At 69.5% G+C, this 40,764-nt stretch carries 48 protein-coding genes and 2 pseudogenes (1 of these 50 cut by a window edge); 27 read left to right on the forward strand and 23 right to left on the reverse strand.

Annotated features, from left to right (window positions below; translation table 11 throughout):
- From ABZ463_RS23850 to ABZ463_RS23875, 6 genes and pseudogenes are all read right to left on the reverse strand, one after another.
- Positions 1-715: the 5' portion of a hypothetical protein gene (locus ABZ463_RS23850; RefSeq protein WP_362779055.1), read on the reverse strand. 128 nt of this gene lie to the left of the window's left edge; 715 of the gene's 843 nt are visible here — the first part of the coding sequence; the start codon lies at positions 713-715; the stop codon falls past the left edge of the window.
- Positions 712-1,248: an RNA polymerase sigma factor gene (locus ABZ463_RS23855; RefSeq protein WP_352013465.1), complete on the reverse strand. Its 537-nt coding sequence runs from the start codon at positions 1,246-1,248 to the stop codon at positions 712-714. Before ABZ463_RS23855 ends, ABZ463_RS23850 begins: the two co-directional genes overlap by 4 nt.
- A gap of 219 nt (positions 1,249-1,467) precedes the next feature.
- Positions 1,468-1,788 carry a hypothetical protein gene (locus ABZ463_RS23860; RefSeq protein ID WP_352013498.1) on the reverse strand — a complete coding sequence of 107 codons (321 nt, stop codon included), beginning with the start codon at positions 1,786-1,788 and terminating at the stop codon, positions 1,468-1,470.
- 88 nt (positions 1,789-1,876) lie between these two features.
- Positions 1,877-2,242, reverse strand: a pseudogene (locus ABZ463_RS23865) (hypothetical protein); the annotation flags it as partial.
- Between the two features lie 247 nt (positions 2,243-2,489).
- Positions 2,490-3,014: a hypothetical protein gene (locus ABZ463_RS23870; RefSeq protein WP_352013466.1), complete on the reverse strand. Its 525-nt coding sequence runs from the start codon at positions 3,012-3,014 to the stop codon at positions 2,490-2,492.
- A 43-nt stretch (positions 3,015-3,057) separates the two neighbouring features.
- Complete coding sequence (locus ABZ463_RS23875) at positions 3,058-4,188, reverse strand: hypothetical protein (protein ID WP_362779059.1); 1,131 nt, start codon at positions 4,186-4,188, stop codon at positions 3,058-3,060.
- Between the two features lie 1,050 nt (positions 4,189-5,238).
- On the opposite strand from ABZ463_RS23875, the gene ABZ463_RS23880 reads away from it, so the two are divergent.
- The 8 genes from ABZ463_RS23880 (at position 5,239) to ABZ463_RS23915 (ending at position 9,969) form a co-directional block, all read left to right on the forward strand.
- Positions 5,239-5,586: a hypothetical protein gene (locus ABZ463_RS23880; RefSeq protein WP_362779062.1), complete on the forward strand. Its 348-nt coding sequence runs from the start codon at positions 5,239-5,241 to the stop codon at positions 5,584-5,586.
- Positions 5,587-5,601: 15 nt separating this feature from the next.
- Entirely contained in the window at positions 5,602-5,961 is a 360-nt protein-coding gene (locus tag ABZ463_RS23885) for a rhodanese-like domain-containing protein (RefSeq protein WP_362779065.1), read from the forward strand.
- Entirely contained in the window at positions 5,958-6,419 is a 462-nt protein-coding gene (locus ABZ463_RS23890) for a MerR family transcriptional regulator (RefSeq protein WP_362779068.1), read from the forward strand. Before ABZ463_RS23885 ends, ABZ463_RS23890 begins: the two co-directional genes overlap by 4 nt.
- Before the next feature lie 5 nt (positions 6,420-6,424).
- Positions 6,425-6,787, forward strand: coding sequence for a hypothetical protein (locus tag ABZ463_RS23895; protein WP_362779070.1), 363 nt, complete (start codon positions 6,425-6,427; stop codon positions 6,785-6,787).
- A 233-nt stretch (positions 6,788-7,020) separates the two neighbouring features.
- Entirely contained in the window at positions 7,021-7,524 is a 504-nt protein-coding gene (locus ABZ463_RS23900) for a redoxin domain-containing protein (protein ID WP_362779073.1), read from the forward strand.
- 3 nt (positions 7,525-7,527) lie between these two features.
- Positions 7,528-8,418, forward strand: a complete 891-nt coding sequence (locus ABZ463_RS23905; protein ID WP_362779075.1) for a cytochrome c biogenesis protein CcdA — start codon at positions 7,528-7,530, stop codon at positions 8,416-8,418.
- Positions 8,419-8,512: 94 nt separating this feature from the next.
- Positions 8,513-8,971, forward strand: coding sequence for a MerR family transcriptional regulator (locus tag ABZ463_RS23910; protein ID WP_362779077.1), 459 nt, complete (start codon positions 8,513-8,515; stop codon positions 8,969-8,971).
- Entirely contained in the window at positions 8,968-9,969 is a 1,002-nt protein-coding gene (locus ABZ463_RS23915) for a bile acid:sodium symporter (protein ID WP_362779080.1), read from the forward strand. Before ABZ463_RS23910 ends, ABZ463_RS23915 begins: the two co-directional genes overlap by 4 nt.
- Positions 9,970-9,992: 23 nt before the next feature.
- Here ABZ463_RS23915 and ABZ463_RS23920 read toward each other — a convergent pair whose 3' ends face one another.
- The gene (locus ABZ463_RS23920) at positions 9,993-10,439 is read right to left on the reverse strand and encodes a DUF6069 family protein (RefSeq protein ID WP_362779083.1); all 447 of its coding nucleotides are present in this window, start codon (positions 10,437-10,439) and stop codon (positions 9,993-9,995) included.
- Between the two features lie 501 nt (positions 10,440-10,940).
- Between ABZ463_RS23920 and ABZ463_RS23925 the strand changes: the two genes are divergently transcribed.
- From ABZ463_RS23925 to ABZ463_RS23935, 3 genes are read left to right on the forward strand one after another with little or no spacing between them, the layout of a single operon-like run.
- Positions 10,941-11,339: a VOC family protein gene (locus ABZ463_RS23925; protein WP_362779086.1), complete on the forward strand. Its 399-nt coding sequence runs from the start codon at positions 10,941-10,943 to the stop codon at positions 11,337-11,339.
- A 35-nt stretch (positions 11,340-11,374) separates the two neighbouring features.
- A complete protein-coding gene (locus ABZ463_RS23930; protein WP_362779089.1) occupies positions 11,375-11,713 on the forward strand; it encodes a YciI family protein in 339 nt (112 codons plus the stop codon).
- Positions 11,710-12,957 (forward strand): sigma-70 family RNA polymerase sigma factor, encoded by a 1,248-nt coding sequence (locus ABZ463_RS23935; protein WP_362779091.1) that lies wholly within the window; start codon positions 11,710-11,712, stop codon positions 12,955-12,957. Before ABZ463_RS23930 ends, ABZ463_RS23935 begins: the two co-directional genes overlap by 4 nt.
- A gap of 37 nt (positions 12,958-12,994) precedes the next feature.
- Here ABZ463_RS23935 and ABZ463_RS23940 read toward each other — a convergent pair whose 3' ends face one another.
- From ABZ463_RS23940 to ABZ463_RS23950, 3 genes are read right to left on the reverse strand one after another with little or no spacing between them, the layout of a single operon-like run.
- Positions 12,995-13,318: a sulfurtransferase TusA family protein gene (locus ABZ463_RS23940; protein WP_362779094.1), complete on the reverse strand. Its 324-nt coding sequence runs from the start codon at positions 13,316-13,318 to the stop codon at positions 12,995-12,997.
- 13 nt (positions 13,319-13,331) lie between these two features.
- Complete coding sequence (locus ABZ463_RS23945; protein ID WP_362779097.1) at positions 13,332-14,504, reverse strand: cysteine desulfurase family protein; 1,173 nt, start codon at positions 14,502-14,504, stop codon at positions 13,332-13,334.
- Positions 14,501-15,178, reverse strand: coding sequence for a metalloregulator ArsR/SmtB family transcription factor (locus ABZ463_RS23950; RefSeq protein ID WP_362779099.1), 678 nt, complete (start codon positions 15,176-15,178; stop codon positions 14,501-14,503). The genes ABZ463_RS23945 and ABZ463_RS23950 overlap by 4 nt, the downstream gene beginning before the upstream one ends.
- Before the next feature lie 47 nt (positions 15,179-15,225).
- Between ABZ463_RS23950 and ABZ463_RS23955 the strand changes: the two genes are divergently transcribed.
- Both ABZ463_RS23955 and ABZ463_RS23960 read left to right on the forward strand, forming a co-directional pair.
- Positions 15,226-16,650 carry an MBL fold metallo-hydrolase gene (locus ABZ463_RS23955; RefSeq protein ID WP_362779103.1) on the forward strand — a complete coding sequence of 475 codons (1,425 nt, stop codon included), beginning with the start codon at positions 15,226-15,228 and terminating at the stop codon, positions 16,648-16,650.
- Positions 16,647-17,897 carry an MFS transporter gene (locus ABZ463_RS23960; protein WP_362779106.1) on the forward strand — a complete coding sequence of 417 codons (1,251 nt, stop codon included), beginning with the start codon at positions 16,647-16,649 and terminating at the stop codon, positions 17,895-17,897. Before ABZ463_RS23955 ends, ABZ463_RS23960 begins: the two co-directional genes overlap by 4 nt.
- 130 nt (positions 17,898-18,027) lie before the next feature.
- Here the strand turns inward: ABZ463_RS23960 and ABZ463_RS23965 are convergent, their stop codons facing one another.
- Positions 18,028-18,234, reverse strand: a complete 207-nt coding sequence (locus ABZ463_RS23965; RefSeq protein ID WP_362779108.1) for a hypothetical protein — start codon at positions 18,232-18,234, stop codon at positions 18,028-18,030.
- A 5-nt stretch (positions 18,235-18,239) separates the two neighbouring features.
- A complete protein-coding gene (locus tag ABZ463_RS23970; RefSeq protein ID WP_362779111.1) occupies positions 18,240-19,406 on the reverse strand; it encodes a cytochrome P450 in 1,167 nt (388 codons plus the stop codon).
- Between the two features lie 87 nt (positions 19,407-19,493).
- Here ABZ463_RS23970 and ABZ463_RS23975 point away from each other — a divergent pair, with 87 nt between their 5' ends.
- Both ABZ463_RS23975 and ABZ463_RS23980 read left to right on the forward strand, forming a co-directional pair.
- Positions 19,494-20,096 (forward strand): helix-turn-helix domain-containing protein, encoded by a 603-nt coding sequence (locus ABZ463_RS23975; protein WP_362779113.1) that lies wholly within the window; start codon positions 19,494-19,496, stop codon positions 20,094-20,096.
- A 44-nt stretch (positions 20,097-20,140) separates the two neighbouring features.
- The gene (locus ABZ463_RS23980) at positions 20,141-21,877 is read left to right on the forward strand and encodes a hypothetical protein (RefSeq protein ID WP_362779115.1); all 1,737 of its coding nucleotides are present in this window, start codon (positions 20,141-20,143) and stop codon (positions 21,875-21,877) included.
- Positions 21,878-21,904: 27 nt separating this feature from the next.
- Here the strand turns inward: ABZ463_RS23980 and ABZ463_RS23985 are convergent, their stop codons facing one another.
- Complete coding sequence (locus tag ABZ463_RS23985; RefSeq protein ID WP_362779117.1) at positions 21,905-22,789, reverse strand: recombinase family protein; 885 nt, start codon at positions 22,787-22,789, stop codon at positions 21,905-21,907.
- A gap of 432 nt (positions 22,790-23,221) precedes the next feature.
- Here ABZ463_RS23985 and ABZ463_RS23990 point away from each other — a divergent pair, with 432 nt between their 5' ends.
- The 3 genes from ABZ463_RS23990 to ABZ463_RS24000 are packed head-to-tail and all read left to right on the forward strand — an operon-like array spanning position 23,222 to position 24,682.
- Positions 23,222-23,635: a metalloregulator ArsR/SmtB family transcription factor gene (locus ABZ463_RS23990; RefSeq protein WP_362779120.1), complete on the forward strand. Its 414-nt coding sequence runs from the start codon at positions 23,222-23,224 to the stop codon at positions 23,633-23,635.
- Positions 23,632-24,378: a cation transporter gene (locus ABZ463_RS23995; RefSeq protein ID WP_362779122.1), complete on the forward strand. Its 747-nt coding sequence runs from the start codon at positions 23,632-23,634 to the stop codon at positions 24,376-24,378. The genes ABZ463_RS23990 and ABZ463_RS23995 overlap by 4 nt, the downstream gene beginning before the upstream one ends.
- Positions 24,314-24,682 carry a DUF3703 domain-containing protein gene (locus ABZ463_RS24000; RefSeq protein ID WP_362779164.1) on the forward strand — a complete coding sequence of 123 codons (369 nt, stop codon included), beginning with the start codon at positions 24,314-24,316 and terminating at the stop codon, positions 24,680-24,682. The genes ABZ463_RS23995 and ABZ463_RS24000 overlap by 65 nt, the downstream gene beginning before the upstream one ends.
- A 21-nt stretch (positions 24,683-24,703) precedes the next feature.
- On the opposite strand, the gene ABZ463_RS24005 is transcribed toward ABZ463_RS24000, so the two are convergent.
- Positions 24,704-27,742 carry a Tn3 family transposase gene (locus tag ABZ463_RS24005; protein ID WP_362779125.1) on the reverse strand — a complete coding sequence of 1,013 codons (3,039 nt, stop codon included), beginning with the start codon at positions 27,740-27,742 and terminating at the stop codon, positions 24,704-24,706.
- Positions 27,743-27,856: 114 nt separating this feature from the next.
- Between ABZ463_RS24005 and ABZ463_RS24010 the strand changes: the two are divergent.
- Positions 27,857-28,102: pseudogene (locus tag ABZ463_RS24010) on the forward strand (Tn3 family transposase); the annotation flags it as partial.
- Here the strand turns inward: ABZ463_RS24010 and ABZ463_RS24015 are convergent.
- Together ABZ463_RS24015 and ABZ463_RS24020 are read right to left on the reverse strand one after the other, a co-directional pair.
- Positions 28,005-28,460, reverse strand: a complete 456-nt coding sequence (locus tag ABZ463_RS24015) for an integrase core domain-containing protein (RefSeq protein ID WP_362779127.1) — start codon at positions 28,458-28,460, stop codon at positions 28,005-28,007. The pseudogene ABZ463_RS24010 and the gene ABZ463_RS24015 overlap by 98 nt on opposite strands.
- Positions 28,461-29,111: 651 nt before the next feature.
- Positions 29,112-29,603 (reverse strand): hypothetical protein, encoded by a 492-nt coding sequence (locus ABZ463_RS24020; protein ID WP_362779129.1) that lies wholly within the window; start codon positions 29,601-29,603, stop codon positions 29,112-29,114.
- 98 nt (positions 29,604-29,701) lie between these two features.
- Between ABZ463_RS24020 and ABZ463_RS24025 the strand changes: the two genes are divergently transcribed.
- Positions 29,702-30,823 (forward strand): IS630 family transposase, encoded by a 1,122-nt coding sequence (locus ABZ463_RS24025; RefSeq protein WP_362779132.1) that lies wholly within the window; start codon positions 29,702-29,704, stop codon positions 30,821-30,823.
- Between the two features lie 31 nt (positions 30,824-30,854).
- Here the strand turns inward: ABZ463_RS24025 and ABZ463_RS24030 are convergent, their stop codons facing one another.
- Both ABZ463_RS24030 and ABZ463_RS24035 read right to left on the reverse strand, forming a co-directional pair.
- The gene (locus ABZ463_RS24030) at positions 30,855-31,364 is read right to left on the reverse strand and encodes a DinB family protein (protein ID WP_352015423.1); all 510 of its coding nucleotides are present in this window, start codon (positions 31,362-31,364) and stop codon (positions 30,855-30,857) included.
- A gap of 202 nt (positions 31,365-31,566) precedes the next feature.
- Positions 31,567-31,794: a hypothetical protein gene (locus tag ABZ463_RS24035; protein ID WP_362779136.1), complete on the reverse strand. Its 228-nt coding sequence runs from the start codon at positions 31,792-31,794 to the stop codon at positions 31,567-31,569.
- Between the two features lie 414 nt (positions 31,795-32,208).
- Here ABZ463_RS24035 and ABZ463_RS24040 point away from each other — a divergent pair, with 414 nt between their 5' ends.
- A complete protein-coding gene (locus tag ABZ463_RS24040) occupies positions 32,209-32,448 on the forward strand; it encodes a hypothetical protein (protein ID WP_362779139.1) in 240 nt (79 codons plus the stop codon).
- Between the two features lie 138 nt (positions 32,449-32,586).
- Here ABZ463_RS24040 and ABZ463_RS24045 read toward each other — a convergent pair whose 3' ends face one another.
- On the reverse strand, positions 32,587-33,264 hold the full coding sequence (locus ABZ463_RS24045) for a hypothetical protein (protein ID WP_352013472.1): 678 nt from the start codon (positions 33,262-33,264) through the stop codon (positions 32,587-32,589).
- A 777-nt stretch (positions 33,265-34,041) separates the two neighbouring features.
- Here ABZ463_RS24045 and ABZ463_RS24050 point away from each other — a divergent pair.
- Positions 34,042-34,296, forward strand: coding sequence for a hypothetical protein (locus ABZ463_RS24050; RefSeq protein ID WP_352013473.1), 255 nt, complete (start codon positions 34,042-34,044; stop codon positions 34,294-34,296).
- Between the two features lie 28 nt (positions 34,297-34,324).
- On the opposite strand, the gene ABZ463_RS24055 is transcribed toward ABZ463_RS24050, so the two are convergent.
- From ABZ463_RS24055 to ABZ463_RS24065, 3 genes are all read right to left on the reverse strand, one after another.
- The gene (locus ABZ463_RS24055; RefSeq protein ID WP_362779142.1) at positions 34,325-34,669 is read right to left on the reverse strand and encodes a hypothetical protein; all 345 of its coding nucleotides are present in this window, start codon (positions 34,667-34,669) and stop codon (positions 34,325-34,327) included.
- 164 nt (positions 34,670-34,833) lie between these two features.
- Entirely contained in the window at positions 34,834-35,007 is a 174-nt protein-coding gene (locus ABZ463_RS24060) for a hypothetical protein (RefSeq protein WP_362779144.1), read from the reverse strand.
- A gap of 221 nt (positions 35,008-35,228) precedes the next feature.
- Entirely contained in the window at positions 35,229-36,104 is an 876-nt protein-coding gene (locus tag ABZ463_RS24065) for a LysR family transcriptional regulator (RefSeq protein ID WP_362779147.1), read from the reverse strand.
- 121 nt (positions 36,105-36,225) lie between these two features.
- On the opposite strand from ABZ463_RS24065, the gene ABZ463_RS24070 reads away from it, so the two are divergent.
- The 3 genes from ABZ463_RS24070 (at position 36,226) to ABZ463_RS24080 (ending at position 38,466) form a co-directional block, all read left to right on the forward strand.
- A complete protein-coding gene (locus tag ABZ463_RS24070; RefSeq protein WP_362779149.1) occupies positions 36,226-37,224 on the forward strand; it encodes an NADP-dependent oxidoreductase in 999 nt (332 codons plus the stop codon).
- Complete coding sequence (locus ABZ463_RS24075; RefSeq protein WP_362779152.1) at positions 37,221-37,592, forward strand: nuclear transport factor 2 family protein; 372 nt, start codon at positions 37,221-37,223, stop codon at positions 37,590-37,592. The genes ABZ463_RS24070 and ABZ463_RS24075 overlap by 4 nt, the downstream gene beginning before the upstream one ends.
- 538 nt (positions 37,593-38,130) lie before the next feature.
- Positions 38,131-38,466, forward strand: coding sequence for a hypothetical protein (locus tag ABZ463_RS24080; RefSeq protein ID WP_362779154.1), 336 nt, complete (start codon positions 38,131-38,133; stop codon positions 38,464-38,466).
- A 215-nt stretch (positions 38,467-38,681) separates the two neighbouring features.
- Here ABZ463_RS24080 and ABZ463_RS24085 read toward each other — a convergent pair whose 3' ends face one another.
- The gene (locus ABZ463_RS24085; protein ID WP_362779157.1) at positions 38,682-39,671 is read right to left on the reverse strand and encodes a YafY family protein; all 990 of its coding nucleotides are present in this window, start codon (positions 39,669-39,671) and stop codon (positions 38,682-38,684) included.
- 92 nt (positions 39,672-39,763) lie between these two features.
- On the opposite strand from ABZ463_RS24085, the gene ABZ463_RS24090 reads away from it, so the two are divergent.
- Together ABZ463_RS24090 and ABZ463_RS24095 are read left to right on the forward strand one after the other, a co-directional pair.
- A complete protein-coding gene (locus ABZ463_RS24090; RefSeq protein WP_352013481.1) occupies positions 39,764-40,162 on the forward strand; it encodes a VOC family protein in 399 nt (132 codons plus the stop codon).
- A 118-nt stretch (positions 40,163-40,280) separates the two neighbouring features.
- The gene (locus ABZ463_RS24095) at positions 40,281-40,442 is read left to right on the forward strand and encodes a hypothetical protein (RefSeq protein WP_362779160.1); all 162 of its coding nucleotides are present in this window, start codon (positions 40,281-40,283) and stop codon (positions 40,440-40,442) included.
- The last annotated feature ends 322 nt before the right edge of the window (positions 40,443-40,764 follow it).

The raw sequence follows: 40,764 nt of genomic DNA on the forward strand, positions 1-40,764 counted from the left end.
ACCAGTTGCCCGGCACCTGCTGAGCGCGCTCCGACCTCTTGCCGACCCTGAACTCCTCGATCGAGCCGTCCCGCTCGGCCAGCACTCCCCGTACCTCGTCCACGGTCATGCCGCGGAACGGGACGCAGTGCAGCAGTTCACCGGTGGCATCGACATCACCGGCCGATTCGTACCGTTCACCGGGCCGGGCTGGACGGGCAAGCCAGATCTGCGCGCTGCCCTGGAACTCCGCGGGAATGCGGAACGAGACCGCGCACCGGCCGCCGGGAGACTCGCATTCCACCGACTCCTCCTCGATGCGAGTCGTTCCCTCCGTGACTTCCCCGCCCGTGACATGGCCGACTGTGCTCGGCGAGCCTGGGGCGATCGACAGTCGGATGTCGAACCCGCGGGCTCTGAACTCGGACGCGAAGCGCTCGGGGCTGGCGTAAAGGTTCTTGACGGTGACGATCCAGTCATCGCCCGAACGCTGGAACGCCAGCGCGGCGGCCGGCGTGATGCCGCTCGGCGCGTCGGTGGGCATGAAGGCCACCCCCGTGACGGCCGCTGCCGCCAGCACTGCGGCGACGGGGATCAACACCGGCCAGCGCACTCTGCGACGTGCCTTGACCTGCGTCGCGACAATCTCGTGGAACAACTCCCGCGCGTCCTGCCCCTGTTCTGGCGCGTGGGGTACGGGGTCGATGGCGGTCACCAGCCGGTCGATCTTGCTCACAGGCTCTCTCCTCTCAGTTCCGTGATCGCCTGGTCTGCTTCCGTCAGGCCCAGCGCCTTGGCCAGCCGCTTGCGTGCGCGGTGCAGCCTGATGCGGGCCGCCGTCGCCGTGCAGCCGAGTACCTTGCCGATCTCCGGGCCGGTCAGGCCTTCCCAGCAGGCCAACGCGAGCACGTCGCGATCACGGGCGGGAAGGCCGTCGAACGCCCCCCGCACATGGTCAAGCCCGTCTGGCCCGGACAGCCGTGTGGCGGACGACTCGTCCTTCAGCCGTTCTGCCAGCCCGGCCCTACGAGACTGGCCGCGCCGTTGGTTGGCCAGGACGCGACGGGCCACGCCGTACAGCCACAGGCGGGCGGCCTCGCCCTCGGGCACGTCGGCGATGCGCCGCCACGCGGTGAGGAACGTCTCGGACATCACGTCCGCTGTGTCCTCGGGCGAGTCCGTACGGCGGGCGGCGTACTGGTGGATGGCCGGGTAGTGCGCGTTGTAGATCGCTTCGAAGCGGTCTCGCGCTCCCGGGGGATGGGTCACAGATGACTCTCCTCGTGCCAAGGTGTCGGACATCTCGATACATGTCCGACACCCTTTCCGAGTGTTTCACCCCGCCGTCCTGGACCGCCGCTCCCAGGGGCCTCCCCGTTCGGTTGCAGGTAGCGTGACCTATCAGTGCCAACAAGCCTGATCCGAGGGATCCCGCAGACCAGGTCACGACGGCTTGCTGGTGCCAACTAACGTGATCTGGCTCAGCGGTCACATGGTGTCGATGACGAGGGCATCGCGGGCAGCGTCGATGACCTCAGCGGTGATCCGGTCGAGCTCGTTGAGCTTCATAACACGTTCGGCCTGGTCCAGTAGCCGGGTGACGAGCCGGAAATTGCCCGCGGTGGTGCGGGCGATCGCGGCGATGGCCTCGGTTGTCGTGGCGTCGAGGATGCCGAGACCGAGATGGCCGAACGCGGTGGCCAGGACGGTGGCGAGTTCGTCGGCGGCAAGGGTTCGGTAGTGGTGGACGAAGCCGATGCGACTGTAGAGCTGCGGGTAGCGGGCCAGCCGCTTTTCGATGCCGGGCATGCCGATGAGGACCAGGCCCAAGGGCGCTGCGGTCGTAGAAGTCGCGGACTTGTTCCATGGCCCGGGTGGTGAGGCGTTCGGCCTCGTCGATGATCACCAGTTCGGTGTAGGGGCAGGCGTCATGCAGGTTGGTCTCGCGTTTGGGGTCGTCGATGTCGCGGGAGCGGACCACCGCGTGACGGTTGGTCATGTCGGTCAGCTCTTTGAGCGCCCGGCCGGGCAGGGTGTTGATCAGGGGCGTATACAACACGGTGTGCCAGTCGGGCCGGTTGGCGCCGCTGTGGAACCAGTCGACGAGCGCGTGCGGCATCTCCAGCAGGTGACGCTGTTCGGTCCAGCAGGCGTAGGTCTCGGCCGAGAGGGTCTTGCCGACGCCGGGCTGGTCGTAGCACAGGCCGATGTAGCGGTGAGTGCGCACAGCGTCGGCAAACTCGCAGAACCTGCGGTGTTCCATGGTCGAGATGAGATTCAGCGAAGTAGGAGCGCGTAACTGCCCACGTCGGGGACTTTTCCAGTTGGGGTTCGGATGTGCTTTGGTCCTGGGCGACCGGTGCTCCTCTACTTCTCGGTGTAGATCTTCAACCGGCGCTGGGCGGTCGGAGCCGCAGCGGCCAAGAGTTACGCCACGGTGTTCAACGCCTGGGCCGTGCTGCGCCGCCGGGGCGGGGTCCGGGCGCGACCTGACCCCGCCCTGCCATCGATCACGGATACGTGTAGTGCAGGTCGTCGCTCTGGTCGCTGCATTTGGTGGCGTTGCTCCAGCAGGAGGCGAGGTCAGGGTCTGTCGCGGTGCCGATGGGTGGGATGACCACGACCTCCAGATCCTGCACTTGAATGAGCTGCGCCTTGTTGGGGACGTTGTTGGTGATGTTGTCGACGATGCGGCGGCTCGGCGCGGCTTTGTAGGTGAAGCTGATGGCTACCGCCACAAGGTCGGCGGTCTGGCCGGAGGGCCCATATTTGGCGTAGAAGTTGACGCGCAGGGAGCAGGCGCGGTTGGTGCCGCCGTGCGCGGCATCGGGGTAGGTGAAGGCGTAGCGCAGGTTGGTGGGCTGGTCGCCGGTCGGCATGTCGGGTGCGTAGCCGTCCACGGGGACGGCCTTTTGGTTCCAGCATTCGTCGACGGATGCGGTGGCGTCGGCCGCGGGGGCGTGCACGGTCAGCAGCAGGGGTGCGGCGATGGCGGCGGCCGCGCGGCGAGCCCATCGCGGGCGGGGCATGGTCATTGAGATTCCTCACGGACGGGGTGGCCGGGGATGAGAAGGGGTCTCACAGTGTGGGGATGAGCAGGGTGCGTGAGGAGCCGAACTTCCACGAGCCGCCGCTGAAGCTGTAGGCGACGCGCTGCGTGCCGTCGAGGGTGACCTTGACCTCGCAGGCCTTCCCCACCTTGCAGTGGGTTCGGTACTCGGTGGGGTCGTCTTTCCAGGGGCCGAGACCGTCGAAGTCCCTGGTTTCGATGTAGGTGCTGGAGACAAGGTCGTATTCGGCGAAGGGCATGCTCCACGGGCAGGTGACCGACGCGGTCCAGTCCCGCGACAGCTGGTGGGTGTCCCTGCTGTTGAGGTCGACGCTGCACTGGGTGGGGAGCTGGAACTGGCAGTAGTCCGCATTCGAACTGGGCAGGCCGCAGTTCTTCACCAGCTTGTAGGTCAGCGGCGAGTGCTTTTTGGTCAGCAGGGTGTCGGGCTGGGCGATGACATCCGACCGCAGGTTCCTGCTGACGGGGATGTAGTCCTTGCCGGCCTGGCAGGGGCGGCCGTCGCATTGGATAACCCAGCCCATGCCTCCCACCGCGTCGATGTGGGCGCGGTGGGCGGTCTTGTTCGGGGTGCCGCACTCGGGCGGACTGCCGCCGCGGGTCCAGTACTCGGCGAAGACCTGCGTCTTGAAGAAGGTGGGGGTGGCGGTGATCCGGGAGTTGCCGGTGGGCTTGATCACGACGGCGTCGGCGACGGCGAAGGTGACGGTCTTGGCGGTGCTCACCGAGTGTGTCGAAGTGTAGACGGTCTCGCCGCTGACCTCGAAGATCTTCTCCACCGGGACCAGCTTCCCGGCGATCTTGGCGCTGACGCTGTAGGTGTCGGCGACCGTGTTGGTGGTGGTTCTGGTGTTGGTCGCGGTCAGGGTGTGCTGGTTGGCGTCGCCCTTGCTGATCACCACGGCGTCTCCGCCGGGCTCGGTGTAGACCGCCTTGAACGGTTTGCGAACCGCGTAGGCGACGCCGTCGCAGGGCAGGCTGTAGGGGTTGGAGAACACCAGGTCCTCGCTGCGGGAGAAGTCACCACGCTTGGCAAGAGCACCGGCCGATGCCGGGGGTGCTGCGAGCGCCATCAGGGCGCCGAGGGTGACGGCGACGGCCATCAGACGCGCCACCGCCGATCGTGTGCTCGGTCTCATCGCTGCTCCGAAGGGGGTTGGGGTGGGATCAGTGCGGGGCGGGGTCAAACCAGGACCGGGTGTACCTGGTCCGTGGCGTCGGCCTGTACGGTCTTGATGTCCTCGCCGGGGTCGCCGCCACGGCTGGGGTGAGCGGTCATCGTCGTCCCCCCCACGTCGAGAAGGGCCTGGCGCTGGGTTTCGACGATTCGGGCGTCGGCCCCGTGTCGCGCGCCACGGTCAGCGCGAGAACGGTCTCGTGGAGGAAGCCTCCTCATGATCGCTCCTTGCTGCCGCGAGGGCTGTTTCTGTGGATCCAGTCACCCCATTGATAGCGGAGCGTAGTTGATCGTCAACGTTCGGTAATCGACTTCTGGCTGTGGCGCCACGAGGGGGTGCGCGCCCAAGCCTGAACCCTTTCGTGTCGTCGCCGGTCGGAATGGATGGCTCCCCTCGCCGCGGCCGACGTTGACGAAGGCCGGGACTCGGGCCGAAAGGGGCAGACGTCGCGAACGACCCCACGGCCGGGCAAGGATGGGCGGGACGGCCACGCCCTGACCCGAAACCGCGTTCGCCTTTCCTGTGTGCGATCACCCACCCGCCGATGGAGTTCAAAGACGCCGCCGCGCGATACCCGCGCTGGGCGGGGCACCGACCCACCGCGATCCTTGGCGGGCGGCAGGCCGCGCCCCGAGGCCTCACTAACGCCACTGACCGTTCCATTGCTGCTCGACCCCCTGATCGTGGCCGGCACGGGGCGTCCGGCCGGGAACCCGGCACCGTAGGCAACAAGCCGCGGCCGCCGCACAGGTGCCGGCCGCGCAGAAAGATGAGGAATCCGAGGAGTTCGAGGGCTGGTTCAAGCCCTGACCGCCGACGGCCTTTCGAGCGTTTCGGGGGAGCTTCGATCCGGGAGGGCCGGGTCTCCTCGGTGACGCTGCTGCGCCGGTTGGGCAATCAACTCACACAAGAATGGCTTGTATCGGCCTTCGGGGAGGATCGGACCGGATTTTGGCGCTACGCCATCAGGGGCTTGCATTCGGTACCTAGGTACAGGTTTACCGTCGAGACATGACACAGGACATCGCCGTTGACCTGGGATGGGTCCCTTCCGCCTGCACCCTTCCCACCGCCGAGCAGCCGCTGCGCGTGGCCGAGTTCGACGCCTTGTTCGCCGACGCGGTGCGGGGCGTGACGCGGCCGGAGCGTGCCCGGCTGCGCCTGGACCTCGCCTTCGGTCCGGGCAACGCCGCCCGGGCCGCCGAACTGATGGCCAGGGAGAACGGCTGCTGCTCGTTTTTCTCCTTCGCCCTCACCGTCGCCGACGGCGGCCTGACGTTGGAGGTCGCCGTCCCGGACGAGCACATCGACGTTCTGGACGCACTGCAGTCCCGTGCGGTCTCCGCGGCCGCGCGCTGAGCCGGGGAGACGATGATGATGGACCGCATCAGCCGTGCGGACCTGCTCGCTCTCCTGGAGGCCGGGAGCGTGCAGGTGGTGGAGGCCCTACCGGCCGACGCCTTCGCCTCCGGGCACCTTCCCGGTGCCCGCAACGTTCCTGACCAGGTGTCGGCCGAACTCGCCGGGCAGGTCGCCCCTGATCGGGCGGCCCCGGTGGTGGTCTACTGCTCCGGCCCGTACTGCAACCGCTCGAAGATCGCCGCTGCCGCGTTCGCCCGGCTCGGGTACGCCGACGTGCGTGTCTACGCCGGAGGCAAGCAGGACTGGGCCGAGGCGGGGCTGGCCTTCGAGGGCAGCCCCGCGCCCGCCGCCACGGTGGGGAGGACGGCATGAGGCAGGACATCGTGCTGCAGGGCCCGGGTGGGCCGTACCTGCGCAGCGGGCAGGTGGCTGAGCAGGCCGGGGTTAATCCGCAGACCTTGCGCTACTACGAGCGGCGTGGGCTGATCGCCGAGCCGGTGCGCAGTCCCGGCGGCCACCGGGCCTACCCGCCGGAGACGGTGACCCTGCTGACGGTGATCAAGGCCGCGCAGCGGCTGGGTTTCACGCTGGAGGAGGTGGCTGAGCTGCTCGACACCGGACGGCGCGGCCACCCCACCCCGGACCTGCGGGCCCGCGCCCAGGCGAAGATCGCCGAGGTGGAGGAGAGGATCGCGGACCTGACCACCATCCGTGCCGCGTTGGCCGAGGTGGTCTCCGCAGGCTGTGACAGCCTGACGAACTGCACCTGCCCGGACTGCCCGATGCCGTTCGCCGATCTGGCCGAAGGCCGCACCCCGAAGGAGGATTGACGCCGGTGAGCGGCAACCCTGATCACCGTGCGCCGGTCGCGGTATCTCTGGCCACATCCGCTAAGGCGGCGAACAACCGTGACCGTGGCGCCAACAGCGTCAACGGCGGGCCGCCGCGGCGCAGCAAGGTCGCTGCCGCACTGGCGGTGCTGGCGTGTACGGCCTGCTGCGCGTTGCCGGTCCTGATCGGCGCCGGGCTCCTGACCGGGGCGGGCGCCGCGCTCGCCGAACAGACCCTTCTGGCTGTCGCGGGCCTGCTGCTGGCCTCGGCGGGCGGCATGTGGTGGCTGCATCGTCGCAGGAGCGGCCGAAGCGCCCCGCCCGGGGGAGCGTGCGGTTCGTCGGCGTGCGGCTGCGGCGACTGCTGACCCCGCACCACCGCTGTGGGGCCGCGTTCCCTTTCCCGGCCCCGCGCCTTTTGTCTCCGGTGCTTGGCGCACCGGCTGTCTTCCCTCCTCTCGCCGGTCTCTTGCGCACGCGCCCAGGCCACTCTTCCCTCTCTTTTCACGTCCTTGACGCGACCGCGCGCCCGGACACCGGCCCGGCGCGCCGTCGCGTCATGCCCTGCTTTTCCGACCCACGATCTGGAGATCGTCTCTTGATGTGTCGTCTACGTTTCGCTGCCGCGCTCGCCGCCGCGGCGGCCGTCCTGCTGGCCTGCGGCACCACCCCCTCCGGCAGCACCGGTCAGGAACCCGCGGGCAAGCTCGCCTTCACCGCCACCACGGTGGACGGCGCCGCCTTCCAGGGCACCACCCTGCAAGGCAAGGACGCGGTGTTGTGGTTTTGGGCGCCGTGGTGCGGCGAGTGCCGCCGCGAGGCCCCGAACGTGGCCGCCGTGCAGGCCTCGGCAGGAGGCAAGGCCGTTTTCGTCGGCGTGGCCGGTCTGGGCGAGGTCGCCGACATGAAGGGCTTCGTCGCCGAGTTCACGCTGAACGCCTTCCCGCACTTGGCCGATGTCACCGGGGAGATCTGGAAGCGCTTCGGTATCGTCCGCCAGCCCGCCTACGCCTTCATCGACGACGACGGCACCGTCGAGGTCGTCCGGGGCGAGCTGGGCCAGGAGGCGCTGGCCGCCAAGGTCGCCGACCTCACCGGGAGCTGACCGGTGATCGAGACGTTGGCGTTCGCGCTGGCGGCCGGGGCGCTGGCGGCGGTGAACCCGTGCGGGTTCGCCATGCTGCCCGGCTACCTTGCCCTGTTCATCTCCGGCCCCGGCCCGGACGGCAAGGGAACAGGCAGGCTGGCCGTGGCCGGGCGGGCGCTGGCCGCCACGGCGGCGATGAGCGCCGGTTTCCTGGCGGTCTTCGGCACGTTCGGGCTGGTGCTGGCGCCGTTCGCGAGCGGGCTGCAGCGGTGGATCCCGGTGCTGACCGTGGTCATCGGCGGCGTGCTGACCATTCTCGGGGCGTTCATGCTGGCCGGGCGCTCCATCAAGCTGCCTGCGGTCGGTTCGCGCGCCGGTCTGCGTGCCGGTCGGCACCCGGCTTCCAGCCCGGCGGCCCTGTTCGGGTACGGACTGGCCTACGCCACGGCGTCGCTGGGGTGCACCATCGGCCCGTTCCTGGTCGTGACCGCCACCACCTTCCGGGCCGGGAACATCGTCGGTGGCCTGGTGGCCTACCTCGCCTACGCCGCCGGGATGGGTGCGGTCGTCGGCGTCCTGGCCGTGAGCGCGGCACTGGCCAAGAACGGCGCCGCCCGGCTGCTGCGCCGCACCCTCCCGCACATCGGGCGCCTCAGCAGTGTGCTTCTACTGGTCAGCGGCGCCTATGTCGCCTGGTACGGCTGGCACGAGCTGCAGGTCACGGCCGGGCGGGACAGCGCTGATCCTGTCATCGACGCCGCCGCGAAACTGCAGAACACGCTCGCCGCCTGGGTCGACGGGCTCGGCCCCTGGACCGTGGCGCTCACCGTCCTGGCGCTGCTGGTGCTGGGTGGGCTCGGTGTGGTGGCCGCGCTACGGCGGCGTAGCCGCATCAGCACGCCCGCCGAGTAGCCGCGACGGTTCGCCGTCACGCCCCGGGAGGCGGCCGCCGTGACGGGTGCCGGACTGGACCTTTGAGCCAACTCAAACCTCTACCCTGGCGGGCGTGCGCATTTCCGAGGTCGCGGCCCGGTCCGGCGTTCCCGCGACCACGCTGCGCTACTACGACGGCATCGGTCTGATCCACGCTGGCCGTGAACCCAACGGCTACCGCGACTACGACGAGACGGTGTTGGGGCGGCTGGCGTTCATCGAGGCCGCCCAGCGTCTCGGTTTGGCCTTGCCGGAGATCGCCGAACTGCTCGTGGTCGTCGAGGGCGACACCTGCACTCAGGTCCGCGAAGCACTGCACCCCAAACTGGCCCAGCGGCTGCAGGAGCTGGACGCGCATCTGGCGAATCTGCACCTGCTGCGTGATCGGCTCGCCGCCGCGACCGACCAGGTGGCGGCCTGCCCCGACAGCGGCGCCTCCTGCCGCAGCGAATGCATGCTCCTGGCCCGGCCGCACGGCCCCTGCCGCCCCGGCAACACCGACGACCAGCGGAAGAATCAGGAGAAACAGTGAGCACGTCCCGGGTCCTCGCCTGGTGGGACAAGCACCAGATCCCCCTCTACCTGGCCGCCATCGCCGTCGGCGCGCTCGCCGGACTGGCCGCCCCGCAGGCCGCTCCCGGGCTGGAGGCGGCGATCAACCCGGTGCTGGCGCTTCTGCTGTTCGCGACGTTCCTGGCCGTGCCGATGGGCGAGATCGGACGGGCCTTCCGTGACGTGCGGTTCCTGGCCACGGTACTGGTGGCGAACTTCGCGCTCGTTCCGCTGCTCGCCTACGGCCTGTCGCGGTTCGTCGCCGACGACCGCGCCCTGCTGCTGGGGCTGCTGCTCGTGCTGCTGACGCCGTGCATCGACTACGTGATCGTCTTCACCGGGCTGGCCGGCGGGGCACAGGCGCGGCTGCTGGCCGCCGCGCCTGTGCTGATGCTGGTCCAGATGCTTCTGCTGCCGGTCTATCTCTTCCTCTTCGCCGGGGCGGACGTGCTGGCCATGGTGGAGATTACACCGTTCGCCGAAGCGTTCGCCGTGCTCATCGCCGCGCCGCTGGCCGCCGCCGCGCTCGTGCAGGCGCTGGCGCGACGACACCGGGCCGGGCAGATCATCGAGGAGATCATGGCCGGAGCCATGGTGCCGCTCATGATGGCCACCCTCGCCGTCGTCGTCGGCTCCCAGATCGCCGCGGTCGGCGCGCAGGCGACGGTACTGGCGCGGCTGCTTCCGCTGTATGCCGCCTTCGTGGTACTCGCCGTGACCGTGGGGCGGCTCGCCGCCCGTACGGCGCGCCTCGACGTGGCGGCCACGCGGGCGGTCATGTTCTCCTGCGCCACCCGCAACTCCCTGGTCGTGCTCCCGCTCGCCCTCGCCCTGCCGCCCGCGCTCGGCCTCGCGCCGCTCGCGGTGGTCACCCAGACGCTGGTGGAACTGGTGGCGATGGTCACCCTCGTCCGCCTGGTCCCCAAGCTGGTACCCGATGCGGCTCCGTCGGACACGACCCCTGCGGCAGGCTGCTGACCTTCCAGGTCAGAGGTAGGCGGTCAGGCCGCGGCCGTTGAGCGGCTCGCACGGTCCGGGCTCCCCAGCGTGCGGGCCAGCAGTTGCAGGGCGCCCGCCACCACGACGGCGATCACCACGTGCATCGACGTCAACGCGATCTGGCTCACCCCGTCGAACCCGGCGGTGAACGTCATGGCCACCGTGGCCAGCGCCAGCAGCGGCCCCGCCACCTGGGCGACGCGCACCATGACCGGCCAGCGCGAGCCCAGCAGCGCGGCGGCCACCAGCCCGGCCGTCATCGGGACCACCGTCATGGTGATCACCCCCTGCGGCGCCGTGGTCGTATGCGGACGGCCGCCAGCCTCCAGGTAGACGAACGACCCGCCCAGGCCCCGGCCGATCAGCCAGATCAGCAGGTTCACCGCCAGCGCGCCCAACACCGCACCCACGACGATCCACACCGGGCGCACCCGTGCCGCGTCAGCCATCACGAACTCCTCAACGTCACCAGAAACAGGGGCAGGCGGAAACCAACGCGCCCGCGGAAGACGGCGCCACCCCTCCCAGGAGGGGCTGGTTCCGCCTCGACGGTAAGGGTGTACCTGGGTACGGACTTCAAGTCCTCCGGTCTGGGCCTGTGGTTACGCCCCGGCGCGGCTCCTTTCCGGAGCACTCGATTCCCACCCTCTTCAGGCTTGCGCGTCGCGATTCTGTGGGGGCTGTGGCAGGCCGTGCTGGATGCGGCGCGTCCTGTCCGGAAGGCTCATCGTCATGGGCCGCCTGCGCTGACCAGGTTGTGTCCGGCGCGGGAAGGTTTTTCGGTGTCCCTGTCGTATCGAGGCTTCGGCCGATCGTCGGTGAGGTGAGGGCCAAGGCCGTCGGCGGGCATGTCGCGGTGTCCGGCTCGCGGTCAGGCGAGGTGTATCCGGCAGGGGATCTCGCGGACGGCCTTGGCCGAACCTCACCGATTGAGCGCGAAGGAGCGCATGATGAATCCCACGCTGAACACGATCGACATCGTGGTATCCGACCTGGACGCTTCGATCGCCTTCTACGCCCGGCTCGGGCTGGAGTTCACGATCGATGAGCACTCTCCCGGGCACGCCGGTTGTGACCTGCCGAACGGGCTGCACGTCATGCTGGACACCGAGGGCTTCCGCACACCGTTGCTGCCCGGCTGGAGTGCGCCGAGGGGCGGGCCGCGCACGCTGCTGTGCTTTGCGTTCGAGGCCCCGGCCAAGGTGGACGCCATGTACGCCGAGCTCGTCGAGGCGGGGTATCGGGGGCTCGCCGAGCCGTTCGACGCGTTCTGGGGGATGCGGTACGCCACGGTGGCAGACCCGGACGGAGGCGGCGTCGACCTGTACGCCGCGCTTCCGGCCGGCTGACCTGCGGATGAGACAACGGCGAAGGGGATTGCGGCATGAAGTACGTGCTGATGTTCATCGAGACCGAGGAGTTCGCGCAGCAGCTGGAGGCGATGGGCGAGCTGGAGCGGCGCCAGGCCTATGAGGCGGTGGGCCGGTGGTTCGCCGAGCACGCTGAAGTGATCACTCACCATACGCATCTGGCGCCGGTGCACACCGCCACCACGCTGCGCTTGAACGGCGCCGAGCCGATGGTCACCGATGGGCCGTTCGTGGAAGGCAAAGAGGTGGTGAGCGGGTTCGCCGAGGTCGAGGTGGCCGATCTGGACGAGGCGTTGAAGCTGGCCCGCTCATGGCCGGCGTGCCCGATCGTGGAAATCCGCCCCGCCTCATGACCAGCCCCGCGGACCAGCCCGCTGGCGGCATCGCCGGTGAGGGTCTCGGCGGCGACAGCGGGCAGGTGCTGGCTCACGTGGTGCGCGAGCACGCCGGCCGGCTGGCGGCGAGTCTGATCTCGCTGCTGGGTGACTTCTCCGCCGCCGAGGACCTGGTGCAGGACGCCGTGGAGGCGGCCCTGCGCCGCTGGCCCGTCGAGGGGATCCCGCAGCGGCCGCAGGCGTGGCTGTACACGGTGGCGCGGCGGCGGGGGCTGGATGTGCTGCGGCGCGAGTCGAACTACCGGGCCAAGCTGGCCCAGCTGCGCCGGCCCGAGCCGGGGATGGCCGATGACCGGTTGCGGCTGATCTTCACCTGCTGTCATCCGGCACTGGCCCCGGCGGCACGGATCGCGCTGACGCTGCGGGTGGTGTGCGGGTTGTCCACCGGACAGATCGCCGCGGCGTTCGTGGCGCCGGAGGCGACGGTGGCCCAGCGCATCACCCGGGCGAAGAAGAAGATCAGCCAGGCCGGCATCCCCTACCGCGTTCCGGCGGCCGACGAGCTGGCGGAGCGGCTGGCCTCGGTGCTGGCGGTCGTCTACCTGATGTTCAACGAGGGCTACCTGTCCAGCACAGCCGAGCGCGCCCAGGCGCGTGATCTCGTCGAGGACGCCGAGTGGCTGGCCGCCCTGCTGGTCAACCTGGCGCCGGGTGAGCCGGAGGTGGCCGGGCTGCTGGCGTTGATCCGGCTGCACCGGGCACGCGGTGCGGCCCGTTTCGACGAGTGCGGCCGTCTGGTGTTGCTGGCCGATCAGGACCGCTCCCGCTGGGACCGCCATGCGATCGAGCAGGCGAGCGCGCTGCTGACGCGCACGGCTCGTGCGCATCGACGGCCGGGGCCCTATCAGCTGCAGGCGGCGATCGCGGCCTGCCACGCGGAGGCGCCCTCGTTCGAACAGACCGACTGGGCGCAGATCCTGGTGCTCTACGACATGCTGCTGCGCATGGCCCCCTCGCCGGTCACCCGGCTGAACCGGGCGATCGCGCTGCGCCACGTGCGTGGCGCGGGGGCGGCGCTGGCCGAAGTCGATGAGCTGGAGCGCGATCTGGCTTCTTATGTGCTCTGGCACGCCACCCGCGCTGAGTTCCTGCGCGCGCTGGGAGCGGCCGAGCAGGCACGGGCCTGCGACGAGCGGGCGCTGGCGCTGGCCACCAACCCCGCCCAGCAAGCTTTGCTGACCGAGCGGCTCGCCTGGAATTGAGAACCGACGGCCGTGAAACGTGCCTGGTCACCGGCTCTCAGCCGTCCGGGTGCCAGGGCGCGCCCGGGTTCGTGGGGCGGGCTTCGCCGCTGACCCGCAGCGCGTAGGTGGGCCGGTCACGGCCGGGCACCGGGCCGAGGTAGCGATGCCCGGTCAGGTGGCACCAGGCGGGCAGATCCAGCGGCGCGGCAGGGTCGGCGGCGATGAGGTGTACGACGCTGCGCGGGGGCAGGCCGGCCACCAAACGGCTCAGCTCGATCAGCAGCTGGACGCAGTGGCGGCCGCCGCCGTCCAGTACCACAGGCTCCGGCGGGCCGTCGGCGCCGTCGTCCGCGGTGGCGTTCGCGTGCTCGTCGTTCATGGCGCTGTCGTTTCTACGACGCCGAGGAGCGGAGGGAGACGGTCAGGGTCGCGTCGGCCAGCGCGGCTGCCGCTGTCTCGACGTCGTCGCCGGTGCTCCAACGGCCCAGCGACAGCCGCAGCGCGCTCAGCGCTCTGGCGGCGTGCAGGCCCATGGCCGACAGCACGGAGGACGGAGTGTGGGTGCCGCTGTGGCAGGCCGAACCGGTGGAGGCCGCCACCATGGGCGCGGCGGCGAGGAGGTCGTGTCCGCCAACGCCGTCGATGCTGATGTTCAGCGTGTTGGGCAGGCGCTCACGCGCGGGGCCGTTGAGGTGGACACGGTCCGGCAGCGCCGCCTCCAGGAGCCGGTGCAGGTTGTCGCGCAGCTGTGCGAGGCGGGCGGGCACGCCGGTGGCGAGGTCGCGTGCGGCCAGGGCGGCGGCGGCGCCGAGGGCGACGGCCAGGGCGACGTTCTCGGTGCCGGCACGCAGGCCGCGCTCTTGCCCTCCTCCGTAGACGACCGGCTCCAGCGCCACGCCCTCGCGTACGTACAGTGCGCCGACGCCCTTGGGCGCGTACATCTTGTGCCCGGCCACGGTGAGCAGGTCCGTACCCAGCTCGGTGACGTCCAGCGGGATCTTGCCCGCTGCCTGGGCGGCGTCACAGTGCAGTAGCGCGCCCCGGGCGTGGGCAAGGGCGGCCAGCTCGGCGACCGGTTGCAGGGCGCCGGTTTCGTTGTTGGCGGCCATCACCGACACCAGCACCGTGTCCTCATCCAGTACGGCGGCCAGCGCGGCCGGGCGCACCAGCCCGTCGCCGTCGACGGGCAGCACCGTGACCCGGGCGCCGTGCAGGCGCCGCAGCATGTGGCAGGTTTCCAGCACGGCGGGGTGCTCGGTGGCCTGGGTGATCACGTGCGGGCGCGGGCGCCCAGCGGCGAGTACCGCGCCGCGTATGGCCAGCAGGTTCGCCTCGGAGCCGGAGGCGGTGAACACCACCTGCGGCGCGTGCGCCCCGATCAGGGCGGCGACCTGCGTGCGGGCGTCGGCGAGTGCCCGGCGGGGCCTTTCGGCGTACGGGTGGCCGCTGGAGGGGTTGCCGAAGTGGACGGTCAGATAGGGCAGCATCGCCTCGATCACCTGTGGATCGACGGGCGTGGTGGCGTTGTAGTCCAGGTAGACCCGCTCAGCGGGTGTGTCGCTCACGCCGGTTTCCCGACGGCGACGGGCAACTCGGCCAGCCGCCATTCGAGCATGCCGTCGGCCAGGCGGATCGCGTGCCGTCCGCGGCCGGTCAGCAGGCGGACCGCGTCGTAGGCGAACGCGCAGTATTCGCCGCGGCAGTAGACGACGATCTCGGCGTCGGCGGGCAGGTCGTCGATCCGACCGGCCAGTTCGGCGACGGGGATGCTGACGGCTCCGGGGATGTGACCGGCCAGGTATTCCTCCACCGGGCGAACGTCGAGCACCACGACGTCTCCCGCGGCGACGCGCTCGCGCAACTCCTCGCGGGTGACCTCCGCCGCGCCGTCCTGGCCGAGGTAGGCCTCCCGTGCGGGCGGGACGGCGGCCTGGTGGTTCTCGGCAACGGTGCGCAGCAGCGCGAACAGCCGGGCGACGTCGTCACCGGCCAGCCGGTAGTGGATGCGCACGCCGTCGCGGCGGGTGGTGACGAACCCGGCCTGCTTGAGCGTCTGCAGATGGGCTGAGGCGGTGGTCAGGTTCAGGCCCGCCGCCGTGGCGAGGGCCTCGACGGTGCGTTCGCCCTGGGCGAGCAGGTCGAGCAGTTCCAGGCGTTTTCCGCTGGCCAGGGCCTTGCCGCTGGCGGCGAATGCTTCATACAGCCGGGCTTTGGCCTGGACGGGGGTTGCGTCACTCATCCAATCCTCCATTAATCTATGGAATATTGTACATAGAGGTGAGGGTTGTGCGCGACCCTCCGCGGCCCTGCCGGGGTCAGATCTTGGAGGACATCGTGGGGTTCATCGACGACCACCTGATGCCGCTGGTGGATGAAGGGCTGGGCAACAGCGCCTACCTGCTCGACCTGGGCGACGGCCGGGCGCTGGCCGTGGACGCGAGCCGTGACCTGCGCGCTTTGCGTGCCGTCGCCCGCCGTCGCGGTCTGACGGTCGCCTATGCGGCCGACACGCACCTGCACGCCGACTTCTTGTCCGGCGCTGTGCAGCTTGCCTACGACACGGGGGCGAGCGTGCTGGCCTCCGCGGCAGGCGTACGCGCCTTCCCGCACCAGGATCTGGCCGACGGTGACGAGGTCGACCTGGGCGGGCTGCGGCTGCGTGTGCTGGCCACGCCCGGCCACACCGACGAGCACCTGTCGTTCCTGCTGCTCGATGACGGCCGCGAGCTGGGGGTGTTCACCGGCGGGTCGCTGATCGTGGATTCTGCTGCCCGCACTGACCTGCTCGGCGCGGATCGCACCGAGGAGCTGGCCCGCGCCCAGTACCGCTCGCTGCGCCGGCTGGCCACGCTGCCGGACGCGACCGCGGTGTGGCCCACTCACGGCGCGGGCTCGTTCTGCTCGGCGCCGCCCGGCGCCGAGCGCACCACCACCATTGGCGCGCAGAAGCAGACCAACCCGTTGCTGGCCGCACCGGATGAGGACACCTTCGTGGAGCGGCTGGTGGCGAGCCTCGGCTCCTACCCCGCCTACTTCGCGCGCCTGACCGAGGCCAACCGGCGTGGCCCCGCTGTCCTGGCCGGCACACCGCCGCTGCCGGCGCTCGATGCCGGGCAGGTCAAGGCGATGCTCGCCGACGGCGGCCAGGTGGTGGACGTACGGCCTGCCGCCGAGTTCGCGGCCGGACACATCCCCGGTGCGCTGTCCATCCCGCTACGGGATCAGTTCGCCACCTGGCTGGGCTGGCTGCTGCCCGACACCACGCCTCTGGTCTTCGTCGCCGGTGACGGGCAGGACCTGGCGGAGGTCGTGTGGCAGGCGTACAAGATCGGTTATGAGCGGCTGTCCGGGCACCTGGCCGGCGGCATGTCCGCCTGGCTGGAAGCTGGCCACCCTCAGACGACCACCGCGTTCGTCACCGCCGACCAGACGCCGGACGGCCCCTATCTCGACGTGCGGCAGGAAACCGAATACGCCGCCGGGCACGTGCGGGGCGCCTTACACCTCGAACTCGGCGACCTCGCCGGCCGTGCAGGCGATGCCCCGGCCGGTGTGGTGGTGGCCTGCGGGCACGGCGAGCGCGCCATGACCGCCGCGAGCCTGCTGGAACGCGCCGGGCACACCGGCGTGACCGTCCTTGACGGCGGCCCGGCCGACTACGCCGCCGCCCACGGCACGAAACTCGACGCGACTGAGGGCGGCGCCCGGTGAGCACAGGCACGGCCGCGCCCGTACGGCTCGGCTTGCGGGAGAACCGGCTGCAGTTCACCCTGCTCGTCGTCGTCAACGTCTGTGTGGGCGGCCTGGTCGGGCTGGAGCGCACCACCGTGCCGCTCATCGGCACCGACGTGTTCGGGCTGACCAGCGACCTGGCGGTGTTCTCCTTCATCATCGCCTTCGGCGCGACCAAGGCTCTGACCAACCTCGCCGCCGGTGCGCTGACCGCGCGCTTCACCCGCAAGCAGCTCCTGCTGACCGGGTGGCTGATCGGCACGCCGGTGCCGTTCATGCTCGCGTGGGGGCCGTCGTGGTGGTGGATCGTCGCGGCGAACGTACTGCTCGGCCTCAACCAGGGCCTGGCCTGGTCGATGACCGTCAACATGAAGATCGACCTGGTCGGCCCGGCCCGCCGGGGACTTGCCACCGGCCTGAACGAGGCCGCCGGCTACACCGCGGTCGGCCTCACCGCGCTGCTCACCGGCTACCTGGCCACCACCTATGGCCTGCGCCCGGCTCCCGAGCTCATCGGTGTCGTGTTCGTCGCCGCCGGCCTGGCGTTGTCGCTCATCGTGCGCGACACCGCCGCCCACGTCGCTCTGGAGCTTGCCCAGCACCCCAAGCCGCTGCCCGACGGCGAACACCCTGGGCTGGCCTCCACGTTCGCGCGCACCTCCTGGCGGGAACGCTCGCTGCGCGGCGCCAGCCAGGCAGGGCTGGTCAACAACCTCAACGACGGCCTGACCTGGGGAGTGTTCCCGCTGCTGTTCACCGACCACGGCCTCGGCCTGGCCGCCGTCGGCCTGATCAAAGGCCTGTACCCGATCCTGTGGGGCATCGGCCAGATCCCCACCGGGCACCTGGCCGACCGCATCGGCCGCAAGCCCCTCATCGTGTCCGGAATGCTGGTCCAGGCGGGCGGGTTCGTGCTCGCACTGGTCCTGCTGGAGCGGCCGCTGCTGGCCGGGATCGCCTCGGCCGTCGCGCTCGGACTGGGCACCGCCATGGTCTACCCGGCGCTGATCGCCTCGGTTTCCGACCACGCCCACCCCGCCTGGCGGGCAGGCGCGCTGGGCACCTACCGGTTCTGGCGCGACATCGGCTACGCTGCCGGAGCCCTGCTCGCCGGCCTTCTGGCCGACGCCTTCGGCCTGGAGGCCACCGTCGTCGCCGCCGCCGTACTCACCGCCGGCTCCGGGCTGCTGGCCGCCTGGTGGATCACCGAGCACCCCAGGTCCTGATCGCCTGCGGATGGCCGCTACCGGTCCGGGCGCACCTGCGTTGATGCGCCACAGCCGTCGCCCCAGGCTCCGACGACCCTGCCCGCCCGGCGTGAGCACTCACCGGGCTTCGGCCAGCGCCACCGCGACCTCAGGCAGCGAGCACGGCACTGAGATCAGGGGCTGAGAGCCGCTCGGCCAGCCCGGCCCCCACCTCGATCACCTCACTGGTCAGGCCGGTCAGCAGTTCGCGGCGGCGCTCGGCCGGTCCGCTCTCGTTCAGGGCGCGGGCCGTCTTCGGATGCATCCGGCCGAAGACCGGCCGCCGCAGGTTCGTCTTCGTGCGCGTCCTGGTCACGGTGGTCACCAGGTGACCGGCAGGGCGGTCAGGCCGCCGGTCAGCACGTGGGCGTTGAAGCTCAGATCCTCGGTCGAGCACCCAAGCTTGAGGGTGGGGAATCGGGCGGCCAGCTGGGAGAAGACCACGTGCAGCTCGATGCGGGCCAGGGGCGCTCCGATGCAGTAGCGGGCGCCGTGACCGAACGACAGGTGCGGCACAGCCGCGCGGTCGATGTCGAAGCGGTCCGGGTCGGCGAACACTGTGGCGTCGTGGTTGGCCGCGCCGTTGTCCAGCAGCACCAGGTCTCCGGCGCGCACCTGCACACCGGCGATCTCCAAGTCGGTGCGGGCGTAGCGCGGAATGCCGCCACCGCCCAGGCCCGGCGCGCGCAGGATCTCCTCCACCGCCGCGTCGATGCGGGACGGATCCTCCACCAAGGCCTGCCACTGCTCCGGGTAGGCCAGCAGCCACAGCGCTCCCTCGTCGATCGCGGCGACGGTGGTCTCGTGGCCGGCGAACAGCAGGAACATGCTCATCGAGGCGGCCTCGTCGTCGCTCACCCCGGCGGTGGCGGCCAGCCGGGAGATCACATCCGCGTCCGCGTCCGCCTCGGCCCGTTTGCGTGTCACCAGGTGTCGGCCGTAGAGAAACAGCTCGGTCAGGCCTTGCTCGGAGCGGGCGCGGTCGGTGACGTCGCCGGCGGCCTGGGTCCAGGCCCGGAACCGGGCGCGGTCGGAGTACGGCACACCGAGCAGCTCGCAGATGACCGCGATGGGCAGGGGCAGCGCGAGCGCGGCGTGCAGATCAGCGGGCGGCCCTGCGGCGGCCAGATCGTCCAGCAGACCGCTGGTGAGCGTTTCGACCCGGGCTCGCAGCGCGCGCATGCGCTTGGGCGAGAAGTGCGGCTGCAGGAGCGAGCGCATACGCCGGTGGTCGGCCCGCTCGGTGTCGAAGTCGCCCAGCGGGCCGCCGAACACGGCCGATTCCCCTGTTCGGGAGGCCTTGTCCGGCTCACGGTGGGATCGGCCGAGCCGGTCGTCGTCCAGCAGGGCGCGCACCTGCCAGCCGGGATGGCCGACCGCGGTGCGGATGGCGTGGATGGAGCCGCGGGACTGCAACTCGCGCAGCAGCGGCGCGGGCCGCATCGGGTCGGGCTGCTCGTACGGCAGCTGGACAGGGACGGTCGGCATGAACCCTCCAGAAAGTAGACAAGAATTTGTATACTTCAATGTCTAAAAAGCTATATGTATACTTTGATTTCTACAAGTGGAGGGCTGATGAGCAATCCCGAAGCAGGCGGCGAGGCCGTCACGGCACCGCCGGTGCGGCGGCTGCGCCGCGCGGAGCGGCGCGAGCAGATCCTGGACGCGGCCACCCGCGCCTTCGCCCGCGCCGGATATGCCGCCACCGGCCTGGACGACATCGCCGCCGAGGCCGAACTGACCCGGGCCATGCTGTATCGGCACTTCGACTCCAAAGCCGACCTGTACCGGGCGGTCCTGGACCGCGCGTGCACGCGACTGGCCGAGGCCACCGGCGCCGACGACTTCGACGACGACTCCATCCCCTCCCTGCTACGCGCCGCCGCCGCCGACCCCGACGGATTCCGGCTGCTGTTTCGCTACGCCGCCCGCGAGCCCGACTTCCGCGACCTGATCGACTCCATCACCGCCGCCTCCCACGAGATCGGCCGCCGCAACCTCGCCCGCGTCATCCCAGAGGGGCCGTGGCTGGACTGGGCCGCCCATCTGATTCCCGGCTTCACCCTGGAGGCCGTCATCGCCTGGCTGGACGCCGGCCAGCCCGACCCCGAGCACGCCGCCGACCGCATCAGCCAGGCCGTGCACGGCGTCATGGCCGCCGCCCACCCCACCGGGTGACGGTGACGGGCGAAATGTCGCAGGCTCCTGCTTCGCTATGACCCATGACGACGGTGAACTGGGAACGCGAACCCGGTGAGAAGGTCGAGGAGTTCGTCGCGGCGCTGCTGCTGCTCAAGCACCCGCACGGCAACCGGATCACGCCCTCGAAAGGCGACCGGGGCGTCGACGTACGGGTCTTCAATCCCGACGGCTACGACGTTTACCAGGTCAAGCGCTACGCCGAGAAGCTCGACACCAGGCGAGCCAACTCGATAGTGGGCTCCTGGAACACCTTCGTCGCCGAGACGCTGCCGGTGCTCCCGGTGCGCTCCTGGACCCTGGTCACTCCCTGGAACCCCACCAACGAGCGGTTGGACTGGCTGGAGCGGCTCACCACCGGCCACGGCATCCGCACCCACTGGATGGGTGGCATCACCCTCGACGGGCTGGCCGCGGGTAACCCCGCGCTGGTCGAGTACTACTTCGGCGACGGCGGGCAACGCCTGGCACGACTGATGGCCGACGCGCTGCAAGGCGGCCGCGACCTGCCCCAGGCAGCACCCGGCGAAGACCTGCTCCAGGCGATCATCACCCGGCAACGCAGCCTGGCCACAGCCCTGAACGAGGTGGACCCCTTCTACCGCTACGAGGTGCAGATCCGCTCCGGCCGCGTGCGCGAGCAAGCATGGGACGGCGATCTGCACAGCCCCGTGCCGGTGGCCTGCGTGCACTACCGGCAGCTGAACGAGGAGTCCTATCTGCTGATGCGGCTGCTGCCCCGCTGCGCCGAGTCGCTGCGGCTGCGACCGATCACCACCTCGGTCCACCTGGAGGTCCCCGCCGGTTCGCCCGAGCAAAAGGCGGTCGAGGACTGGTTGCGCTACGGCGCCCCCTTCCACGACGTGCCCGGCACGGTCACCAACGTGACCGGACCACCTGGCTTGCCCACCCCCACTGGGCCGGGCCGGTTCAGTTTCATGGTCGCCGCCGAGCGCGATGCCGACCGGCCCGATCTGGAGATCCGGCTCCTGGTTGCGGACGACACGGTGGCGCACACGCTGGACCTGGTTGACGTGCAGGTTGCGCGTGGCGTGGACGGGCCTGGCGTGTGGCTGTCAGCCACCGATCGCTCCGGCGTCCTGGAATTTCAGGCCCGGCTGAACGGACCCGACCACCACCAGATCAACATGGCGCTGACCTCCGTCGTCGGAAAGACCCCTGCCGACGTGCTTCCGGCGATACAGATGGTGGCCGACCTGCCCGCTGCCACCGGACTCCTCGTCGCGGTGCGCGGCGGCCGCCCCCTTACCTCGCTGTGGCGGCCGGAGGAATCCGAAGTGCGCGCCTCACCCTTGCCGGACATGGCCCGCTGGACGGTCACCCTCCTGCAGGCACTGCTCACCGTGCAGGCCCACACCTTCCACCGCGTGACCGTCCCCGACCTGAATGAGCTCGCCCCAGAGCAAGTCGGCGAGCTCATTCAGCTGGCGCGGCTCCTGCGTGGTGAGGAAGTCCGCACCACCTGGTCGGAGATCGTCATGACCCGCGGCGCCTCCGGCGAGGCGCCGCCCACCGATCCGGAGTTCAGCGTCCTGCTCACCAGTCAGGTTCAGGTGAATCTGGCTGGACGGCAGATCGTCCTGGACGACGTTCAACGCCGCGTCCTTTATCACCACGTGCGGCCGGACGACCCTGATGAGCTCGCCTCCGCCCGGCCGGGCGATTCCATTCGCCTCGTGCCCGGGTCCTCGGCCGAGGCGACGATCGCCGTGGTGCCCGTCGGCGACCAGACCGGCTGACTCTGCCCGGCAAGGTGGGCAAGGTGATCAGTTCCTGGCTGGAATCTCGCCGTCGGCGGTCAGGACCCGGTAAACGCTGGCCACCGAAGGATGCTGGCCCTTGTTCTTGCCTGCAGGGATGACCAACTTGCGGGCGATTTCCGGCACCGGCACCCCACGCTCCCGCAGCGACCGGGCGTAGGCGATCATGTCGTCGTCGAACACCTTCGGCCGGCCGCCGTGGCGGCCACGCTCACGCGCCGAGGCCTGGCCTTCGAGGGACTTCTCCCTGATGTACTCCCGCTCGGACTCAGCCATCCCGGCGAAGAACGCGAACAACGCCGCCCCGTGCCCTGAGGGGTTGTAGATGCCCTGCAGCGGGCCGCTCAGCAGCTCCAGCTCGATGTCATGGCGGCGTAGGTTCTCGGCGATGGCGAGCAGTTCAGCGGCGCCCCGGCCCAGGCGCTTCATCTCGTGCACCGTGACGATCACGCGCTGGTGCGGGACGGCTTGCTTGATGGTGCGGGCGTAGTCCATCGCGTTGGCGAACTCCGGCCGCACTTTGACGCGTGTGCTGATCTTCTCGGCGAAGATCGGTTCGCAGCCCGCCGCCTTCAGGGCGTCGAGTTGGCTGTCCAGCTCCTGCTGGGCCGTGCTGCACCGGGCATAGCCGACCCGGGTCGGTCTCGTCGCGGCCACCGGCGCCACAGCGTCCAGGGCCGGTCCCACCTGCCAGAGGCGGCCGGGCCCGCGCTCGGCGGGAGTGCGTACCTCCAACTCGGTACGCAGCTGCGGCACCAGCATGAAGCGAGGCGTGTGGTACTTGGGCGCGATCTTGCCGCCGCGTGTCCGGCAGGTGCTGCCCGCAGGTGCCTCACACATCGGGCAATCGAACTGTTCGACGGCGGCGGCCGGATCCGCGAGCTCGGTCATGTCGCAAAACCTATCGCGATCACCATTCTGAGAAGACGGTTTTGCGAGAGGTTCCGAGAACGAAGACGGAAGACAAATCGGACACTCACCGGAGGGCCGCGAGCTCTCGCAGAACTGACCATTTCTGAGAACACAAACAGTCACGACCAATACACAGGGCCACCTCGCACCCAACCGCAGTAACCCGAGCGGGGCGCCTAGCCTCTCCACCCCTCAGCCCACCGACCCCCTGGGGACACCAAAGCACGGCCCGGCCCTGCGGAGGCCTGCTCCGGAACGGAACTGTCACACCACGCCGCTTCCGCCCCGCCCGCTAACGCGACTTTTCATTCGTACGCCGCCCGGCCCCGAGCCCCATCCCCGCAAGATCACATAAGGCAGATAACACTCTGCTCTTGTCATGACATAACGATATCGGACTACCATCGCCATATGGCGATTGATAGTGATGCTGGCTCCTGCGTCAGCGCCGACATCGCCGCCGGCGTCCCCCCGGCGGCCGCACTGTTCCACTCCCTGGCCGATGAGAACCGGCTGCGCATCGTGCAACGCCTCGCCCAAGGCGAGGCCCGCGTAGTGGACCTGGTCGCCGAACTCGGCCTGGCCCAGTCCACCGTCTCCAAGCACCTGGCCTGCCTGCGCGACTGCGACCTGATCGACTACCGCGCCGAAGGCCGCCAGTCCTTCTACAGCCTGACCCGGCCCGAACTGATGGACCTGCTCGCCTCCGCCGAGCAGCTGCTGGCCGTCACCGGCCACACCGTGATGCTCTGCCCCGCCCCCGGCGCCGTTCCTAGCGCCACTCGCCCGCACGGCGTGCAGTCCACCGGCGAGGTGATGGCATGAGCGCGATCAACCTGCCCGGACTCAGCCCCTCCCCGGCCCGGCGCACAGCACTGCAACGCCGTATCCGGCTACTGGTCGCGGCCACCATCACCTACAACGTGATCGAAGCGGCGGTGGCCCTCACCGCCGGCACCGTCGCCTCTTCGGCCGCACTGATCGGCTTCGGCCTGGACTCCATCGTCGAGGTGGCCTCCGCCGCCGCCGTGGCCTGGCAGTTCTCCGCCACCGACCACGAACGCCGGGAGAAGACCGCGCTGCGCGTCATCGCGATCAGCTTCTTCGCGCTGGCCGCGTACGTCACCTTCGACGTCGCGCGCGCCCTGCTCGGTACCGGCGAGGCCGAACACTCCACACCCGGCCTGATCCTGGCCGCCCTCTCCCTGCTGATCATGCCGTTCCTGTCGGCGGCGCAACGCCGCGCCGGCTGCGAACTCGGCTCCGCCTCCGCGGTCGCCGACTCCAAGCAGACCCTGCTGTGCACCTACCTGTCCGGCGTACTGCTGGCCGGCCTGGCGCTCAACAGCGCCTTCGGCTGGTCCTGGGCCGACCCGATCGCCGCCCTGGTCATCGCCGCCGTCGCGGTCAAGGAAGGCCACCAAGCCTGGCGCGGCGACACCTGCTGTGCCGTCCCGGCGACCACCCTCTCCGGGGGCGCTGTGACCGGCACCGCCTCCGCGGCTGACGGCTGCTCAGACGGTTGCTGCTCACCGGCGCAGACCAGCACGCAGCAGGACAAGCGATGATCGGCCGCCCGATGCCCGCACCGCCACCGAGCCGCAGGCGCGCTGGCGGCACCTGGAGCGCGCGCACATCATCTCCCAGCCCTGGTCCTGGCCGCACACCGCCAACCACATCGCCATGTTCGCCCTCGCGGTAGGCCAGCGTGACCGCCGCGAAGCGTTCGGCCAGGTGGTGCGGATCATCGTCGCGGCGCCCGGCTCCGCGCTGGGCCGCTATCCCGAGGGCAACACCGGCCGGGCCCGCGTCAGCCTCACCCAGCCCATGCCCGTGCCCGCCGATCTAGCCGCCCTGCTGCGGGCCGCCTGAACCAGAGCCTCAACCCGGGCTTCAGCCGCTGTGGTGAGTACCGTCATGGAAGGGACGCAAGCCCCCGGCCACATCGGCGCGCGAGAAGGCGTAGCGGCCCAGGAAGTTGATGTGGTCGTACTGGATCGGCGATAGCCGCGCGCACATCTCATCGGTGACCGGGAATCCCTGCTCGCGCAGGTGCTTGACGGCCGCGTCCAGATACAGGCTGTTCCACCAGATGACCGCGTTCAACGCCAGACCCAGACTGCCCAGCTGGTCCTCCAGACCTTCGCGGTAGCGCTGGCGCAGCTGGCCCCGGTTGCCGAAGGCGATCTTCCGGGCCAGCCGGTGGCGGGCCTCCTGCACGTTCAGCTGGGTGCCGATCATCCGCCGGTAGCCTTCGTCGGCGATGAACTGCAGCAGATGCAGCGTCTTGGAAATCCGGCCGTAGTGGGCGAACGCCTCGCCCAGGCCGGTGGTGCGGCCATCAGCCGACAACATCCGGATCAGGTCGTAGGCGCGCACCGTACCCATCGTCAGCGACCCGGCCACCCGCAACATGTCACCCCAGTGCGCACGGATCTTGTCCAGCCGCACGACATGGCGGGACATGTGCTCCAGCGGCCCGTAGACGGCACGGGTGTTGGTACGCCACAACCGGGTGTCGGCCAGGTCGGCGATCCGCGGGGAGAACTGGTAGCCGCAGATCGCGAACAGGCCCGAGACGATGTCGGAGTAGCTGGCGGTGTCGGTGACCACCGTCTCCGGCTTGGGCCCGCCATCGAGGTTGTGGATGGCGTCCAGGATGAACAGCGAGTCGCGCAGCGTGCCCGGCACCACCAGCCCGCCGATGCCCATCACCTGGTCATTCACCACGTTCAGCCAGGTCGCACCGCGCTGACGGCCGAAGTAGATCGGATTGTGGCCGGTGTGCAGATTCTGCACCGGCACCACGAAGCGCAGCCCGTCGGCCGAGGCGATGTGCCCGCCGCCCCAGCAGACGACGATGTCGAGTTCGGCCTGGGCGGCAATCAGGCGGGCATTGGCCGCCGCGATCGTCTCGCCACGCAGGTAGCCCTGGTCGACCTGCAGCAGCCGGGCCCTCGTCAGCGCGGGCACGTTCGGTTTCTCGATCGGCACCAGTCCGACGTTGCACGCCTCAGCCACGATCAACGCGGCCAGGCTGACCCCGAAGTCCTCCAGGGAGGCGTCGGCGCCGGAGATGTGCGTGAAATCGGACGGCAGGCCGGTGCGGTCGAAGACCTCCAGCAGCAACTCGGGGAAGTCCAGCCGGGGCAGCATGCCGTCGACCAGGCTCCGCAGCTCCTTCATCAGCGGCGGCTCTTCGGCCGCGCCGAGCTTTTCCAGCCGCAACCGGCCGCCGACGAACTGCACCGCGGTGTTGGCGCCGAGTCCGTCCAGCACCCGCGCATACGCGCCCTCCAGCGCGCTGGCGAGCTCGGCCAGATGCCCGGCCGGTTCGACCTCCAGCTCCAGCGAGGTGAGCACGCGTGGCCGTGCCTGCCGCCACGCATCCCCGTCCAGGAGCCGGGCGCGCGGGTCGCTCCAGCGCTCGGATCCTTCGGCGAACACATCGCGCCGGCGCAGCGCCTGGTGAAGGTGCATCACCGCGCACAGCACGAACGCGGCCTTGTCGATCTGCCCCTGCGGGACGTCGGGGTTGCGGTAGACCAGCGGCCGCCACGACCCGGTGATCAACGCGTCATGCGCGGTGATGTCACCCGGCGCGTAGCGGCGGCGGCTCTTGGCCATCGCCGCCGCGGCGCGCACCATGGCCAGCACCGGTGTGCCGGCTTCGACCGCGCGGAACCGGATCACCGAAAGCAGCGGCTCGATGAAGCCCTGTACGGTGCGGTAGCGCTTGACCAGTTCGGCCCGCCATTCGGCGGCTGCGTCATCGTCGGTGGCAGGCACGAACGTCGCGACCGTCTCCACCGCCGAGGCCAGCTTCTCGCGCGGCACCACCTCCTCGATCGCCTTCCACACCTCCACCAGCGACACCAGTCGATCCTCGGTCGCCTCCGGGGCCGACATCAGCACCTCCACCGCCGAGGCCATCGTGCGCGCCGCCTTGCGCAGCCGGGGGAAGGTGCGCAGCTGCTCGGCCTTGCCCGCCCGCTCGGCCCGGGCCAGCAGGTTGGAGGTGATCAACAGGTCCAGCACATCGAGGGCGTCGTCAACTGAGGAGGTCTCCAGGTGCCGCACGGTGGCCAGCAGCGTGGCCGCCTGCCGATCGCCTTCCAGATCCCGCAACGTCGGCGCCTTGGAGGCCAGGCCGTAACGGGCCAGCGCGGTCAGCTTCACCGCCGGCACAGGCTCGGTGACCACCGCCCCGGCCCCCAGCCCGCCGATCTCGGCCACCCGATGCAACTCCGCCACCATCACCCGGCCCGAGGCACGCGTCGGCGCGGTGCGCAGCCGCTCCAGCTCCGAGACCCGCCGATCGGCAGGCACCTGCAACAGTTCGGCCAGCCGCGCCCGCAGCTGCGGACCGGCGCGCTCGGCCAGCGTGCGATACAACCGGGCGTGCTCGGCCCGGCGCACCTCGCTGATCAGCCGGGGCAGCGTGGTGATCCCGGCGGGCAGCAGAATGCCCTCGCGCAGCATGTGCACCACGGCCCGGTCGAACAGCGCCCGCGGCCCCTCGATCGTCGACCACACCCGGGCCGCCAGGTAGTCGCGGACCTCCTGCTCGCGTTTGGAGAACTCCGCCAGCTCCAGCAGATCCCGGATCTCCCAGGCGTGCTCGTAGGCGGTCTTCGGCCGGGTCAGGTACTCGATCGCGCACGCCGGGTCGACGCCGAGCTGCTCGGCGATGAACTCCAGCACCTGTCCCGGTACATCCAGGGGATCTTCGGCCAGGAAGGTGCCGAGCATCCGCACCGTGCCCCACTGCACCGCCCACCCCAGCTTCGTCGCCGGGCGGCGCTTACCGGCCAGCGCCTGCAGCGCCTTGGCGTCCAGCCGGAAGAACTGTTCGAGCTCGGCCACCGACACCTCAGGCCGGAATCGACGATAGCGGGCTACTTGCTCATCTGAGAGGAAATCCACAGGCATGAGCAGGCACGCTAGGGCGCTCGACCAGGACAAACAGTCGTCGTCACCGAATCGTCGTCAAGATCGACTTTCTAGCGCCAAAATCCGGTCCGATCCTCCCCGAAGGCCTATCGGGCGTTTCACAAGATGGGGCGGGTGATCCGCACGATCACGCTGCTGAGGTCCCTGTCGGAACCGGTTTTGCGGGAGCAGATCACGGCGATCACGAACAAGGCCGAGGCGTTCCATGGTTACGCCGAATGGCTGATGATCGGCGGCAGGCTCATCGAGCATAACGACCCTGGGATGCCCAGGATTTTCCGGGCAGTCGGCTTGTGGGCTGAGCCTGTGTGGCTCGTGGGTGTGCGGAATGCTCGGTGAGTGCCGCAAGGGGTGTGCGGTAGCCGAGCGCCGGGTGCGGGCGCCGCCGGTTGCAGAAGCCCTCGATGGAGCGGATGACCTGCTGCCTGGCCTTGGCGCGGGTGGTGAGGACGAACCGGTCCGGGCACTCGGTTTTGAGTGCGGTGAAGAACGATTCGGCCATCGCGTTGTCGTGGCGGACGCCGGTGCGGCCGGTCGGGCGGTGGATCCGCCGGTTGGCGCAGTATCGACCGGAGGTGTCGCTGGTGTGGTTCGAGCCGTGATCGGTGGGGAAGACGGCGTTCGGCTCGGCCAGGCCGGTGTCGATCGCCATGCGCGGGGCGTCTTTGACCCGTTCGGTGCGGTAGTGGCCGGCCATCGCCCAGCCGATGACGGTGGCCGGGTAGATGAACCCTTCCCGGGTGCGGATGTAGGTGATGTCGCCGACCGGTTTGGTCCCGGCCGGGGTGCGGTGAAGTCCCGGTGGACCGGATCGGGGATGCCGCGGAAGTCGCCCTGCTGGGTGGTGGCTGGCCGGAGCGCCCGCGTCTGGGCGGGGTCGGTTCCGGCGCGCGCGTCAGCGCCTGGACCGGTTCCGCCGAGTAGTGCTGCCCGGTTCGGGGCGGTGCGGCGTGCACGTGGCGGTAGCCGTAGGTCTGGTGGTTGTCGGCGGAGATGCCGGGGATGAGCCTGTTGAGGTGCTCGCGTCGCTGGGCGGTGGCCGGGGCGGGCCGCCGGCGCCATTCGTGGTGGCCCGAGCGGAACATTTACGGTCATCGGCGCATCCGGACGATGCCGCGGCCGGCCTTCTCCGCGTCGATCAGCTCGTATGTGGCGAGCGTCATCGAGTCTCGACGGGGCAGAACAGATGGAGGCAGCAGGCATCGTTGCCCACCGGGGGATGCAGCACAATTGACCCCGCGGCCGCTCGTTGGTGATCGGGCCTCGACAAACCAGATCGTTGACGAGCGGTCGTTCGTGTACGCGGTCCGTTATGAAATCGCGATCAGCGGTCGCTTATGGAGGTCCCTCAAGCACGTCCGACTTGGTCGGCTACACAGAAACCCGTTCCGCAGTCGGTACACCGTGCGTTGCCGAACAGGTAGGTCATTGCGGCGGCGACGTCGTGCCGTCCGTCGGTCAGGGCAACTTCGTATAGGCGTCTGCCGATGCCGCGCAGACTCTTTGGGTCCGCAGAGTGTAGGGGGGTCTTGGCGACGTCGTCTTCCAGGGCGTGGTCACCGCTGGTGGAGAAGTGTTCGTCGCCACTGATAACGATGAACAGGGTGGTTTCACAGGTAGGACAGGAGACCTCGTACTCTCCGATCACGAGCCCTTCCAGGTTTTCACACCATATTGGGACGCCCTCGAATCCCAGAATGGCCTGGAGCATGTAGAGATAATCGGTGCGGTCATGCAGCACTCGTCGGTGCTCGGTGGCCATCCACAGCAGCTCTGCGATCTCGGTCGCGTACTTCTGGCGAACATCGCCAGCCCCATGTGGTTGGTCGGCTTCTGCCACGATCGCGCCCGCTAGTGCTCTGACCGGGAAGGTTCGCCGGGGTGGGCGTCCGGGCGGTTGGATGCACGGTGATGTCCGCGCCGACTGCTGGGGGTGTGGTGGCAGAACCTGTCCATGTACGCAGACTGACCGACCAGGAGGGTCAGAAGCTGCAGCAGATCGTGCGCCGCGGCAGCACCAGTTCGGTGCGCTACCGGCGCGCGATGATGCTGCTGGCGTCGGCCGGTGGGAATCGGGTGCCGGTGATCGCGAAACTGGTGCAGGCCGATGAGGACAGGGTGCGGGATGTGATCCACCGGTTCAACGAGATCGGGCTGGCCTGCTTGGACCCTCGGTGGGCGGGAGGCCGTCCCCGCCTGTTGAGCCCTGACGATGAGGACTTCGTCGTACAGACGGCCACCACCCGCCCGACCAAGCTCGGCCAGCCCTTCACCCGCTGGTCCATCCGCAAACTCGTCGCCTACCTGCGGAGAGTGCACGGCCGTGTCATCCGGATCGGCCGCGAGGCGTTACGGTGCTTGCTCGCCCGCCGCGGCGTCACCTTCCAGCGGACCAAGACATGGAAGGAGTCGCCCGATCCGGAGCGCGACATCAAGCTGGACCGCATCGAGGAGGTGCTGGAGCGCTTCCCGGACCGGGTCTTCGCATTCGACGAGTTCGGACCGCTCGGCATCCGGCCCACCTCAGGGTCGTGCTGGGCCGAGCAAGGCCGGCCCGAGCGGCGCCCCGCGACCTACCACCGCACCCACGGGGTCCACTACTTCCACGGGTGCTATCCGATCGGCGACGACACCCTGTGGGGAGTCAACCGCCGCAAGAAGGGTGCCGCGAACACCTTGGCCGCGCTGAAATCGATCCGGGCCGCCCGGCCCGACGGCGCCCCGGTCTACGTGATCCTGGACAACTTGTCCGCCCACAAAGGCGCCGACATCCGCCGCTGGGCGAAGAAGAGCAAGGTCGAGTTGTGCTTCACCCCGACCTACGCATCCTGGGCCAACCCGATCGAGGCTCACTTCGGACCGCTGCGGCAGTTCACCATCGCCAACTCCAGCCATCCCAACCACACCGTGCAGACCCGGGCGCTGCACGCCTACCTGCGCTGGCGTAACGCCAATGCCCGCCACCGCGACGTCCTGGCCGCCGAACGACGTGAACGCGCCCGCATCCGAAGTGAAAAGGGCATCCGCTGGGGCGGACGCGCCCTCGCCGCCGCGGCCTGAAGACTCCGACGCCCCTCACTGGGTCAGAGGACTATCCGGCGTAGGGGTTGCCGCCGAGCCAGGTGGTGCCGTCGATCAGTTCGCGTGCCGCGTCCAAGTGACCGCTGTGGCAGGCGACCTCGGTGAGCACATGGATGAGGATGCGGCGTACGTCGGGCAGCCGCCAGGCCGGCCAGATGTCCACGGGCCACACGGCGGGCTCCTGCTCCAGGTTGGCGGCGGCGAGCACGACGTCTGCGCGTGCGATGGCCGCCCGGTAGTCGGCGAAGACCTCCTCGGCGCTCATCCCCTCGGGCACGTGCCAGTGCGCCTCAGCGCCTGCCGCGAGCTGTCCGGCCACATCCGGCTCGCCCGCGATCACTCCGGGGAACCAGAAGCGTTCGACATCCACGGTGAGGTGGCGCAGCAACGCCAGGCAGCTCCAGCCGCTGGGCAACACCGACCGCCGCAGATCCTCCTCCGAGAGCCCTTCAAGGATCCCGAGGACGTGCGCGCGCTGGCGGTCCAGGGCGCCCTTGAGCGCGTCGAGTTCAGCGTTCACCGAACGGCGCCCTGCGCCGGGATCTTGCTGAGCCGGAACGCCGCCCACCACGGCCTCGCCAGTCGTACTTGTCATCCGCGCGCCTCCGCCAACCGCAGAACATGGTTTGACTCCGGCTTGGACGCTACACCGGGGGTACGACAACCCCTGGCCGATCGGCGCCACGTCGTTCTGCACCCGCCCACCCGGCAAACCTTCCCGGTCACGGCACTAGATACAGAGCACTCAGTCGTGTGCCCTCGTCTCTGGCAGCGGTCGCCGTCAGCCAGGGCAGAGCTGCGAAGCTGGCCGAATAGACGGTGCCCTGGTGGCACAAAGCCGACCACAGATCGTTCCAGTCGGCGCTTGGGTCCCTCTCAATCCGATCCAGCAGATTAGGGATGTCCTCGGCAGAGCCATAGGCGTGGCTGAGTTGCGACCAGTCCGTCATGCAGGAATCCAACCAGGTCGATGTGACAGCTGGCCCTTCCCGCCCTGGAACGGATGGCGTGGCATCGTTCCCCCGTATTCGAGCACCGGTATCCGGCTGATGGCAAGCATCCACGTCGCCTCGTCGAGCACTGCGGCGATCACTCAGGCAGGACGTCCAGCACGCTCTGAACTCGCTCTGAGTAACTCATCACCGAAGGTGAGCCAGAGCCCAACAATCCCGCGCGCAACAGTTACACCCAGACAGGACGACGCAGACGACACACCCCACGATGACCCACCGGCCGATCCGGCGCAGACCTTCGCGGCGCAGGAGCTGTATCGTCGCCACGGCCAGCGCGTCTAGGCCCGTACGGCGGTCGATCCGGTCTTCAGCGCAACGATCGCCGCCCAGGCGCAAGCAGTCCGGGACGGGATGCTCCGGTTGCCGCGCCGGTGGACCAAGACGACGCGCAGGGCAGAGGTGAACAGGTATCCGCTCGGCCACGCGCACGCCCTGCTGCAGAGACTGCTGGAGACGGCCGCCAACGCCGAGACCAGCGCCACACCGGCCGCACCGCCGGGCGAGGATTGGGTGACGGTGCGGCTGGGGGAGCTGTTCCAGCTCACCTTCGATGAAGCCCTGCTCACCGTGCAGGCGCCGGTTCACCGGTAGCCGCATCCGTTCGCCGCCGTTCCTGCGCTCGCCCCGGCCCGGGACCACAGGCAAGCCGTCGGTGCTGCCCGCGGGCAAGTCCCTCGTGCGGTGCCCGCACCGCATCGGCGGCCGCAGGCGACCGGGGCCGTCGTGGGCTCAAGCCCGGTCAGGGCTGAGCGTGAGGGCCTGGTCGAGAGCGCGGGTGTGCTCGGGCCCGGCCAGGATGGCCATGGCAGCCTGCTGACGCCGGTGCAGGGCCTTTGCCTGAGCGCGCAGGGCGCGCAACCGGGCGCGCATGCGCAGCCGGCTCCGCCATGGGTGCCAGAGCGCCTGCAGGAGAAGCTGGGTGGTCGCCTCCAGGTAGTCATCGCCAGCAGTGACAAGCGCATCAAGGCTCGCCTCATCCAGGGCGCCGCCGAGGCGCGAATCGATGAGGCGTAAGACCTCGCCCTGGAACGCCTGTTCCTCACCGCCGCCCGCGAAATCCAGAACTCTGCGGGGCACACCTGCCGACAGCGCGCTCACGACGAGGCCATCGAGTGCTTCGCGCAGCGCGCGTTCGGCGTCCATGCCGTCCTCAAGGAGCACCGACAGCCTGAAGTGGTCTGAGACGAGCAGGCGTTTGCCCGCCACGTACCGACCCCCTCGCCCGTTCCCGGCCCCCCTCGGTGCGATGTCGCGGACGCCGGCCCGTACCGCGGCGACGCGCTGCAGCCGCTGCTGCACTTCGGCGCGCAGATGGCGCCGCTCATGGTTACGCGACAGATACGTGGTCACCGCGGCGCCCACGATGCCGCCGGCAGTGGTGTACACCAGATCGATCAACTCAGCCATCGCCACCACCTTCCGGCGCGCCGGACACGCGGTTTTGCGCGAGTGGTTGTCTCCTGCCGTGCGCGCAGAGATCGGGCGCAAGATCCATTCCCGCATTCTCACTGAAACGCCTCACGGAACGCCAATCCGCGGGGATCTGCGCTCCGGCTCGCCTTCGACGAGGGGCTGCTCACCCTGCAGACGCCGGTCGGCCGGTAGGGGCTCGCGCGCCCGTGCGTCAAGCGCTGCGGAACTCAGGAAAACCCCTCTGCGCGGTCGGCAGCGGGCGTTTGCTGTTGGGGGTGGTGTCGTAGGCGCATCTCGACACCGAGAAGGCCGTTTTGCGCCACCTGTTTGTCCGCCGGCCGAAGGGAAGGGCACGTGAGCAACACGCCATCGCCTACGTTCAGGGACTCCAGCTCGCCGATCCGACCGTCGAACGCGTGTTACTGCTGCTGGCCGAACGCACCAACACCTGGAACCAGGAGCGGCCGTCGGTGATGGGACTGGAGTTGCGCGACGCCGACATCCCGAGGCCTGCCGTCGAGGCGAAGATGAGCGCCCAAGAGTTTCGGCACCTGCCGCGCACGATGAAGAACACGGTCCGGATGGACGTGCTCGAACACAGCGACGGCGTATGGGAGACTCCTACACCGACCGCGCCCCCACCGCCCCGGCGCAGCCCGCCGATGCGCCAATCGGCGCCATCCAGGCGTTCACCATGCCGGGCTGGGATCACTACAGCACCTGGGGCTACGACGCCGGCCTGGGACACCTGTACGCCCCAACCCTTACCTGGTGCCCGGGCGGGTCGTCTTCCTCGCACCGGGCCGCACTGTCTTGCTCGTACTGGGCTTCACCGACGTTGCCGTGTTCCACATGGCGGCCTTTCCCCAAGGCGTCGAATTCTTCGACGCGACGGCTGCTCCCGTAAACGGTCACCTGTGGCCGGATGGATGGCGCCTGGAGATGACGTCCGATGGCGAGGATTATCTGGTCGCAGACGCGGTTGACGAGCCCGGACCGGTTGACGCGCCAGACGAGAAGGCTTGACCGGGCGACCCTGCCTGTAAACAGCGGATCAAGCTGTGGCGTCCGCCGTACCACCCCCATCTGCAGGCGCGTCCTGCTCGTCGGCGCCGAACAGCGTCAACTGCTCGCTGCCCGGCTCGGCGCTGGTGAGTTTCAGGCATCGGCGGCAGGTGACCGGCCCGCGGTCGGGGTGGGCCGCGCCGGGGTCCCAGCCGCTGACGCCGACCATGCAGGCCGGGCCGGGCATGCGTTCGTCGGCGAACCACTTCGTCATGGCGACCTCGTGCACGATGCCCGACGACCGGACCCGCAGGTGCGAGCCGTCGGCGTAGGCGGCCCGCGCCGCCGCGGCGATCGTCGCCAGGGCGGCGTACAGGTCCGGCTCGTCACTCATCTACAGCCCCACCACCGGATTGTCGGTCCATTGATCGGCATCTTCCAGATACCCCAGCAGGGCGCGGGAGCATCCGCCCAGCCGTCGTGCCGGTCGATGCGCACCAGCAGCGGCCCCGTCGTGCGGCCGTGCTCGGCGAGCGCGGCCAGCAGGGTGCGGGTGGCTCACACCGGGCAGGTGGCCGGGTTGGACCCGTACGGCACGGCCGTCTCGGTGTACTTCTTGATCTTGCGCCGGTAGACGGTGACCACCAGCCCCTCGGCGGTCTCGGCGACGTCGCTGATGTTCAGCGCGGCCAGTTCCGAGGAGCGGGCGGCGGTGGCGTAGCCGAGCAGCACCAGGGCCGCGCCAGTTGCCCGCCGAGGCGTCTGGCTTCTTCTTCGGCGGGCGCGGCGTCGCCTTGGCCCTGCGGTGGCGCCCGGGCGGATCTCACTCGGCTGGCGTGGGAGGTGCCTACCTGTTCGGACCCGGCCGCGTCGATGAACACCGTGACCGGCGGGCCTGCGCTCGGAGGCCGTGATAGACCTGCCGCCCATGGCCATCGCCCGGCCTGGTCCGGTCAGGATGGCGGGGCGGCCAGGACGGCCTTTGCGGCCAGCCGGAGATTCTTGATCATTGGATTCGGGTCGCCCTTGCGGCTGACCAGGACAACCTGGCTGGGGGGAGCACCCTCGATCGGGACGGTGACGAGGTCGGGACGCAGTGAACTGCGCCGATCGCCGACCGGTAGGACGGCGATCGCCCTGCCACCGGCGACGAGTTCGAGCTTGTCCTCGTAGCTCTCGATCGGCGGCACGCCGGCCCCGAGGATCCGGTAGGACGTCCAGTCCGCGGTCTCGAACGCGCACGGCGCCGTCTCTTCGTCGGCCAGTTCTTCCGCGGTCACCGACGCGCGGTCGGCCAAGGGATGGCCGCGGGGGACCACGAGCATCCGGGGCTCCTCGTACAGCGGGGTGGTGAATACGTCGTCGGCGGCGAGCGGCAACGGGGTCCGTGCGATCAGGGCGTCGACGCGCTTGTCGGACAGTGCGCCGACGTCGCGGCAGCTCAGATGCCGGGTGGCGATCTCGGCGTCCGGGTGACGGTGGCGCAGTTCCCGTACGGTGGTGGTGATCACCAGGTCTTCGACGTAACCGATGGTGATTCGTTCGGTCTGGGCTTGTTCACGCACGGCCAGTTCGGCCTGGCGGGCGGCCTGCAGCAGGGCGTGGGCCCGGGGGAGGAATGTCTGGCCGGCCGGAGTGAGCCGGGTGCCCCGGGAGGTGCGGTCCAGCAGTCGTGTGCCGAGATATCTCTCAAGCCGCTGAATCTGGCGGCTCAGCGCCGGCTGGGCTACGTGCAGATCGGCGGCGGCCCGGCCGAAGTGCTGGTGCGCCGCCACCACGGTGAAGTAGCGCACCAGCCGCAGTTCCAGGTCCTGCCCGAGATCGTTCACCGTCACAGGGTACGCGTCATGCTGTTTCGGAATGACCGGTTGCCGAAGGGGTCTTGGACGGCCACGCCGTCCAGGGCCTTGACTGAAGGAGCAACGTTTCCCTGAGAAAGCGATAGGCGCGATGAAGGCGATCCAGTTCCACGAGGCGGGCGGGCCGGAAGTTCTGCGGTACGACGAGGTGCCGGTTCCCGAGATCGGCCCGGGCGAGGTGCTCGTCCGGGTGCGCGCGGCGGGCGTCAACCCGCCGGACTGGTACCTGCGTGAGGGGATGAAGGTCATGCCGGCCGAGATGAGGCCGGTGCTGGAGTTCCCCCTCATCCCCGGAACGGACATGTCGGGCGTGGTTCAGGCGGTCGCTCCGGACGTGTCTGGGTTCGCCGTCGGTGACGAGGTCTTCGGCATGCTGCGGTTCCCGGGATTCGACGGCCGGACGTACGCCGAGTACGTGGCCGCTCCGGCTTCCGACCTGGCTCACAAGCCGGCCGGTATCGACTACGTTGAGGCGGCCGGTGCGCCGATGGCCCTGCTGACGGCCTGGCAGTACCTGGTCGATCTCGGCCACGACGCGCCGTCTCCCTTCACCGGCCAGGTGCACCAGCCGGTGGCGATCACGCCAGGGATGACCGTGCTGGTCAACGGGGCCGCTGGGGGAGTGGGTCATTTCGCGGTGCAGCTGGCGAAGTGGAAGGGGGCACACGTCGTCGCGGTGGCCTCGGGACGGCACGAGCAGTTCCTGCGCAAGCTCGGCGCCGATGAGTTCATCGACTACACCACGACGCAGGTCGCGGACGTGGTCAGCGGCGTCGACTTGGTGATCGACACCGTCGGCGGCCCGGACAGTTCACGTTTCCTGACCGTGCTCAAGCGCGGCGGCACCATGCTTCCGGTGTTCTTCGCCCAGTACGATCCGGAAGAGACGGCGCGTCTTGGCATCACCGTCTCGAACATTCAGGTGCGTTCCAACGGCCCCCAGCTCGCCGAGATCGGGCGCCTGTTCGACGAGGGCAAGCTCCAGGTCGGGGTGGACAGCACCTACCCGCTTTCCGAAGCGGGCAGCGCACACACACGAGCCGCGCAGGGCCACATCCAGGGCAAGATCGTGCTGACGGTGTTCTCGTGATCGCCGACCTCCAGCAGGCGGTGGCGCGCTACGCCCATGCCCTGGACGAGCTGAATGCGGCCGAACTGGAAGCGGTCCTGACCGAGGACACCACCTGGACCTTCACGATGCCCGGACAGGGGGTGCTCGACTTCATCCGTGACGGGCATACGGCCCAGACCGGAAGGGTGCGGCACCACCTGGGTAACGTCGTGGTCACGACGACGGACGCCACCACCGCCGAGGTGCGGGCCTATCTGCTGCAGACGAGGAACACCGGCGAGAGCGTCCAGATGATCTCGACCGGGGTCTACACGTTCGGCCTGCGACGATCCGGCGGTAGGTGGCGGATCGCCGAGCTCACCCTGACGCTGGACAACGCCTTATAGGGCGAGGCCAGCGGATTGCGCCCGGCGATCATCGAATGCCCGCCGACGGCGCCCGGGTACCGATTTGGGCCGACGACGAACAGCACGGCCCTGGCAGGGAAATGATCAGCCGGTCGATGCGCTGTTGAGCGCCGGCAGGCTCGGCTGCCCCAGGCAGATCGACCAGGCGCTCGGGGACAGATCCTTCGACGAGTACCTCACCCCGGCCGTCGAGGAGCGGACGGTGCGACGCGCGCAACTGGAGCCGCTCCTGCACGGCGACCGGAAGACGGCTCACTGGGGCTGTCTCCCATCTCAGACGGGTGCCAAGGCGGTTCTCCACCCAGCGATCACGCTTCTAGCGTTGCCATCGCACGGATTCCGGTTGCGAGCAGGAGGGGCTGATCATGAGTGAGGTGACCCGCTGCGGATTCGTGGGCGGAGCGGCAGTCTCGGCGGAACGACGGCGCTGGGCCTCGGCATGCCGTTAAAGGCGTGGGCTCAGCGACTGGGGCCGGTCCGTATAGCCCTGGATGACCCACGTTATGAGGATCTAGCCGTGCGCCGGACGAACCAGCGGTTCGACACCAGACCGGAGTACTTCCACGTGGTCGACTCGGCCCAGCAGGTGGAGAAGGACGGCGCGTTCGCGATCGAGGCGGGCACGACGTTCATGCAGGTGTACCGGACGCTGTACCTGGGCTGGGGGGTGACGATCCCCGGAGGCCAGTGCGGCGGGGTGGCGGCCGGCGGCCACAGCCGGCACTCACGCCGTCTGGGCTCGGTGGTCGACTACCCGCACGCTGTGGAGGTCGTGGTGGTGGATCGTTCGGGGCGGGCGCGAACGGTGGTCGCCACGAGGAGCTCGTCCGACCCCGACCATGACCTGTGGTGAGCGCACACGGGCGACGGAGGCGGGAGCTTCGGCGTCGTGACGCGCTACTGGATGCGCGACCCTAAGGCGAAGGGGAAAGACCCCTGTAAGTTACGGCCCGCGTCGGTGCCGTCACGCCCCGGCTGCTTCGTTCGGCCGGTGGCCGGTCGTGGCCCGAACCGTCAACGTGTGTATCGATGACTGATGCGCCATCTCATGACACCGGTTCCTCGCTGTCAGGCTTGGCGGGCGTGGGAGGCGAGGCGCTCGGCGAGCCCGATGACGAGGTCGCGCAGTTCATCGGGGCGCTCGATGACGAACGGCCGGTCGAGTGAAGCGAGTACCGGAGGCAACCAGTCCAGCCGCTCCGCCCGTAGCTCGACACGTAGCCAGCGCTCGGTCACCTGATCCTCGCCTGCCACGGGCTCGTACTCCTCCAGGCGCGCCACGCCGGCGGGAAGGTGGGCGCGGATCTGCTCAACTGTCCCGTGGATCCGCAAGGTCACCGCATACCGGTACTCAGCCGTGGCGAACCCTGACAACACACGTTGTGCAGGACCGGGCCCCACGGGCGCTTCGAACGAGCCGGGCAGGGTCCTCGCGTCCACGATGCGATCGAGCCTGAAGGTTCGGTCCTCACCGATCCGGGCGTCCTTGCCCGTGACGTACCACCGGCCCGAATGGGCGACGATCCCGTACGCGTGCAGCGTGCGTTCGCTGCGCCGTCCGTCGCGATCGGTGTATCGGATCGAGACCGGTCGGCGGTGGCGCACCGCGTCGGCGATGGTCAGCAGGACCCCGGCGTCCGGGGCGTCGAAGTCACCGGGCTGATCCGTGAAGGCGAGAGCCTCCAGGAATGTGTCGAGCCGGCGGGCGACGTGCGTGGGCAGGACCCGCCGGATCTTGGCCGATGCCGTCTCGCTTGCTGTGCGCTCCGTCGTCGTCAGCCCGGTGCGGAGGCCGGCGACCAAGCCGAGCAGTACGGCCAGCGCCTCGTCGTCGCTGAGCATGAGCGGAGGCAGACGGCACCCGGGGGCGAGCCGGTACCCGCCGTAGCGGCCGCGCACCGACTCCACGGGCACGTCCAGGTCGATCAGCTGGTCCACATACCGCCGTACGGTGCGCCCATCAACGCCGAGCCGGTCGGCGAGTTCGGCCACCGTCCGGGTGCCGCCCGACTGCAACAGCTCCAGGAGTGTCAGCACGCGGCCGGTGGGTCGAGGCATGCTCTCAGCCTAATGCGAATACAGGACCGATTCTGTCCACTATTTCTCCTAGCCTGCGGAGTGCACGACTCCAGCACAGCCAAGGAGATCCCATGGACTTCGTCTCGATCCGCATCATCACCGGCGACGTCGCGCGCCTCGTCGAGTTCTACGAGCGAGCCACCGAGGTGCCGGCGATGTGGGCCACCGAGGACTTCGCCGAACTCAAGACCCCCACCGCCACCCTCGCGATCGCCGGCACCCGCACCGTTCCGCTGTTCGCCCTGGGCTCTGCTCGCCCAGCGGACAATCACAGCGTGATCACCGAGTTCCTCGTCGACGACGTGGACCGCGTTCACCAGAACCTGACCGGCTTCGTCACCGACTTCGTCACCGAGCCCACCACGATGCCCTGGGGCAACCGGTCGCTGCTGTTCCGCGATCCCGACGGCAACCTCGTCAACTTCTTCACCCCCGTCACCCCGGCGGCCATCGAAAAGTTCGCACGTTGACGCCACGCATGGCCGCTCGTCCGGGAGCCCTGAGATCCCAATGAACAGCCACCGGCGGGGGGTACCGAAACACCGCGCCGCCCATGCCACCAAACGTGACCGGGAAGGTCGGTTGTACATGCACGACCACGAGCGGCCGCACGCCGCCTTGAGCGGGAAACCGCCGATCAGCCGGACATCCGGCAGCCACTACCGTGTCACGCTCAAGCAGCCGCCGGGGCCGCTCGACACCTTCCCCCAGCGGCTGACCACAGAGGACGTCGTGGAACCAACATCCTGAGACACCGTGAAATCTGGACCGGCGACAACCGTGTCCAGTGGCACGGGGACGGAAGGTGGCAGCCCGAGGGCGGGATCGATCCGTGGACCAGCTTCACCTTCCCGAACCACCCGGGCGGGGCCAGCGTCCAAAGGATCAGGATCATGTGAACTTCCGGCGATGATCAGGGGCGGCGATCCTGCCCGATCGCCGGACCGCCCAGGCGGGGTGCCGTCAACCAATGCGCCACTAGGAGCTGTTTGGGGTTCGGATCTAGGTGTGGCCCAGTGGCGGGCCGGCCGTGGCTGGTAGAACTCGGACGTGGCGCGTTTTGATGTGACCG

This window comes from Streptosporangium sp. NPDC020145 (assembly GCF_040631275.1).
Classification (GTDB): domain Bacteria; phylum Actinomycetota; class Actinomycetes; order Streptosporangiales; family Streptosporangiaceae; genus Streptosporangium.

What these genes read in the sequence shown, in the direction of transcription:
- ABZ463_RS23940 (WP_362779094.1), bottom strand. Translation starts at nt 13,318, where the DNA reads ATGAACGACGAGCACGCGAACGCCACCGCGGACGACGGCGCCGACGGC.
- ABZ463_RS23875 (WP_362779059.1), bottom strand. Translation starts at nt 4,188, where the DNA reads ATGAGACCGAGCACACGATCGGCGGTGGCGCGTCTGATGGCCGTCGCC.
- ABZ463_RS24095 (WP_362779160.1), top strand. Translation starts at nt 40,281, where the DNA reads ATGCACGACCACGAGCGGCCGCACGCCGCCTTGAGCGGGAAACCGCCG.
- ABZ463_RS23860 (WP_352013498.1), bottom strand. Translation starts at nt 1,788, where the DNA reads ATGCCCGGCATCGAAAAGCGGCTGGCCCGCTACCCGCAGCTCTACAGT.
- ABZ463_RS23870 (WP_352013466.1), bottom strand. Translation starts at nt 3,014, where the DNA reads ATGACCATGCCCCGCCCGCGATGGGCTCGCCGCGCGGCCGCCGCCATC.
- ABZ463_RS23995 (WP_362779122.1), top strand. Translation starts at nt 23,632, where the DNA reads ATGAGCGCGATCAACCTGCCCGGACTCAGCCCCTCCCCGGCCCGGCGC.
- ABZ463_RS23935 (WP_362779091.1), top strand. Translation starts at nt 11,710, where the DNA reads ATGACCAGCCCCGCGGACCAGCCCGCTGGCGGCATCGCCGGTGAGGGT.
- ABZ463_RS24005 (WP_362779125.1), bottom strand. Translation starts at nt 27,742, where the DNA reads ATGCCTGTGGATTTCCTCTCAGATGAGCAAGTAGCCCGCTATCGTCGA.
- ABZ463_RS24045 (WP_352013472.1), bottom strand. Translation starts at nt 33,264, where the DNA reads ATGGCTGAGTTGATCGATCTGGTGTACACCACTGCCGGCGGCATCGTG.
- ABZ463_RS24040 (WP_362779139.1), top strand. Translation starts at nt 32,209, where the DNA reads ATGCTCCGGTTGCCGCGCCGGTGGACCAAGACGACGCGCAGGGCAGAG.
- ABZ463_RS24085 (WP_362779157.1), bottom strand. Translation starts at nt 39,671, where the DNA reads ATGCCTCGACCCACCGGCCGCGTGCTGACACTCCTGGAGCTGTTGCAG.
- ABZ463_RS23885 (WP_362779065.1), top strand. Translation starts at nt 5,602, where the DNA reads ATGATGGACCGCATCAGCCGTGCGGACCTGCTCGCTCTCCTGGAGGCC.
- ABZ463_RS24070 (WP_362779149.1), top strand. Translation starts at nt 36,226, where the DNA reads ATGAAGGCGATCCAGTTCCACGAGGCGGGCGGGCCGGAAGTTCTGCGG.
- ABZ463_RS23880 (WP_362779062.1), top strand. Translation starts at nt 5,239, where the DNA reads ATGACACAGGACATCGCCGTTGACCTGGGATGGGTCCCTTCCGCCTGC.
- ABZ463_RS23980 (WP_362779115.1), top strand. Translation starts at nt 20,141, where the DNA reads ATGACGACGGTGAACTGGGAACGCGAACCCGGTGAGAAGGTCGAGGAG.
- ABZ463_RS23975 (WP_362779113.1), top strand. Translation starts at nt 19,494, where the DNA reads ATGAGCAATCCCGAAGCAGGCGGCGAGGCCGTCACGGCACCGCCGGTG.
- ABZ463_RS23900 (WP_362779073.1), top strand. Translation starts at nt 7,021, where the DNA reads ATGTGTCGTCTACGTTTCGCTGCCGCGCTCGCCGCCGCGGCGGCCGTC.
- ABZ463_RS24015 (WP_362779127.1), bottom strand. Translation starts at nt 28,460, where the DNA reads ATGGCCGGCCACTACCGCACCGAACGGGTCAAAGACGCCCCGCGCATG.
- ABZ463_RS23985 (WP_362779117.1), bottom strand. Translation starts at nt 22,789, where the DNA reads ATGACCGAGCTCGCGGATCCGGCCGCCGCCGTCGAACAGTTCGATTGC.
- ABZ463_RS24055 (WP_362779142.1), bottom strand. Translation starts at nt 34,669, where the DNA reads ATGAGTGACGAGCCGGACCTGTACGCCGCCCTGGCGACGATCGCCGCG.
- ABZ463_RS23890 (WP_362779068.1), top strand. Translation starts at nt 5,958, where the DNA reads ATGAGGCAGGACATCGTGCTGCAGGGCCCGGGTGGGCCGTACCTGCGC.
- ABZ463_RS23970 (WP_362779111.1), bottom strand. Translation starts at nt 19,406, where the DNA reads ATGCCGACCGTCCCTGTCCAGCTGCCGTACGAGCAGCCCGACCCGATG.
- ABZ463_RS23950 (WP_362779099.1), bottom strand. Translation starts at nt 15,178, where the DNA reads ATGAGTGACGCAACCCCCGTCCAGGCCAAAGCCCGGCTGTATGAAGCA.
- ABZ463_RS23990 (WP_362779120.1), top strand. Translation starts at nt 23,222, where the DNA reads ATGGCGATTGATAGTGATGCTGGCTCCTGCGTCAGCGCCGACATCGCC.
- ABZ463_RS23920 (WP_362779083.1), bottom strand. Translation starts at nt 10,439, where the DNA reads ATGGCTGACGCGGCACGGGTGCGCCCGGTGTGGATCGTCGTGGGTGCG.
- ABZ463_RS23925 (WP_362779086.1), top strand. Translation starts at nt 10,941, where the DNA reads ATGAATCCCACGCTGAACACGATCGACATCGTGGTATCCGACCTGGAC.
- ABZ463_RS24035 (WP_362779136.1), bottom strand. Translation starts at nt 31,794, where the DNA reads ATGACGGACTGGTCGCAACTCAGCCACGCCTATGGCTCTGCCGAGGAC.
- ABZ463_RS23930 (WP_362779089.1), top strand. Translation starts at nt 11,375, where the DNA reads ATGAAGTACGTGCTGATGTTCATCGAGACCGAGGAGTTCGCGCAGCAG.
- ABZ463_RS24090 (WP_352013481.1), top strand. Translation starts at nt 39,764, where the DNA reads ATGGACTTCGTCTCGATCCGCATCATCACCGGCGACGTCGCGCGCCTC.